The sequence below is a fragment of the Streptomyces sp. NPDC008092 genome (genome assembly GCF_042957285.1).
Classification (GTDB): domain Bacteria; phylum Actinomycetota; class Actinomycetes; order Streptomycetales; family Streptomycetaceae; genus Streptomyces.
The window spans coordinates 1-57,671 of record NZ_JBIBHY010000002.1 but is presented as its reverse complement, the minus strand read 5'-3'; the positions used below and the strand labels follow the sequence as shown (position 1 = coordinate 57,671).

Here is a 57,671-nt window from a genome sequence, read left to right as displayed (position 1 = left end):
CCAACGGCCACTCCGAGGCGATCCTCGGCGACTTCCTGGCCGCCCGCCCCGGCCGCCGCGACCGCCTGGTGCTGGCCACCAAGTTCTTCGGCAACCTGCACCTGGGCGACCCCAACGGCGGCGGCGCCGGCCGCAAGGCGATCGTCGCCCAGCTGGAGGACTCGCTGCGCCGGCTGCGCACCGACTACGTCGACCTGTACTGGCTGCACAACCACGACCGCTCCACCCCGGTCGAAGAGACCCTGCGGACGCTCGACGACCTGGTGACGGCCGGCAAGATCCGCTACGTGGGCTTCTCCGACACCCCGGCCTGGTTCACCGCCAAGGCCCACACCACGGCGCTGCTGCGCGGCTGGACGCCGGTGACGGCGCTGCAGATGGAGTACTCGCTGCTGGAGCGCACCATCGAGGGCGAGCTGATCCCGCTCGCACAGGACGCCGGGATGGGGATGCTGCCCTGGTCCCCGCTCAAGAGCGGCTTCCTCTCCGGGAAGTACCGCAGGGACCGGTCCGCACCGGCCGAGGCGAAGCGGTCGGCCGTCCTCGGGCAGCCGACCGAGGAGCAGTTCACCGTGATCGAGACGCTCGCCGCCGTCGCCGAGGAGACCGGCGCGAGCCCGGCCGCCGTGGCCCTGTCCTGGGTGCAGAACCGCCCCGGCGTCACCTCCACCCTGATCGGCCCGCGCACCCACGCCCACCTGGAGGCCAATGTCGCGGCCCTCGACGTCCGCCTGACACCGGCGCAGACGGCCCGCCTCGACGAGGTGTCCGCCCCGGCACTCGGCTTCCCCCACGACCTCAACCACAGCGTCGGCGCCATGCTCAAGTACGCGGGCGCCACGGTCGACGGGGTGCCGAGCGCGGTGTATCCGCCGCTGCTGGCGAGCACCGCCCGCTACTGATCGGGAGCCGGCCGCGGAACGAGAACTCACGGACCGTGAGCCCCCGCAGGCCCCCGGCCGCCGCCGTCTGAGTGTCCGTCAGTCCTCGTCCCCGGTGAAGTCCAGGCGGTCGAGCCGCTCGGGGTCGGCCAGGATGTACATCTCGGTGATCCGGCCGTCCACGACGGTGACCGCCATGACGGAGAGCGGGCGTCCCCCGGGCGCGGTGACCATGCCGACGGTGCCGTTGACCAGCGCGAGCTGCGCCGCGTCCGCGAACTGCCGGAAGGTGAGCGCCTGTTCGGCCACCGACCGCGCCCCGCGCACCACCTTGGACGCGGCTGCCCCGCGCACCACCTTGGACGCGGCTGCCCCGCGCACCAGCGCGCCCGAGTCGACGCGCAGCACCACGTCCGGGTGGAGCAGCGCGACCAGTGCCTCGAAGTCGCCGCCCCGGGAGGCGGCCAGGAACGCGTCGAGGACCTGGCGCTGCCTGCCCAGGTCCGGGTCGGCCGACGGGGAGGCCCCCTGGATCCGGCGGCGGGCCCGGCTGGCCAGCTGGCGGGTGGCCGCCGAACTGCGTTCCACGACGGGCGCGATGTCGTCGAAGGGCACCGCGAACAGGTCGTGCAGGACGAACGCCAGCCGCTCGGCGGGCTCCAGCGTGTCCAGGACGACGAGGAGGGCGAGCCCGACGGAGTCCGCCGCCAGCACCTCCTGTTCGGGGTCGATGCCCGACAGCGGCCTGATCAGCAGGTCCGGGACGAAGGTCTCGTCGATCGGCTGCTCGCGGCGCGCCGTACGGGAGCGCAGCATGTCGAGGCAGACCCGGCCGACCACCGTGGTCAGCCAGCCGCCCAGGTTCCTGATCTCGTCCGCACCGGTGCGCCCGAGCCTGAGCCAGGCCTCCTGGACGGCGTCGTCGGCCTCGGCGAGGGAGCCGAGCATCCGGTAGGCCACCGCGCGCAGCCGACCGCGGTGTTCCTGGAAGCGGACGGCCAGCAGTTCCGTGTCCATGGTCATGACGTTCGTGTCCCCCGTTCGTCCACGACCGCAGACTATGCGGGCCCGACGCACCCGCAACCGGTTTTACCGGCGGCGGTCACACCTCGTCGCGGGCGAGCGCGAGGAGCCGGTCCAGGACCCGGGGGGCGCCTACGCGCAGTCCGTCGTGCTCGAACTCGTCGGTGACCCAGGTGCGCAGGCCCCGGACGGCCCGGGCGGTCGCCAGCGAGTGCCCGGCGTCGACGTACATGTCGTCGTGGTAGACGGCGGCGGCGACCGGGACCTCGTTGGCGGCCAGGCGGGCCGGGTCGTACAGCGGCTGCCAGTCGGTGCGGGCTGCGAGCAGGTCGGCCGCCGCCTTCAGGGGCCGCAGGGCCGGGTCGGTCTCGAACATCCAGGGGTGCACGGTCTCCCCGGTGAACAGCACCGGGGCGTCGCCCGCGAGCGCCTTGGCCGCGTCGAACTGCGGGAACTCGGCACGGACCCGCTCGGCCGCCCAGGCGGTGGGGCGGGCGTCCTGGCCGTAGACCGGCTCGTGGACCAGGGCGTACAGCGGGTTGCTCGCGTACGACAGCAGGCCCTGGACCTGCTCCTGGAAGGCGTCGGAGAGTTCAAGGCCGGCCGGGGTGCGGACGAACGCGTCCTCCAGGAGGAAGTGCAGGCGGTGGCTGCCGTCGCCGGTGCCCAGCATCAGGCCGAGGGACTGGAAGGCCTCCACGGTGAGCCGGTAGCCGTTCGGCAGCAGGGTCTCGTGCTCCAGGAGGTGCTCGGCGATCCGGCGGGTCCGCTCGACGTCCTGCGGGTAGCGGTCGTAGTGCGCGGCGACCTTGCGCTCGATACGCGGGTAGGCGGCGCGGTAGACGTCGTCGGCGTGCGCGTCCAGGGAGGGCAGGCCGCCGGTGATCACGGAGGTCTTCAGGCCCTCGGGGAAGAACGACAGGTACGTCACCGTGCAGAAGCCGCCGAAGCTCTGGCCGAGGGTCGTCCAGGGGGCGCCGCCGGTGACCTGCGGGCGGATCGCCTCGCAGTCCCGGACGATCGAGTCGGCGCGGAAGCGGGCCAGATGGTCCGCCTGGGCGGCCGGGCCGCCGCGCAGCGGGAGGGTCTGCCGGCTGACGGGGGTGGAGCGGCCGGTGCCGCGCTGGTCGAGAAGGAGGACGCGGTAGTCCTGCAGGGCCCGGTCGAGCCAGGCCTGCCGCCCGACGAAACGATTCGCTCCGAATCCGGGACCACCCTGCAGATACAGCAGCCAGGGCAGCTCCCGGTCCGCCTTGTCGCTCGCGACCGCCTCCCGGGCGTACAGCTCGATGGTCTCGCCGTCCGGGTCCGCGTGGTCGAGGGGGACGGTGAAGTGGCGGTCGGTGAGGACGACGCCGGGCTGGCGGTAGCTGAGGCTCAACGGTTCTCCCGGGACGGACGGATGGTCGCGTCCCAGTTCAGCACATGTCCCCGGCGGATCCGCCCCCGGGATCATGAAATCGTTACTGAATAACCGATCAGCGGGTGGCGAGGCTGGAGCGCCGCACCACCAGCTCCGGCTGGAGCACCACCCGGCGGTGCTCGTGCGCCGCGGGTCCGTCCCGTTCCTCGGTCTCCTCCAGGAGGAGGTCCGCGGCCATGGCCCCCATGGTCACGGCGGGCTGGCGGACCGAGGTCAGCGGCACGGCGGCCGCGGCGGCGAACTCGATGTCGTCGTAGCCGACGATCGCGAGGTCGTCCGGGACGACCACCCCGGCCGCGTACATGGCCTGCAGGACCCCGAGGGCGAGGAGGTCGTTGGCGCAGAACACGGCGGTGGGCCGGTCGGCGAGGCCGAGCAGGCGGGCGCCCGCGTCCCGCCCGGCGGCCACGTCGAGCCGTTCGGTCGGCAGCTCGCGCAGCGCGTCGGGGCCGAGCCCCGCCTCGGCAAGGGCGTTCAGGGCGCCCGTGCGGCGGTCGCGGACCTGGTTGAAGCCGGGCGGCCCGCTGACGTACGCGATGGACCGGTGCCCGGCATCGACGAGGTGGCGCACGGCCAGCGCGCCGCCCGCCACGTCGTCCACGCTGACCGAGCACTCGGTGGTGCCCTCGGCGACCCGGTCGACCAGCACGAAGGGGATGCCGTGCCGACGGAAGGTCTCGATGTTGCGGCCGGTGGCGTCCGCCGGGGTGAGCAGGACGCCGCGCACCCGCTGCTCGGCGAAGAGCGAGAGGTACTCGGCCTCCTCGCCGGCGTTCTGCGCACTGTTGCAGACCATCACGCCGAGCCCGGCGTCCCGGGCCGCCCGCTCGGCGCCCCGGGCCACGTCCACGAAGAAGGGGTTGCCCATGTCGAGGACGAGCAGGCCCATGATCCTGCTACGGCCCGCGCGCAGCTGGCGTGCCGACTCGCTGCGGACGTAGCCGAGCCGGTCGATCGCCGACTGCACCCGCGCCCGGGTCTCGCCGGCGACGGTGTCAGGGCGGTTGATGACGTTCGAGACCGTGCCCACCGAGACTCCGGCGGCGCGGGCGACGTCCTTGATACCCACCGACTGGGCCATCGGTCGAGACCTCCAGGAAACATGGACGGCGCCTTCACCACGCGGAAGGGCACATCCGGAAGGGCTTCACATTACGACATGACTCGCACACCGGTCCGGGTCAGGCGGGCAGGGCGAAGTCGACGACATGGAGCGCGGAGGGTGTCGTGCCGCTCGACGTCTCCTGGTACATGAACGACAGCACGCCGTCCGCCCTGACACGCAGCTCGTCGATCACGACCTCGCCGAAGGCGTTCAGGTCGCTGCCGTCGTACAGCAGCGCCCAGTCGGAGTAGCCGGAGGCCTTGGACGCGCCGGCGATCCGGCCGCGGGGGAAGACGGCGTAGGCGTTGTCGTACCTGTCCAGGACCAGCTTGGTGCGCTGGGTGGAGTTCAGGGCGACCGGGATCTCGGTCTTCTGCCAGGTGCCGGAGGAGTTCTTGCGCAGGTGGAAGGCGCGGCCGTGCGCGGTGCGGTCGGCGACGTAGTCGGTGGTGCACTGGCCGAAGCGGCCGGGGACGTAGCTGATGACCGCGTGCGGGAGGCCGGTGGAGTCGGTCCACTGGCTCTCCTGGTTCATCAGGGAGTGGTCGGGGTTGAGGGCGTCGACGACCAGCCCGGAGTCGGTGACGGCGACGGTGTCCGAGCTGCCGGTGGTGGCGACCAGGGCGCCGGCGTCGTTGCGCCAGGTCCGGCCGCGGTCCGTGGAGTAGACGTAGCCGGTGTCGTGGTTGGTGATGCCGCCGCTGTTGCACATCACGGCGGCGCTCTGCTCGCGCCAGGTGAAGAAGGAGTGCAGCCGCCCGTTGACGTCGTAGTCGATGCCGTGCAGGTACATGTTGCGGGCGGTCGACGAACCGTGCTCGCTGGTGTACGTCCCGGTGGAGCTGCTCCACTCCCCGAGCGCGGTCCAGCCCGAACCGTCGTACTCCGCAAGGGCGTTGCGGCCGTTCCCGGAGATCCCCACCCGGTAGCTGAGCTGGAGCCTCCCCTCGGGCGTGGAGACGAACTGCGGATAGGTGAACTGCGAGGTGAGCGAGACTCCGTCCAGAGACATCTGTACGGCACCGAAGACGGCTGAGGTCCAGGCGGTGGAGCCGGGGTTGTCGAGCAGTCCGGCCACCGACTTCACGTAGAAGAAGCCGTCGCTGTGCGAGTCCATGTTGATGTGCAGCCGGCCGTCGGTCTTCGACACGCCCATGGAGATCACGTTGTGCGAGTCGCTGGACTTGAGCTGGTGGGCGAGGGTGACGGTCGACCACGACGACCCGCCCAGCACCCGGCGTCCGATCACCGCGGAGCCGGTCGAGGTGTACCAGCCGGCGTACTGGTAGCCGTTGTACGTGAACAGGCCGTTCTTCTGGAAAGAGTTGTTGTTGACCAGGCCGTCGTAGGAGACGAAGAAGACGGCCTGGGAGTCCAGTTGGGTGCTCTGCTGCTTGTTCACCGACGGTCCTGGGTCGGCCGCGCGGGCGGTGCCGGCGGCGAGTGCGGGGGTGGCCACGGCTCCGACGAGGGCGGCACCCAGCACGGTACGTCTCTTCACGAGCGGCTCCTGGAAGGGGGGACGGGTCAGGCGAGGTGGAACACCTCGGTGAGCGGTTTCATCGCCTCGTCGGGACGGGCGCCGTCGAGGGCCTCGAAGAAGGGGCCCATCTCGGTCTGCCAGCGGGAGTTGACCTCGGTGGCCTCCATGCCGGCGCGGGCCGCCGCGAAGTCCTCGGTCTCCAGGTAGCCGACCAGCAGGCCGTCGTCGCGCAGGAAGAGCGAGTAGTTGTGCCAGCCGGTGGCGGAGAGCGCCGCGCGCATCTCCGGCCACACGGCGGCGTGGCGTTCGCGGTACTCGGCGAGCCGGTCCTGCCGGACCTTGAGGAGGAAACAGACGCGCTGCATGAAGTACCGCTCCCGCTCTAGAAGTTGAACTGGTCGATGTTCTTCGCGTCGAACACGGTCGGCTTGCCGAGGTTGATCACGCCGTCCTTGCCGATGGTGTAGGTCGTGTCGCCGGCCTTGAAGGTCTCGCCCTCCTTGCCGGTGATCTGCCCGGAGACGAGCGCGACGGCGGTACGGGCGGCCAGGTCGCCGAGCTTGGCCGGGTCCCACAGCTCGAAGCCCTCGACGGTGCCGTTCTTGACGTACTGGCGCATGTCGTTGGGCGTGCCGAGACCGGTCAGCTTGACCTTGCCCTTGTACTTGGAGCCGGACAGGTACTGGGCGGCCGCCTTGATGCCGACGGTGGTCGGGGAGATGATCCCCTTGAGGTCCGGGTACTGCTGGAGCAGGCCCTGGGTCTGCTGGAAGGACTGCTGGGCGTCGTCGTTGCCGTAGGCGACCTTGACCAGCTTGACGTTCTTGTACTTCGGGTCCTTCAGCTCCTCCTTCATGTACCCGATCCAGGTGTTCTGGTTGGTCGCGGTCTGCGCGGCGCTCAGGATCGCGATCTGGCCCTTGTACCCGATCTGCTCGGCGAGCAGCTGCACCTCGGTACGGCCGAGGTCCTCGGCGCTGGCCTGCGAGACGAAGGCGTTGCGGCAGCCGGCGTTGGTGTCGGAGTCGTAGGTGACGACCTTGATACCGCTGCTCATGGCCTGCTTGAGCGCGGTGCACAGGGCGCCGGGGTCCTGGGCGGACACGGCCATGGCGTTCACCTGCTGCTGGGTCAGGGTGTTGACGTACGAGACCTGCCCGGAGGTGTCGGTCGCGCTGGAGGGACCGACCTCCTTGTACTTGGAGCCCAGTTCGGTGAGCGCCTGCTCGCCGCCCTTGTCGGCGGAGGTGAAGTAGGGGTTGTTGACCTGCTTGGGCAGGAAGCCGACGGTGAGGCCCTTCTTCAGCGCGGCGTTCGGGTCGGCCTTGGCGGTGGAGGTGGCGGCGGACGACTCGTCGCTGCCGGAGTTGTTCTTGGTGGTGCCGCCGCAGGCGGTGGCGGCGAGGGCGAGCGAGGACACGGCGGCGAGGGTCACACAGGCACACCGAAGGGACGACTTACGCATGACGGGTTCCTTCTGAAGTAACGGCTCTGGAAGCGCCCCTTCTTTTTCTTTCAGGGGCGCTGGGGGTCCCCCGGCCGGAGGCTGGGGGAGGAACTGCGCGACCGGCCACATACGGCCCGCAGCATTCAGACGGTGTTGGCCGCCCTGTGCCTTGCAAGAGAGATCTGCCGGGCAACCCTCGGCCCGAGCACCGAGACAACAAGCAACACACCGGTCACAACAATCTGGGACTGCGCGGACACGTTCAGCAGACTCATCACGTTCTGCAACGCCCCCAGCAGGAACACCCCGGCAATCGCCCCGCCCAGCGTTCCGCGCCCCCCGTCGAAGTCGATGCCACCGAGCAACACCGCGGCCACAACCGAGAGTTCGAGCCCGGTCGCGTTGTCGTACCGCGCACTCGCGTAGTGCAGCGCCCAGAAGATCCCGGTCAGCGAGGCCATGAACCCGGTCGCCACGAACAGGATCAGCTTGTTGCGCTTCACCCGGATCCCGGCGAACCGCGCCGCCTCCTCGCTCGCCCCCACGGCGAACAGCGACCGCCCGAACGGCGTGGCGTGCAGCACCACCACGGCGATCACCAGCAGCACCAGGAACGGCAGGAAGGCCCGCGGCAGAAACGTGCCGCCGAGTCGCCCCGCCGCGAAGTCCAGGTACTGCGTGGGGAAGTCGGTCACCGCGTCGGAGCCGAGCACGATCTGCGCGATGCCCCGGTAGGCCGCGAGTGTGCCGATCGTGACGGCCAGCGACGGCAGGCCGAGCCGGGTCACCAGCAGGCCGTTGACCAGCCCGCAGACCACACCCAGCAGCAGGCACAACGGGATGATCGTCTCGATCGCCATCCCCTCGTTCCAGAGCCTGCCCATGACGGCGCCCGAGAGCCCGGCGGTCGAGGCGACCGAGAGGTCGATCTCGCCTGCGACGACGAGCAGCGTCATCGGCAGCGCGATGAGCGCGATGGGCAGCGTGTTGCCGATCAGGAACGACAGGTTGAGGGAGTTCCCGAAGCCGTCGACGAGGCCGAACGACAGCAGCAGGAGAACGATCAGCAGCGCGCCGACGACCGTGTCCCAGCGGACCGCACGGGTCAGGGAGTCAGGCATGGCGGGTGCTCCTCTTCTTCAGGGCGGAGGCCACCCGCAGCGCGACGATCCGGTCGACGGCGATGGCGAGCAGCAGCAGGACGCCGTTGATGGCGAGGACCCACACGGAGCTGACCCCGAGGGCCGGCAGCACGCTGTTGACGGACGTCAGCAGCAGCGCGCCCAGCGCGGCGCCGTACACGCTCCCGGAGCCGCCGGTGAAGACCACGCCGCCGACGACCACGGCGCTCACGACGGTGAGTTCGTAGCCGGTGCCGGTGCCGGAGTCGACGTTCCCGAACCGGGCCAGGTACATCGCCCCGGCGAGGCCCGCGAGGGCGCCGCAGAAGGTGTAGGCGGTGAGGATCCGCCTGCGGACCGGGATGCCGGCCAGCCGGGCGGCCTCGGGGTTGGAGCCGAGGGCGTACAACTCCCGTCCGCTGCCGAAGTGTTTGAGGTAGTAGGCGGTGGCGACCAGCACCGCGAGGGCGATCAGGGCCAGCCAGGGGATCGCCGCCAGGCCGCCGGAGCCGAAGTCGACGAAGGAGGCGGGGAGGTCGGCGGCCGTGATCTGCCGGGAGCCGACCCAGATGGAGTCGACGCCCCGGATGATGTACAGCGTGCCGAGGGTGACGACGAGCGCGGGTACCTGACCGAGGCTCACCAGCAGGCCGTTGAGCAGTCCGCAGCCGATGCCGAGGAGCACGGCCAGCAGGATCGCGACGACGGGGTTGCCGCCGCCGTGCAGGTAGTCGCCGGCGGCGAAGGCGGTGATGCCGAGGGTGGAGCCGACGGACAGGTCGACGTTCCTCGTGATCACCACCAGGGACTGGCCGGTGGCGACCAGCACCAGGATGGTCGCGTTGAGCAGCAGGTCCTTGATGCCCTGTTCGGAGAGGAACTGGCTGTTGCCGGCCTGGGTGACGGCGATCATCACCAGGAAGACGACGAGGATGGCGAGTTCGCGCATCCTGAAGACACGGTCGACGAGCCGGGTCCCGGCGGACTCGGGCGTCTCGGCGACGGGGGTCTGTTCGGAGGTGGTCACCGTCATGCGGCGGCCCTCCCCACAGCGGTGGTCGTCATGCGGCGGCCCTCCCGGTCGCTGCGGCCATCACGGTTTCCTCGGTGGCGTCGGAGCGCGGGATCTCGGCAGTGATCCGGCCCTCGTGCATCACCAGCACGCGGTCGGCCATGCCGAGGATCTCGGGCAGGTCGGAGGAGATCATCAGGACGGCGACCCCGTCGGCTGCCAAGTCGCCGAGCAGCCGGTGGACTTCGGCCTTGGTGCCGACGTCGATGCCTCGGGTCGGCTCGTCGACGATCAGTACCCGCGGCCCGGTCGCGAGCCATTTGGCGAGGACGACCTTCTGCTGGTTGCCGCCGGAGAGGGTGGAGACGGCGTCGGCGATCCGGGCGTACTTCACCTGGAGCCGGACCGCCCAGTCGAGGGAGCGGCTGCGTTCGGCGCCCCGGTCGACGAGGCCCGCCCGCACGGTCGTACGCAGTCCGGTGAGGCCGATGTTCCGCTCGATCGACATGTCCATCACGAGGCCCTGGGCGCGCCGGTCCTCGGGGACGAGGGCGAGGCCGGCGGACATCGCGACGGAGGGCGCTCCGTTGGTCAGCTTCCGTCCCCTGACCTCGACCTCGCCGGCGTCCCAGCGGTCGACGCCGAACACGGCGCGGGCGACCTCGGTCCGGCCGGCGCCGACCAGTCCGGCGAGGCCGACGATCTCGCCGGACCGGACCTCGAAGGAGACGTCCGTGAAGACCCCCTCGCGGGTCAGCCGCCGTACGGCGAGGGCGACTTCGCCTGCCTGTACGTCCTGCTTGGGGTAGAGCTCGTCCAGGTCGCGGCCGACCATCCGGCGGACGAGGTCGTCCTCGGTCATGCCCTCGACGAGTTCACTGGCGATCCAGGCGCCGTCCCGGAGGGTGGTGACGCGCCGGCAGATCTGGAAGATCTCCTCCAGGCGGTGCGAGATGAACAGGACGGCGGCGCCCTGGTCGCGCAGGGTGCGCACGACGCCGAAGAGGCGGGCGACCTCGCTGCCGGTGAGGGCCGCCGTCGGCTCGTCCATGATCAGGACCCGGGCGTCGAAGGAGAGCGCCTTGGCGATCTCGACGATCTGCTGGTCGGCGATGGACAGACCGCGGGCGGGGCGGTCGGGGTCGAGGGCGACGCCGAGCCGCTTCATCAGGGCTGCGGTGGCCGTGCGGGTGGCCTTGTGGTCGATCCGGCCGAGGGCGCGCCGGGGCTGCCGGCCCATGAAGATGTTCTCGGCGATCGACAGGTCGGGGAAGAGCGTGGGTTCCTGGTAGATCACGGCGATTCCGGCGTCGCGGGCGTCGCCGGGGCCGTGGAAGACGACGGGCCCGCCGTCGAGCAGCACCTGGCCGGCGTCCGGCCGGTGCACTCCGGCGAGAGTCTTGATCAGCGTCGACTTGCCCGCGCCGTTCTCCCCGGCGAGGGCGTGCACCTCGCCGGGGAACAGCTCCAGGGAGACGTCCCGCAGGGCGCGGACGGCGCCGAAGGACTTGGAGACGTCCTTCAGCGCCAGCACCGGGGCCGGTCCCGTGTCGGACGGGTGGGTCATGGGGGCTCCTCGACGACACCGGCGGGACGGCACTGGCCGCCCTCACCGCGTCGTGAAAGGTTTCAACTGGATTGCCGGGACCGTAGACACCACGGGCATGTCACGTCAATGGGTCCGTATCGAAAAAATTTCGATAGCCTAAGGTCACGGCGGAGTCACGGAGGGCGGGGTTGGTCGGAACGCTTGACACCCTTTCGGCGGACTCATACTTTGCCGTTCTGAATCGTTTCATCATTCACTCCGGGAGCCCCTAAGTGACCGACCTCGTCGCGGTGAAGGCCGCGCTGAAGACCCAGGCCGTCGAGACGCCGTCGTGGGCGTACGGAAACTCGGGGACCCGTTTCAAGGTGTTCGCCCAGCAGGGCGTGCCGCGCTCGCCGAAGGAGAAGCTGGACGACGCGGCGCAGGTCCACGCGGTGACCGGGGCCGCGCCGACGGTGGCGCTGCACATCCCCTGGGACAAGGTGGACGGCTCCGACGGATACGCGGACCTGGCCAAGCACGCCGAGGAGCGCGGGCTGAAGCTGGGGACGATCAACTCCAACACCTTCCAGGACGACGACTACAAGCTGGGCAGCATCTGCCACCCGGACGCGGCGGTCCGCCGCAAGGCCGTCGGCCATCTGCTGGAGTGCGTCGACATCATGGACGCGACGGGGTCGCGCGACCTGAAGCTCTGGTTCGCGGACGGCACCAACTATCCGGGCCAGGACGACATCCGAGGGCGGCAGGACCGGCTGGCCGAGGGGCTGGCCGAGGTGTACGCGCGCCTCGGCGACGGGCAGCGGATGCTGCTGGAGTACAAGCTCTTCGAGCCGGCCTTCTACACGACGGACGTGCCGGACTGGGGGACGGCCTACGCCCACTGTCTGAAGCTGGGGCCGAAGGCGCAGGTCGTGGTCGACACCGGTCACCACGCGCCGGGCACCAACATCGAGTTCATCGTCGCCACGCTGCTGCGGGAGGGGAAGCTCGGCGGGTTCGACTTCAACTCGCGGTTCTACGCGGACGACGACCTCATGGTCGGGGCCGCGGATCCGTTCCAGCTGTTCCGGATCATGTGCGAGGTGGTGCGCGGGGGTGGGTTCACCTCCGAGGTGGCCTTCATGCTCGACCAGTGCCACAACATCGAGGCGAAGATCCCGGCGATCATCCGGTCGGTGATGAACGTGCAGGAGGCCACGGCGAAGGCGTTGCTGGTGGACCGGGGGGCGTTGGCGGAGGCGCAGGCCTCCGGGGACGTGCTGGGGGCGAATGCGGTGTTGATGGATGCGTACGACACGGATGTGCGGCCGTTGCTCAGGGAGGTGCGGGGCGAGATGGGGTTGGACCCTGACCCCCTGGGGGCGTACGCCCGGTCCGGGTGGGCCGAGAGGATTGTCGCTGAGCGAGTCGGAGGACAGCAGGCTGGTTGGGGTGCGTAAGCATCTGCCCTGAACTGTTTCGTCGCGGACTGCGGGCCGGATGTGGCTGGTCGCGCAGTTCCTCCCCCAGCGCCCCTGAAGGGGCGCGTTGCAGTCCCGCTCCTTCAACGAATCAGGAATTCTTGTGACCACCCACCCCGAAGCAGCCGCCCTCCTCTCCCGCTCCCATCGCCTCGGTGCCGACCCCCGCAACACCAACTACGCCGGCGGCAACACGTCCGCCAAAGGCACCGCCACCGACCCCGTGACCGGCGGCGATATCGAGCTGATGTGGGTGAAGGGGTCCGGTGGGGATCTCGGGACACTCACCGCATCAGGACTGGCCGTGCTGCGGCTCGACCGGCTCCGGGCGCTCGCCGGTGTCTATCCGGGCGTCGAGCGCGAGGACGAGATGGTCGCCGCGTTCGACTACTGCCTGCACGGCAAGGGCGGTGCCGCACCCTCCATCGACACCGCCATGCACGGGCTCGTCGACGCCCCGCACGTGGATCATCTGCACCCGGACTCCGGGATCGCGCTGGCGTGTGCGGCGGACGGGGAGAAGCTCACCGCCGAGTGTTTCGGGGACACCGTGGTGTGGGTGCCGTGGCGTCGGCCCGGGTTCCAGCTCGGCCTGGACATCGCCGCCGTCAAGGCCGCCAACCCTCGGGCCGTGGGGTGCGTCCTCGGCGGGCACGGGATCACCGCCTGGGGCGACAGCTCCGAGGAGTGCGAGCGGAACTCGCTGCACATCATCCGCACCGCCGAGGCGTTCCTCGCCGAGCGCGGCAGGCCCGAGCCCTTCGGGCCCGCCGTCGAGGGGTACGGCGCCCTGCCCGAGGACGAGCGGAGGGAGCGGGCCGCGGCGCTCGCGCCGTACGTCCGGGCGATCGCCTCCGAGGACAGGCCGCAGGTCGGCCACTTCACCGACTCCGAGGTCGTCCTCGACTTCCTGGCGCGGGCGGAGCACCCGCGGCTCGCCGCGCTCGGCACCTCCTGCCCGGATCACTTCCTGCGGACGAAGGTACGGCCCCTCGTGCTCGACCTTCCGGCCACCGCCCCGCTGGACGAGGCGGTCGCGCGGCTGCGCGAGCTGCACGCCGCGTACCGGGAGGAGTACGCCGCCTACTACCGGCGGCACGCCCTGCCCGACTCCCCCGCCATGCGCGGCGCCGACCCGGCGATCGTGCTCGTACCCGGCGTCGGCATGTTCAGCTTCGGGAAGGACAAGCAGACCGCCCGGGTCGCGGGCGAGTTCTACGTGAACGCGATCAACGTGATGCGCGGCGCCGAGGCCGTGTCGGCGTACGCGCCCATCGAGGAGTCGGAGAAGTTCCGCATCGAGTACTGGGCGCTGGAGGAGGCCAAGCTCCGGCGGATGCCGAGGCCGAAGGCGCTGGCGACCCGGGTGGCGCTGGTGACCGGGGCCGGCAGCGGGATCGGGAAGGCCATCGCGCACCGGCTGGTGGCCGAGGGGGCCTGTGTCGTGGTGGCCGACCTCGACGCGGAGAGCGCGGCCGGGGTGGCGGAGGAGCTGGGCGGGGCCGACAGGGCCGTCGCCGTCACCGTCGACGTGACGGACGAGGAGCAGATCGCCGCGGCCTTCCGGGCCGCCGCGCTGGCCTTCGGCGGGGTGGACCTCGTCGTCAACAACGCCGGGATCTCCATCTCCAAGCCGCTGCTGGAGACTTCGGCGCGGGACTGGGACCTGCAGCACGACATCATGGCCCGCGGCTCCTTCCTGGTGTCGCGGGAGGCCGCCCGGGTGATGATCGCGCAGGGGATCGGCGGTGACATCGTCTACATCGCGTCGAAGAACGCCGTGTTCGCCGGTCCCAACAACATCGCCTATTCCGCGACGAAGGCGGATCAGGCGCATCAGGTGCGGCTGCTCGCCGCCGAGTTGGGGGAGCACGGGATCCGGGTCAACGGCGTGAACCCGGACGGTGTGGTGCGGGGATCCGGGATCTTCGCCGGCGGGTGGGGGGCCCAGCGGGCCGCGGTGTACGGGGTGGAGGAGTCCAAGCTGGGCGAGTTCTACGCCCAGCGGACCATCCTCAAGCGCGAGGTGCTGCCCGAGCATGTGGCGAACGCCGTGTTCGCGCTGACCGGGGGCGAACTCACCCACACCACCGGGCTGCACGTGCCCGTCGACGCGGGTGTGGCGGCCGCGTTCCTGCGATGAGCGCGCCGAAGGCGTACGCGGCGGTCGACCTGGGCGCGTCCAGCGGGCGGGTCATGGTCGCACGGGTGGGCCCGGACTCGCTGGAGCTGGCCGAGGCGCACCGGTTCGCCAACCGGCCGGTGCGAGTGCCGGAGGGGCTGCGCTGGGACGTACTCGCGCTGTACGCGGGGGTGTTGGACGGTCTGCGGGCCGCGGGGCAGGTGGACTCGGTCGGCATCGACAGCTGGGCCGTGGACCACGGCCTGCTGGACGCCGACGGGGCGCTGCTCGGCAACCCGGTGCACTACCGGGACACCCGCACGGAGGGGGTCGCCGAGAAGGTGTGGGCGAGCGTGCCGGCCGCGGAGCTGTACGCCCGCACCGGGCTCCAGTACGCGCCCTTCAACACCCTCTACCAGCTGGTGGCCGCGCGGTCGAGCGCCCAGTTCGCGCACGCCGAGCGGCTGTTGCTCATCCCCGACCTGCTGTCGTACTGGCTGACCGGCGAGCAGGGCACCGAGCTGACCAACGCCTCCACCACCCAGCTGATCGACCCCCGGACGCGCGACTGGTCGTACGAGGTCGCGGACCGGCTGGGGATCGACCTCGGGCTGTTCGCGCCGCTGCGGCGGCCCGGGGATCCGGCCGGGGTGCTGCGCCCCGAGGTGCTGGAGGAGACGGGGCTGGCCGGACCCGTGCCGGTGACCGCCGTCGGCTCGCACGACACGGCGTCGGCGGTCGCCGCCGTACCGGCGCTCGGCGAGCGGTTCGCCTACATCTGCACCGGCACCTGGTCGCTGGCCGGGCTGGAGCTGACGGCACCCGTGCTGACCGAGCGGAGCCGGGCCGCCAACTTCACCAACGAACTGGGACTCGACGGCACGGTCCGCTATCTCCGCAACATCATGGGGCTGTGGCTGCTCCAGGAGTGCGTACGGGCCTGGGGCGACCCGGAGCTAAGCGGGTTGCTGCGGGCGGCGGCCGCCGTACCGGCGCTGCGGTCGGTGGTGGACGCGGGGGACGCCGGGTTCCTGGCACCGGGGCGGATGCCGGAACGGATCGCCGAGGCGTGCCGGGCCTCCGGGCAGCCGGTGCCGCGGACGCCCGGTGAGATCACCCGGTGCATTCTCGACTCGCTGGCACTGGCCCACCGGCGGGCGGTCGTCCAGGCGCAGCGGCTCGCCGACCATCCGGTGGACACGGTGTACGTGGTGGGCGGCGGCGCGCGCAACGCGCTGCTCTGCCAGCTCACCGCCGACGCCTGCGGGCTGCCGGTGGTGGCGGGGCCGGCCGAGGCGGCCGCCCTCGGGAACGTACTGGTCCAGGCCCGCGCGCACGGTGCCGTCGGCGACCTGCCCGACATGCGGCGGCTGCTCACCCGCACCCAGCCGCTGACCCGGTACGCGCCGCGCGGCGGCACCGCCCGCTGGGAGGCGGCCGAGGCACGGCTGACCACCCGCTGACGGGGCGTGGCCGGTCCCGGTGCGGCGGCTCCCGACCCGCCGCACCGTGACCGGGTCTCCCGCTGATCGAACCGGCCCATTAGGCTGCACTCATCCGATGACCGACCTCTAGGAGCCGCGATGCGTGTCGCTCTCTTCCTGACCTGCGTCAACGACACGCTCTATCCGGAAACCGGCCGCGCCGTGGTGAAACTCCTGACCAGGCTGGGCGTCGAGGTCGATTTCCCGATGGCGCAGACCTGCTGCGGGCAGGCCCACTACAACACCGGCTACCGCCATGAGGCAGAGCCGCTGGCCCGGCATTTCTCCGATGTATTCGGCGAGTACGAGGCGATCGTGACCCCGTCCGGGTCGTGCGGGGCGATGGTCCGGGAGCTCTATCCGCGGATGGGCGAGCGGGCCCGGGCGGAGGGACGCGGGGGCGCTCTGGCGGCGGCGCTGGCGCCGGTGGTGCCGAAGACGTACGAGCTGACGGAGTTTCTGGTGGACGTCCTGGGGGTGACGGACGTCGGGGCATATTATCCGCACTATGTCACATACCACCCGACCTGCCACGGGCTGCGGAGTCTGGGGCTCGCCGACCGCCCCCGCCGCCTCCTCCAGGCCGTCAGGGGCCTGGAGCTGGTGGAGCTGCCGGGCGCGGAGGAGTGTTGCGGGTTCGGCGGCACGTTCGCGGTGAAGAACGCCGACGTCTCGGCGGCGATGGGCACCGACAAGGTGCGCAACGCCGAGTCGACCGGCGCTCAGGTGCTGTGCGCGGCCGACAACTCCTGCCTGATGCACATCGGCGGCACCATGACCCGGCTCGGCAGCGGGCTGCGGCCGGTGCACATCGCGGAGATCCTGGCGAGCACCGAGGAGGACCCGGCCGCATGAGCGGGACGTATCTGGGGATGCCCGGGTTTCCCCCGCCCACCCACCCGGCCTTCCCGAAGGCCGCGCACGAGGCCGTCAACAACCCCACCCTGCGCGGGAACCTGCGCCATGCCACGCACACCATCCGTGCCAAGCGGGCCAAGGCGGTCGCCGAGGTGTCCGACTGGGCCGCGCTGCGCGAGGCGGGCAAGCAGATCAAGGACCACACGCTCCGTCATCTCGGCCGCTACCTGGTCCAGTTGGAGGAGGCGGTGACGGCGGCGGGCGGTACGGTCCACTGGGCCGCCGACGCCGACGAGGCGAACCGGATCGTCACCGGACTGGTCAAGGAGACCGGCGAGTCGGAGGTCGTCAAGGTCAAGTCGATGGCCACGCAGGAGATCGGGCTGAACGAGGCGCTTCAGGCCGCGGGCATCCGGGCCTACGAGACCGATCTCGCCGAGCTGATCGTGCAGCTGGGCCACGACCGGCCCTCGCACATCCTGGTGCCCGCCATCCACCGCAACCGGGGCGAGATCAGGGACATCTTCCGCAGGGAGATGGGCGAGTGGGGGCGCCCGGCGCCCGAGGGCCTCACCGACACCCCGGCCGAACTCGCCGAGGCGGCCCGGCTCCACCTGCGCGAGAAGTTCCTGCGCGCGAAGGTCGGCATCTCCGGCGCCAACTTCATGGTCGCCGAGACCGGCACCCTGGTCGTCGTCGAGTCCGAGGGCAACGGACGGATGTGCCTCACCCTCCCCGAGACGCTGATCTCGGTCGTCGGCATCGAGAAGATCGTGCCGACCTGGCAGGACCTGGAGGTCTTCCTGCAGACCCTCCCCCGCTCCTCCACCGCCGAGCGGATGAACCCGTACACCTCGACCTGGACCGGCACCACCGACGGCGACGGACCGCAGAACTTCCACCTGGTGCTCCTGGACAACGGCCGCACCGACACCCTCGCCGACGTGGTCGGCCGCCAGGCCCTGCGCTGCATCCGCTGCTCGGCCTGCCTCAACGTCTGCCCGGTCTACGAGCGGGCGGGCGGCCACGCCTACGGCTCGGTCTACCCGGGCCCGATCGGCGCCATCCTCAGCCCCCAGCTGCGGGGCACCGCGAGCGAGATCGACGCCTCCCTGCCGTACGCCTCGTCGCTGTGCGGGGCCTGCTACGAGGTCTGCCCGGTCGCCATCGACATCCCCGAGGTGCTGGTGCACCTGCGCGAGCGGGTCGTCGAGGGCGGCGAGGCGGTCCGCAACGGCAACAAGGTGCTGCTCAAGCCGGCCAAGGGGCACGCGGCCGAGCGGGCGGCGATGCGCGCGGCCCGCTGGGCCCTCTCCCACCCGGCCGCTCTGCGCACCGGCCAGCGGCTCGCCTCCCGCACCCGCCGCCTGCATCCCCGTACCCTGCCGGGCCCCGGCCGGGCATGGAGCGGGACCCGGGACCTGCCCGCCGTACCGGCGGAGCCGTTCAGGGACTGGTGGCAGCGGACCGGCGGCGGAAAGGACGGAGCCAAGTGAGCAGCAGGGAGCGGATCCTGGGCCGGGTACGGCGCGCCCTTGCCGAGGCACAGGACGAGGACGGGCCCGTCGAGCGGACGTACCTGCGCGAGCACGGCGCACGGAGCATCGCCGAGACGGTCGACCTGCTGGCCGAGAACCTGGCGGACTACCGGGCCCTCGTACACCGCTGCACGCAGGACGAACTGGCCGCCGTGATCGGGCGGTTGATCGCCGAGCACGGTTCGGGGACAGTGGCCGTGCCCACGGGGCTTCCTCCGGAGTGGCTGGCGGCGACCGAGGCCGAGCAGGTCGCCGACAGCGCCGAGAGCACCCCGCACGAACTCGACCAGGTCGCCAGCGTGGTCACCGGCTGTGCGGTGGCGATCGCCGAGACCGGGACGATCGTGCTGGACGGCGGCCCCGATCAGGGCCGCCGCCGGCTCACCCTCGTCCCCGACCACCACATCTGTGTCGTACAGGTCCCCGACCAGGTCGTCTCCTCCGTGCCCCAGGCCCTCGAACGACTCGACCCGGCCCGCCCGTTGACCTGGATCTCCGGCCCCTCGGCCACCAGCGACATCGAGCTGGACCGGGTCGAGGGGGTACACGGTCCACGCACCCTGGAGGTGGTGCTCGTCGCCGGCGACCGGCCGGTCGCCGGTTCCGACGGGCAGGCAGCCGGTGACACTCGCGGCTAACGTGAGGGAATGATCCGGTTCGAGCAGGTCACCAAGCGGTACGCGGACGGGACGACCGCGGTGGACGGCCTCTCCTTCGAGGTGGCCGAGGGCGAACTCGTCACGCTCGTCGGCCCCTCCGGCTGCGGCAAGACCACGACGATGATGATGGTCAACCGGCTCATCGAACCGACCTCGGGCCGGATCCTCGTCGACGGCGAGGACGTCGCGGGGGTCGACCCGGTGCGGCTGCGGCGCCGGATCGGCTATGTCATCCAGCAGGTGGGCCTGTTCCCGCACCGCACGGTCCTGGACAACACCGCGACCGTCCCGGCCCTGCTCGGCTGGAAACGGGCCAGGGCGCGGGCCCGCGCCGCCGAACTGCTCGACCTCGTGGGCCTGGACCCGAAGACGTACGGGCCGCGCTACCCGGACCAGCTCTCCGGCGGCCAGCGGCAGCGCGTCGGCGTGGCCCGGGCGCTCGCCGCCGATCCGCCGGTGCTGCTGATGGACGAGCCGTTCGGCGCGGTCGACCCGGTGGTGCGGGAGCAGTTGCAGGACGAGTTCCTCCGGATGCAGGCCGCCGTGCGCAAGACCGTGCTGCTGGTCACGCACGACATCGAGGAGGCGGTGCGGCTCGGCGACCGGATCGCGGTGTACGGGCAGGGGCGGATCGAGCAGTTCGACACCCCGGGTACGGTGCTGGGCAGGCCGGCCACGCCGTACGTGGCCGGGTTCGTGGGCGCGGACCGCGGGCTGAAGCGGCTGTCGGTGACCGACATCGAACCGGACGACCTGGAACAGCCGCCGGTCGCCCGCCTGGGCGAGTCCGCCGAGAGCGCCGCCGCACGGTTGCGGGCGGAGGGCGCCCGGTGGGCGGTGGTCCTGGACACGCACGGCGAACTGCACGGCTGGGTGGGCCGGGACGAGCTGGCGGCGGGCGGCACGATCGACGGCCTCGCCCACCGGATGACCGCGTGGGTGCCGGTGGGCGCCCCGCTGAAGCAGGCGTTCGGTGTGATGCTCCAGTACGACGCCGGGTGGGTCGCGGTGCTGGACGGCTCCCGCTTCCTCGGCGTACTCACCCCCGCCAGGCTGCACGAGGCGCTGCGCCGCTCGGTGGACGCCGAGGCGCGCGGCGTCCCGCGTGGCCAGGTGCCGTTCGACTCGGTCTCCGACGCCTGACGGCAGGGCGGTCGTCAGCAGTACGTCATCGGGCAGCCACGGCGCAGCGAGTGCTGGGCGGCCCGCAGGTACAGCGCGACGTAGAAGGCGGTGTCGAGGTTCTCGCTCCACGGGCCGGGGCGGGACTCCGCGGTCTCCTTCGCCGCACCCTCCAGGAACCACATGGTCAGATCGAGGTTGTCGCAGGCCTCCGGTATGGCCTCGACAGGGAGCCCGATCACCGCCGCCAGCCGCTGTACGAGGGCGAGCACCTCGGGCGCGCCGACGACCACCGTCTCGTCGGTGTAGGCGGACTCGACGGGCAGCCGGATCGCGTGGTCGAGCGAGAAGGGCACCAGCACCGACCAGCCCAGCAGCAGCTCCCCCTCCCCCGGCGACAGGTGCTCCCGGCACAGTGCGCCGAACCCGTCCATGGGCGGCACCAGCTTCTCCTCGAACGACAGCCCCGAGCCGCGCACGAAGGCGGCCGCCTCGGGCACCGACTCGTACGGCGCCAGCCCGCGCCGCCGCAGCTCCTCGTCCAGGGCGGCGGCGAGGGCGCCCTTGCCGCCCTCGTCCTCGTCCCCGTCGAGCCACTCCTGCGCACCGACACTCACCAGATAGATCCCCATGCCCCGAACGTACCGCCCGCCACTGACAACGGGCCCGGACCTCACGTCACCGGCCGTCGCATCACCGGCCGTCACGCCACCGGGCGTCACTTCAGCAGGCCCTTGTCCCGCAGCCAGGTCCGGGCCACGTCCTGGGCCAGCCGCCGCCAGCTGTCGACCTGCTGGTTCATCGCGGCCAGGTCGGCCGTCGTCAGCACGTCGTTGAGCTTGCCGAGCGCCTTGGTGACCCGCTCGCTGCCGGCCCGGGCGCGGTTGACGACCGGGACGACGTAGTCGGCGTTCTGCAGATGCCTGTCGTCGGCGAGGATGACCAGCCCGAACTGGCCGAGCGTCGCGTCGGTGGTCGTGGTCAGCACCATCTGGTCCTGCCCGCTCTGCACGGCCCGCTTGGCCTGGGTGGTGCCGACGCCCTTGGGATCGATGCCGGTGATGTCGATGCCGTAGACCTTCTTCAGCCCCGGCTCGCAGTACGGCCGTTGCACGCATTCGTCGCCCGCCGCGAGCCGTACCTTCAGGCCCGAGGCACCGAGGTCGCTGAGTGTCTTCAGGTGGTGCTGCTTGGCGTAGGCGGCGGTGACCGCGAAGGCGTTCTGGTCCACCGCCCGGCCCGGGTCGAGGACGGTGAGGCCACGCGGGGTGGCGAGGCGGCGCAGTGCCGTCATCGTGGTGGTGAGGTCGGGCGAGCCCACGGGGGGCGCGTCGGGGCCGTTGGTCTTGGCGTTGAGCCAGTCGGCGAAGGTGGCCGCGTATTCCGGGACGACGTCGATCTGCCCGGACTCCAGGGCGGGTTCGTAGAGTTCGCGGTTGGCGACGGTGATCAGGGAGGTCTTGTACCCGGCCTGGTTCAGGAGCTGGGCGTACATCTGGGCGAGCAGGTCGCTCTCGGTGAAGCCGGCGGAGCCGATGGTCAGGTGCCTGCTGTCGCCCGGGGGTGCGGTGACCGCGCCGCGGTTCTCCAGGGAGGGGCCGGTGGTGCAGGCGGTGAGGGTGAGGAGCAGGGCGCCGGCCACCGTACGGACTCTCATCGCGGGCCCCGCAGCCAGACCGGCGCGAGCCGTTCGGCGAGTGCGAAGGCACCCTCGACGAGCAGCGCGAACGCGGCTACCAGGATCGCTCCGGCCACCACCATGGGCGTGCTGGCCAGGTTGAACCCCGCGGTGATGATCCGGCCGAGTCCGCCGCCGCCGGCGAGCGCGGCGATGGTGGCGGTGGCGACGAGCTGGACGGCGGCGATCCGCACCCCGGTGAGGACCATCGGGAGCGAAAGGGGCAGTTCCACGTGAAACAGCATCTGCCGCCCGGTCATCCCCATCCCCCGCGCGGCCTGCACGGTGCTCCGGTCGACCTCGCGCATGCCGACGTAGGCGTTGGTGAGCAGGGGCGGTACGGCGAACAGCACCAGGGCGACGACGGTGGGGCCCTCGCCCCACCTGCCGACCGGGGTGAGGAGGAGGAGCACGAGGACGGCGAAGGTGGGAACGGCCCGGCCGACGTTGGAGATGTTCACGGCGAGTGCGCCGCCCTTGCCTAGGTGGCCGAGGACCAGCGCGACCGGGAGCGCGATCAGGCAGCTGACGACGAGGCAGACCACGGTGAGGACGAGGTGCTGGAGCAGCCGGTGCCCGATGCCGTCGTCGCCGGCCCAGTGCGCGGGGTCGGTGAGCCAGGCCCAGGCGTCGGTGAGCGTCGTCACCCGCGGGCCGCCCGCGTCCACGGGGTGAGCAGCCGCTGCACCCCGAGCAGCAGCAGGTCCGCGGCGACGGCGATCAGCACGCAGAGCACGGAGGCGGTGAGCACCTGGGCCTTGAAGTAGGTGTTCATGCCGGCGTAGATCAGGTTGCCGAGTCCGCCGAAGCCGACGATCGCGCCGACGGTGACCAGGGAGACCGCGGAGACGGTGGCGATGCGCAGGCCGGCCATCGCGGCGGGCAGGGCGAGCGGCAGTTCGACGGTGAGCAGGAGGCGGATCGGGCCGTAGCCCAGGCCGCGGGCGGCCTGCCGGGTCTCCTCGGGGACGGCGCGCAGGCCCGCGAGGATGTTGCGGACGAGCAGGGTGAGCGAGTACAGCACCAGGCCGGCGACGACGAGGGTGGCCGAGAGGCCGTACAGGGGCAGCAGCAGGGAGAACATCGCCAGCGAGGGGATGGTGTAGAGGACGGTCGTGATGCCGAGGACGGGTCCGGCCGACCAGCGCCGGCGGCGCGCCAGCACGGCCAGCGGCACGGCGACGACGAGCCCGACGAGCACCGAGACCGCGGTGAGCCGCAGGTGCTGGCCGACCGCGTCGAGGAGGATCTGGCAGCGGCTGGTCAGGTAGGCGCCGCAGATCCACTCGTTGCGCGCGAGGCAGTCGTCCGGAGGCGCGGTCACGCCTCCATTGCATCGGGAGGGCGAGGGGCCCGGCGCGTTGTGGTGATCCGTCCGGGCGGCTACTTCAGGCCGGCCGCGTCCAGCAGGGTGGTCACCGTCCGGGTGACCAGCCCGTCGTCGAGGTGCTCGATGTGGGTGCCGGCCCGGGCGCTGGCCCCGTCGAAGATCAGCATGAGCTGCCGGGCGAGCAGGGCCGGATCCGCGGCACCACCCTGTTCGGCCTGGTCCTCGAAGTAGCCCTGCAGCAGCTCCTTGGCGGCTCGGGCCACCACGCTCGCGGGATGCTCGCCGTCCTTCAGTTCGACCAGGACGGCGAGGTACGGGCAGCCGCAGTAGCCGGGGGCCGCCGCGTTCTCCTCCACCCGCCGGAACACGTACCCGATCCGCTCGCGAGGGGTGGCCGTCTCGGCGTCCGGGGACCTGAGCTGGGTCTCGTACCAGGGCCTGCGCCGCTCCAGGCTGGCGGCCAGCACCTCGTCCTTGCTGTCGAAGAGCTGGTACATCGACCGTTTCGAGACCCCCGCGGACTTGCACAGCGCCTCGACGCCGATGGAGACGCCGTCGCGGTAGAAGAGCTCGGCGGCGGCGTCGAGCAGGCGGTCGCGGGGGGACGCCTTGTCTGTGGTGGCCATACCGCCGAGGTTACCGCGCGGGAGACTGTGAGGAAACCGATCGGTATACAGGGTGGCAGGCGAGGTGAACAAGCGCTTAGATAGGAACTCGGACCTGTTCCCGTGTGCGTCCCGCGTGCGCGCGTTCCACGAACCCTCATCAGCCGGAGGCCCCGTTGTTCACTTCCGTCGACGACGTCTCCGCGCGCCTCGCGGAGACCGGCTACCTCGCCTCCCCCGCCGTCGCCACCACCGTCTTCCTGGCCGACCGGCTCGGCAAGCCGCTCCTCGTCGAGGGCCCCGCCGGGGTCGGCAAGACCGAGCTGGCGAAGGCCGTGGCCGCGGTGGCCGGGGCCCGGCTGGTACGGCTGCAGTGCTACGAGGGCGTGGACGAGTCCCGGGCGCTGTACGAGTGGAACCACGCCAAGCAACTGCTGCGGATCAGCGCCGGCCGCGACGAGACCTGGGACGAGGCCCGCACCGACATCTTCAGCGAGGAGTTCCTGCTCCCCCGCCCGCTGCTCACCGCGATCCGGGGCGACGACCCCAAGGTGCTGCTGATCGACGAGACCGACAAGGCCGACGTCGAGGTGGAGGGCCTGCTCCTGGAGGTGCTCAGCGACTTCCAGGTGACGGTCCCCGAGCTGGGCACGGTCACCGCGACCCGCCGCCCCTTCGTCGTGCTCACCTCCAACGCCAGCCGCGAGCTGTCCGAGGCGCTGCGCCGCCGCTGCCTGTTCCTGCACATCGGCTTCCCGGAGGAGGAGCTGGAGCGCCGGATCGTACGGCTGAAGGTGCCGGAGCTCACCGAGGCGCTCACCGAGTCCGTCGTCCGGGTGGTCGGCGCGCTGCGGGCGATGGACCTGCGCAAGGTCCCCTCGGTGGCGGAGACCATCGACTGGGCGCGCACCCTGCTGGCCCTGGGCGCCGACACCCTGGACGAGCAGGTCGTACGGGACTCCCTGGGCGTGATCCTCAAGCACCAGGACGACATCCAGAAGGCGGCCGCCAAGCTGGACCTGGACGCGCTGTGAGCACGCCGGCCGACGCTCCGGCCGAGGCACCGGGCGACGCTCCGGCCGACCTCGCGGACCGGCTGACCGGTCTGGTCGGCGCGCTGCGGGCGCACGGGGTGCGGGTCGGCACCGGGGAGACCGTGGACGCGGGCCGGGCGGTGGCGGCACTGGGCCTGGCGGACCGCGAGCTGCTGCGCGAGGGGCTGGCCGCGACCCTGCTGCACGGCACCGGTCAACGGACCGTGTTCGACCAGGTCTTCGACCTCTACTTCCCGCGCGGCGTGGGCGGGCCCGGCGGCCTGCCCGGCGGCGGGTCCACCGACCGGGAGGAGCTGCGGGTGCGGCTCGCGGCCGCGCTGGCGGACGACGACACCGCGCTGCTGCGGCAGTTGGCGGCCGAGGCCGTGGACGGCCTGGGCGGATACGGGAGTTCGCCGGGCTCGGACGGCTGGTCGTCGTACCAGACCCTGGACCGGCTGCGGCCGCAGACGCTGCTCGCGCGGGTGCGGGCGGACGTCCGGGCGCGGGGCGGCGGCACGGGGTTCGCGGACCGGCTGCTCGACGACGAGATCCGGCAGCGGATCGAGGACTTCCGGGGCATGGTCGCGGCGGAGGCCCGGCGCCGGGTGGCCGAGCGGCGCGGGCGCGACCAGATCGCCCGGCGGGCGGTGGCGCCGAGCGCCGACCGGGTGGACTTCCTGTCCGCCGGACGGGACCAGCTCACCGAGCTGCGCCGGACCGTACAGCCACTGGCCCGGAAGCTGGCCACCCGGCTGGCCGCGCGCCGCCGCCGGGCCGCGCGCGGCACCATCGACCTGCGGCGCACCCTGCGCGGCTCGCTGTCGACGGGCGGGGTGCCGATGCGGCCGGTGCTGCGCCGGCGCCGGCCGGTCCGTCCCGAGCTGGTGCTGCTGTGTGACGTCTCGGGCTCGGTCTCCGGGTTCTCCGACTTCACGATGCTGCTGGTGCAGGCGCTGCACGACCAGTTCAGCAAGGTCCGGGTGTTCGCCTTCGTCAACCGGATCGACGAGGTGACCGGCCTCCTGGAGCACGGCCGCGCCGATCCCGAGGGGCTGGGCGCCCGGATCCGCGCCGAGGCGACGCTCACCGGCTGGCACGGCAGCAGCGACTACGGCCACGCGCTCGGCGAGTTCGCGGAGCGGTACGGCGCCGCGGTGGGCCCGCGCACCACGGTGTTCGTGCTCGGCGACGCCCGGACCAACAACCTCGACCCGAACCTCGCCGCCGTCCGCCGGATCGCCGGACAGGCGCGCCGCTTCTACTGGCTGAACCCCGAGCCGCACTCCCTGTGGGGCACCGGCGACTCGGCCGCGCCCGACTACGCGGAACTGGTGGAGATGCACGAGTGCCGCACCGCCCGCCAGCTCGGCGGGCTGATCGGACGGCTGCTGCCGGTGTGACGCACCGGGTGCCGTCACCCACGCGAGGTGACGGCACCCGTCAGCCGCCCTCAGCTCCCCTCGGCCTTCGCGTAACCCGTTGCCATGCCGCCGGCGAAGTCGTGGACGATGCACTGCTCGTCCCCCACGACCCAGGCGTCGTGTCCCGGCGGAAGGACGAAGACGTCCCCGGGACCGATCTCGCCCTCACCGCCGTCGTCCATGACCAGGTGCATCCTGCCCTGCACCACATAACCGTTGTGGTGGACCATGCAGCTCCCGGTGCCCGCGATCGGCGCCACCGACTCCGACCAGCGCCAGCCCGGCTCGAAGGTGCCGACGGCGAAGTCGAGGCCGGTCAGGTGCACGGCCTCCAGGTGGCCACGGGGGAAGTCACGCCGCTCGTCCGGCTTGTCGACCGTCTTGATCTCCAGCATGAGGGGGTCCTCCCTTCGAACTCCCGTTCACCATTCCATCGTCTTCCTGGCGGCTCGGGGGCGCCATTCGATGCCGGTGGTCTTCCCGGGCTCTGTGCCATGTGACATATTACTGCCGTGAGCATGCGACTGACCTGCGACGTCGTAGTGATCGGGGCAGGCATGGCAGGCGCCGCCTGCGCCCTGTACGCGTCGCGGGCGGGTCTGGACGTGATCGTGGTGGACCGCGGCCCGGTGGCCGGCGGCACGACCGGGGCCGGCGAGGGCAACCTGCTCGTCTCCGACAAGGAGCCGGGACCCGAACTCGAACTCGCCCTGCTGTCCGGCCGGTTGTGGAGCGCCCTGGCCGGGGAGCTGGGTGACCGGATCGAGTACGAGCCGAAGGGCGGGGTGGTCGTCGCCGCCGAACCCGAAGGGCTGGCCGCCCTGGAGAGGTTCGCGGCCGGGCAACGGGCCGCCGGGGTGGCGGCGGAGAACGTCGGCGCCGATCAACTCCACGAACTGGAGCCGTACTTGGCACCCGGTCTGGCGGGCGGAGTGCACTACCCCCAGGACGCCCAGGTGATGCCCACGCTGGCCGCCGCACACCTCCTACGGACCTCCGGCGCCCGCCTGTCGACCGGCCGTACCGTGACGGAGGTGCTGCGCGGCGCCGACGGTGCCGTACGCGGCGTCCGTACCGACCGCGGCGACATCCACGCCCCGGCCGTGGTGAACGCGGCCGGGACCTGGGGCGGCGAGGTGGCCGCGCTCGCGGGGGTGCACCTGCCCGTCCTGCCCCGGCGCGGCTTCGTCCTGGTCACCGAGCCGCTGCCGCGCCGGGTACGGCACAAGGTGTACGCCGCCGACTACGTGGCCGACGTGGCCAGCGACTCGGCCGCCCTGCAGACCTCGCCGGTCGTGGAGGGCACGGCGGCCGGGCCGGTCCTGATCGGCGCGAGCCGGGAACGCGTCGGCTTCGACCGGTCGTTCTCGCTGCCGGCCGTACGGGCACTGGCGGCGGGCGCCATCCGGCTGTTCCCCTTCCTGTCCGGGGTCCGGGCGATGCGCACCTACCTGGGTTTCCGCCCCTACCTGCCCGACCACCTCCCCGCCATCGGCCCCGACCCCCGGGCGCCCGGCCTCTTCCACGCCTGCGGACACGAGGGCGCGGGCATCGGACTCGCCACCGGTACCGGGCAGTTGATCGCCCAGGTGCTGAGCGGCAAGACCCCCGAGCTGGACCTGGCCCCGTTCCGTCCCGAGCGTTTCGGCGAGGAGAGCGTGTGAATCCCCTGGAGTTGGTGCAGGCCCGGCCGGGCCCCGCCTTCACGGTCACCTTCGACGGGCGCCGGATCGTGGCGCTGCCCGGTCAGACGGTCGCCGCCGCGCTCTGGGCGTCCGGTGTCACGTCCTGGCGGACCACCCGCGGCGAGGGACGTCCGCGCGGGGTCTTCTGCGGGATCGGCATCTGCTTCGACTGCCTGGTCACCGTCAACGACCGCCCCAACCAACGGGCTTGCCTGGTACCCGTGCGCCCGGGCGACGAGATCCGCACCCAGGAGGGGACGGGTCACGATGACTGACGCGCGCCGGCAGGGGCCGGCACCCCGGCTCGCCGTGATCGGTGCGGGCCCCGCAGGCCTCGCCGCCGCCCTGGCCGCCGCCCGGCACGGCCTGCGGGTCACCCTGGTCGACGCGGGACCCGAGGCGGGCGGCCAGTTCTACCGGCAGCCCGCCGCCGGGCTCAGCGCCCGCCGCCCGCAGGCGCTGCACCACCACCGGCGCGGCTGGGAGCGGCTGCGCGCCGGTCTCGACAGGCTCGTCGGGGCAGGGCTGGTGACGCACCTGCGGGACCACCACGTGTGGTGCGTGACGCGGCGGCGGTCCGGTTTCACCGTGCACGCCCTGCTCGGCCCCGAGCAGGAGCGGCCCGTCGAGGTGCCCGCGGACGGCGTGCTGCTCGCGACCGGCGGCTACGAGAAGGTGCTGCCCTTCCCCGGCTGGACGCTCCCCGGTGTCGTCACGGCCGGCGGCGCCCAGGCCATGCTGAAGGGCGGACTGGTACTGCCGGGCCGTACGGCGGTCGTCGCCGGCACCGGACCACTGCTGCTGCCGGTCGCGACCGGGCTCGCGGCGGCGGGCGCCCGGGTGGCGGCCCTGGTGGAGTCCGCGGATCCGCGGGCCTTCGTACGGCGCTCCCCCGCGCTGGCCGCCCGGCCGGACAAGCTCGCCGAAGGCGCCCACTACGCGGCCCGGTTGCTGCGGCACGGGGTGCGCACCCTGCTCCACCACACCGTCGTCGAGGCGCACGGCGACGAGCGCGACCGGCGGCTCGAAGGCGTCACCGTCGCCGCACTGGACGCCGCGGGCCGGGTACGGCCGGGCACCCGGCGGCGCATCGACTGCGACACCCTGGCCGTCGGGCACGGCATGCTCCCGCACACCGATCTCGCCGAGAGCCTGGGCTGCCGGATCGACGAGGTCGCGGTGCACGTGGACGACGAGCAGCGCACCGACGTACCGGGAGTGTGGGCGGCTGGCGAGGCCACCGGCGTCGGCGGCGCGGTCCTCGCCCTCGCCGAGGGGCACATCGCGGGACGGTCGGCCGCCGCACGGCTGTCGGGCCGGGAGCCGGACCCGCGCGGCTGGGCGGGGGCCGCCCGGGCCCGTGCCGGGCTGCGCCGGTTCGCCACCGCGATGGACAACGCCTACGCGCCGCCCGCGCACTGGACCGAGCACGTCACGGACGACACGGTCGTCTGCCGCTGCGAGGAGGTCACCGGCGGGGCGGTCCGGCGGGCCGTGACCGAGCTGGGCGCGGGAGACGTACGGACCGTCAAACTGCTCACGCGGGCCGGCATGGGCTGGTGCCAGGGGCGGATGTGCGGGCCGGCGGTCGCCGGGCTCACCGGCTGCCCGGAGACCGCGGCCCGCAAGCCGTTCGCCCGGCCGGTGCCGCTCGGGGTACTTGCGCGGGCGGGCAGCGACGGCGACGGCGACGGCGACGGCGACGGCGACCAGTGCTATGTCACATGCCGCTCGGACCACCCGGACCATCCCGATCATCCCGATCACCCGGATCACCCGGACCCCCCGGAGGAACCCTGATGTCCACCCCTGACTCCCACCCCCACCCCTGGCGAGGCGTCCTCGTAGCCACCGCCCTCCCGCTGAACGACGACCTCTCCGTCGACTACGGCAGGTACGCCGAGCACTGCGCCTGGCTGGTGGCGAACGGCTGTGACGGCGTCGTACCGAACGGCTCTCTCGGTGAGTACCAGGTGCTCACCCCCGAGGAGCGCGCGAAGGTCGTCGAGACCGCCGTGGCCGCGGTCGGCGGGGCGCGGGTCATGCCCGGGGTCGCCGCCTACGGCTCGGCCGAGGCCCGCCGCTGGGCCGAGCAGGCCCGGGACGCCGGCTGCGCGGCCGTGATGCTGCTGCCGCCCAACGCCTACCGTGCCGACGAGCGGTCGGTGCTGGCGCACTACGCGGAGGTCGCGAAGGCCGGGGTGCCGGTCGTGGCGTACAACAACCCCATCGACACCAAGGTCGACCTGGTCCCGGAACTCCTCGCCAGACTGCACGGCGAGGGGTACGTCCACGCCGTGAAGGAGTTCTCGGGCGATGTCCGGCGCGCCTACCAGCTGGCCGAACTCGCCCCCGAGCTGGACCTGTTGATCGGCGCCGACGACGTGCTGCTGGAGCTGGCGATCGCGGGAGCCAAGGGCTGGGTGGCCGGTTACCCCAACGCGCTGCCGGCCGCGACGGTCGAGCTGTACCGCGCGGCGGTGCGCGGAGACCTCGACACCGCCGGGCAGTTGTACGCGCAGCTGCATCCGCTGCTGCGCTGGGACTCCAGGGTCGAGTTCGTGCAGGCCATCAAGTTGTCCATGGACATCGTCGGCCGGTACGGCGGTGCCTGCCGCCCGCCGCGCGTGCCGCTGCTGCCCGAGCAGGAGGCCGTGGTCCGCGCGGCCACCGAGAAGGCCGTCGCGGCCGGACTGGCGTAACCGGATCCGCCCACCCTCCAGGAGCGTCATGCGCAGCAAACTCGTCCTGCACGCCGTCGACTCGCACACCGAGGGCATGCCCACCCGCGTGATCACCGGCGGGATCGGCACCATCCCCGGTGCGACCATGAACGAGCGGCGGCTGTACTTCCGTGAACACCGCGACGACATCAAGCAGTTGCTGATGAACGAACCGCGCGGGCACTCCGCGATGAGCGGGGCGGTCCTGCAGCCGTCGGCCCGGCCCGACTGCGACTGGGGCGTGGTGTACATCGAGGTCTCCGGCTATCTGCCGATGTGCGGGCACGGCACGATCGGCGTGGCGACGGTGCTCGTGGAGACCGGGATGGTGGAGGTCGTGGAGCCGGTCACCACCATCCGGCTGGACACCCCGGCCGGCCCGGTCGTCGCCGAGGTGGCGGTGGAGAACGGCGCGGCGAAGAACGTGACGCTGCGGAACGTGCCGTCGTTCTCGGTCGCGATGGACCGGAAGATCGAGCTGGCTGACGGTCGGTCAGTGACATATGACATGGCATACGGCGGCAACTTCTACGCCATCCTCCCCCTGGACGAGTTCGACCTCCCCTTCGACCGCACCCGAAAGGACGACATCCTCCGGGCCGGCCTGTCCCTCATGGCGGCGATCAACGCGGAGGCGGAACCGGTCCACCCCGAGGACCCGTCGATCCGCGGCTGCCACCACGTCCAGCTGGTCGCGCCCGGTGCCACGGCCCGCCGTTCCCGGCACGCGATGGCCATCCACCCCGGCTGGTTCGACCGTTCCCCGTGCGGCACCGGCACCAGCGCGCGGATGGCCCAGCTGCACGCCCGCGGCGAACTCCCCCTGCACACCGAGTTCGTGAACGAGTCCTTCATCGGCACCCGGTTCACCGGCCGGCTCCTCGGCACCACCGAGGTCGCGGGGCGCCCCGCGGTCCTGCCCAGCTTCACCGGGCGGGCCTGGATCACCGGCACCGCCCAGTATCTGCTGGACCCGGCCGACCCGTTCCCGGCCGGCTTCGTACTCTGATTCCCCCGACGACCACCAGTGCCGACCCTCCAGGAGTTCCACCATGGCCGACCGGCCCAGCAGCACGCCCACCGCCGCCAAGCCCGTCAAGCCCGCCATCCCGTCGCTCGGCGGCCGGAAGCCGAACTTCCGGGAGCGGGTCGTGGACGTCCTGCGTGCCGCGCTGATCGCCGGTGAGCTGCGCCCCGGCGTGGTGTACTCGGCGCCGGGGCTCGCTCCCCGCCTGGGCGTCTCCGCGACGCCGGTGCGCGAGGCCATGCTGGAACTGGTGAAGGAGGGCATGGTCGAGATCGTCCCGAACAAGGGGTTCCGGGTCACCGCCGTCTCCGAGCAGCAGCTCGACGAGTACACGCAGGTCCGGTCCCTGATCGAGATCCCGACGACCGTCGCCCTCGCGGCCACCGCCGACCCCGGTGACCTGGAGGCGTTGCGCCCGGTCGCCCTGGAGATCGTCACCTCGGCCGTGAAGGGCGACCTGATCGCCTACGTCGAGGCGGACCTGGCCTTCCATCTGCGGCTGCTGGCGCTGGCGGGCAACGGCCATCTCGTCGAGGTGGTACGGGACCTGCGGCGCCGTTTGCGGCTGTACGGGCTGACGGCGCTGGTGGAGGCGGGGCGCCTGAAGGCCTCCGCCGAGGAGCACCTGGAGCTCCTCGACGCCCTGCTGGCCCGCGACGAGCAGGCCGTGCGCGAGGTCATGACCCGCCACCTGGGCCACGTCCGCGGCCTGTGGGCGGCCCGGCAGCCCGGCGGCCCGGCAGCCCGGCGGCCCGGCAGCCCGGCAGCCCGGCCGTAGGGTGAGAACGTCTGCGGACTACGCCCCGGGATGGGCGAGTTCGATGTCGTGGTCGTGGACGTCGGCGCCGGAGACGGCCACCCCGGCGGCGTGCGGCGGGTAGCCGGTCGCGACGACCGTGTACTGGCCGCTGTCCAGGTCGGAGAAGGCGTACGCGCCGTCGTCGCCGGTGGTGGTCGTGCCGACGACGTTGCCGGCGGCGTCCACCAGGGTGACCCGGGCGTCGCCCAGCGGGCCCCCCGCTCCCCGGACCGTGCCCCGTACGTGGGCGCCGGGCCGCAGCTCGACGTCGACCCTGGTGGTTCCGGTCCCGGCTATCTCCACGGGCAGGGCGAGCGGCCGGTGCTTGGGCGAGCTGACCGCGAGGGTCACGGTGCCCGGTACCAGGTCGCCCACCGCGAACTCGCCCAGCCCGTCGGTCTGCTGGGTGGCCAGCACGTCTCCGCGCACGTCGGTGAGGACCACCATCGCCCCGGCGACCGGTGCCCCGCTGTCCGCGGCCCGCACCGCTCCGGCCAGGCCGCTGCTGCCGGTGAGCAGCAGGTCGTAGGCGACCGGTGCGGAGCTCACGACGAGGGTGGTGGCCTGCGGCCGGCAGCCGTCGGCGGAGGCGATCAGGACGTACGTCCCCTCGCCGGGTGCCGCCACCGCGTAGCGGCCCTCGGCGTCCGCCACCGCGCGCCCGAGCTGGCGGCCGCCGGGGGAGATCAGTGTGACGGCGGCCCGGCCGACGCCGGTTCCGTCGGCACCGCGCACCCGGCCGTGCACCTGGATGCCGTCGCCGGCGGCGGGGACGTGCTGCGGTGCCTCTTCCGCGCCCGGCCGCAGCTCGACCGGGGGTTCGGCCACGGGCTGCACCGCCGCGGCCGGTTTCCGGCGCGGGATGAACGCGGCGACCAGCAGCGCGAGGACCGCCGCGCCCGAGCCCGCCGCCATGACCACCTTGAAGCCGTTCTCGGAAGGCACGGTCGCCGGGCCGAGGACGATGGTCATCTGGGCCAGGATCACCCCGGCGACGGCGCTCGCGGTCGAGGTGCCGATGGACCGCATCAGGGTGTTGAGGCTGTTCGCGGCGGCCGTCTCGTGCGGGTCGACGGCGCCCATGATGAGCGCGGGCATCGCGCCGTAGGCGAAGCCGATGCCGGCGCCGATGACGCAGGAGACCAGCACGAGCTGCCAGACGGCGGCCATCAGCACGATGCTGAGCCCGTACCCGGCGGCCACGATCACCGCGCCGCACATCAGGGTGACCTTCGGGCCGAAGTTCCTGGAGATGAGGGCGGACAGGGGCGCCATCGCCATCATCACCAGGCCGGTCGGGGCCATCACCAGGCCGGCGTCGAGCAGCGACTTGCCCAGACCGTAGCCGGTCGCCTCAGGCAACTGCAGGAGCTGCGGCAGCACCAGGGACATCGCGAACATCGAGAACCCGAAGGCGACCGAGGCGAGGTTCGTGACGAGGACCTGGCGGCGGGCCGTGGTGCGCAGGTCGACCAGCGGCTCGCGGGTGCGGAGTTCGTAGAGCCCCCAGGCGAGCAGGATGGCCAACGCGGCGCCGAACAGGCCGAGCGTGGTGCCGCTGCCCCAGCCCCAGTCGGCCCCCTTGGAGATACCGAGCAGCAGACAGACCAGGCCCGCCGCCATGCCGAGGGCGCCCGGCAGGTCGAAACGGCCGCCGGTGCGCACCTTCGACTCCGGCACGAGGACCAGCACGAGCAGCGCGGCGACGACGCCGAGCGCGGCCGAGGTCCAGAACAGCACGTGCCAGTCGAAGTGGTCGGCGATCAGCGCGGCGGCGGGCAGGCCGAGGGCGCCGCCGACGCCGAGCGAGGCGCTCATCAACGCCGTGGCGGAGCCGAGCCGTTCGGCGGGGAGTTCGTCGCGCATGATGCTGATGCCGAGCGGGATCACGCCGGAGGCCAGCCCCTGCAGGGCGCGCCCGATGACCATCGGCACGAGGGTGTCGCTCAGCGCGGCGGTGACCGAGCCGGCGACCAGCATGACCACGCTGGTCAGCAGCATCAGCCGCTTGCCGTACATGTCGCCGAGCCGCCCCATCACGGGGGTGGCGACGGCGGCCGCGAGGAGGGTGGCGGTGACGGCCCAGGCCGCGTTGGACGCCGAGGCGTTGAGCAGCTTCGGCAGTTCGGGCACGATGGGGATCACCAGGGTCTGCATCAGCGAGACCACGATCCCGCCGAAGGCCAGCACCGCGACAACTGCGTTGGTCCGCGGCGCGGCGGAGTCCCCGGCGGTTTCCGGCCGGGGCTGTGCATGGGACATGGTCGGGCCTCCGTAGGGCCGCTCGGTTCTGCACGACCCTCCTGAATGTAAGTCAATTGATTGACTTAAGCAACCAGGATTCGAGGGTATCCGGTGAGCGGTACGTGGGGACGTTCCCGGGCGAGGGCCCTCGGCGGTCCCGGACCGGGCACAGGTGTCAGGTGCCGGACCTGAACGCGCCAGGAGGCCACACGACGTCGACGGCCAACCCGGCCAGGCGGGCCGCGGCCACGGTGTCTGCCGTACCGCCGCCACGGCCGGTGGGGGCGCTGCCGTCCCACACGGCGACGAGGCGGTCCGCGCCTTGGAGAAGTCGGCGGTTGGCCGCTTCGTAGGCGGCGCGGCCCGCGTGTTCGTACGGCAGGACCACCACTTCGGCGGCGGCGTCGCACAGAGCGTCGAACTCGGCGAGGTGTGCGGGTCGGACCACCGCTTCCCGGTAGTCCCGGGACGGGATGATCGCCGACAGTCGGCCTCCGAGCGAGAGGATCTCCTCGGCGAAGAGCGTGTCCGCGCCGACGGCCAGGCAGGAGCGTCCCACCAGCGCGTCGTCACACAGGTCGGCCAGCAGCTCACGGAGGTCCGTGCGGATCCGGCCGACTGCCTCGGCGGCCAGGTCCATGTGTCCGGTGACGGCGATGGTGACCATGTGACAACCCGCTTCCGGCCCAGGCGATGTGCCGTTCACCCTAACCCGCTTCGGTGGCGGGGAGAGTGGGCGTCGGATGCCGCCGCCGTCACAGCGCGACGACGGTGAAGCCCAGAAGGTAGGCGACGGCGAAGAGGAGAGGAATCCAACGTTCGACACGGCTGAGCGGGAGATAGACGCGCCAGTCCCTCCCCTCGCCGAGGGCCCGCCATTCGGCGGCCACGAAGGCGCGGGCCGGAAGGCGCTCTTCGAACGCTCCGATCACCTCGAACTTTCCTCTGTTCAACTGCTGGTAGGAACGGACAGTGATCCACCAGGTTGCGCACATGCCCAGCAGGACCAGCAGGGCCATGAGCGCGATGGCGACCGGTGTCCTGCGGTGGTGCTCCTGGGACAACCAGGTGCCGAAGAAGACGAGCAGCGTGCTGTGGAGGGTCAGGAAGAAGGTGTTGGCGAGGTTGCGCCGGGCGCTGACCCGGTCAGCCATCTCGACGCACAGCTTGTACTGCTCGAAGACCGCGGCATGGTACGTCGCGGCCGGGTCACGGAAGTTCTCCGCGTCGACGTCCTCGTTCCACAACGAGTCACTGATGCCGGCCATGTCGGCCTCCCCCGTGGTTCGTCACCGTGTGCTCGTACAGGCCGGGGCCGCGACCGGCGGGCGCCGCCCATGGGACGCCAGCGCCGCCGCGTTCACAGCGGTGCGCGCCCCGCTCCCTCACGCCGCGTTCTGGGCAGGCTGCCGGCTCTGCCACGCGGTGACGCGCCGAACGATGAGGACGACGAGCAGTCCGGCCACCACGTAGAGCGCCGTGAGCAGGGTGGACACGTCCGCGTTGGACAGCACGTGCTGCTCGCTGTCGAGATTCGAGGACATGCGCCACTGGATCGGCTTGACGACGGTGTTGGCGACGACGAACAGCGCCCACCAGGCCTTGATCAGGGTGACGGGGACGGACCGCCGGGGGGCACTCGCCCGCCAGACGTCCGACACGACCTGGTACGGGACCCACAGGTTGACCACGGGGGCGATCCAGCCGCTCACCGCCCAGGTCCGGGACCGGCGGAACGCGGCGGCACCGCTCATCAGCTCGGCATTGGTCCGGGCCCGCCACAGCCACACGAGGAACGCCACGCCACTCGCGATCCATGCCAGGAACGACGGCCAGGACACCAGCTTCGCAAGGGAATCGGTCTGAGCGGCATCGACGTCCGCGAACGTCGCTCTCCCGGCCAGGTAGTCATGGGCGACGAAATAAAGGCGCCAGTTGTAGGCCGAGACCAACACCTCACGCACGAGTGCCAACGAGATCAGTGCCGTCACGGCAGTGGCCGCACCGGATAACGCCCTGGGCTGCTCCCCGCTGACCGGACCTGCGCTCGTCGGCGTGTCCTGCTGTGAACCGTCCATGATCCTCCCCCGAAGATCGTTCGATCCGAATCGCATTGCTTCTGCACACTACTTGGGGCGCCGTACCACGGGGCGCTGCTCTGTTGTGTCCCCTGTTTCGACGCGCGTCATGCGGGACCGGGTTCAAAGATTGGCGTTACCGAGGAGCGAACAGCTCCAGGGCCCGGAACACCAGAAAGGCCAGCAGGGCCAGGGCCGTGACCAGAGCGGCGCCTTTGCCCAACGAACTCTGCACGGCGAGGTTGGCCCTCCAGACCATCGTCCGTCTACGGAGCCCCACGGACGCCAGGGCGGACTTCATGGCGCGAGCCAGGTGGTGGGCGGGCGAGGCGAAGTTGGCCGTCGGCCCCAGGGTGTCCTTCATGGTGCGCAAGCCGCGGCGCACCAGCGAGCCCCGCGAGGTCCTGGCACGGGGCACAGGCCCCACCGGGTGCACACGGGGCGTCCAGTCGGGAGCGAAGGTGACGACGGCGGCGGTCCAGGGATCGCTCCCGGCAACCTTGTTCAGCCGGGACGGGGTCGGCAGATGCTCGTCCAGCCGTTCGGCCACCTCCGGCAGCCCACTCGGCGCGAGCAGGACGAGCTTCCGCGCCGGTTGGGTGGCACGGGCCTGCTGGACCTCCCACCACAGCCCGTCGCCAAGGCCCAGGCGCAGCACGATGAGCTGGGACAGTTCCATCAGCCGCAGCACCGCGGGCTGCCAGTTGTCGAGCGGCAGGTAGAACCGCGCCGCTCCCAGCCGCGGCAGCACCTCTCCGGGTCTGCCCACCGTGATCACGGGGCCGACGCTTCCCAAGGCCCCCGCCAGCTGCTCCTCCCGGGAGTGGATGCCGGCATACGCCATCGAGTCGTCGACCTGGGCCGCGCTGTCGTCGTCGACGAAGCTGCGCAGGTAGAGCACGGGTCGGCGGCCGTCGGCCAGCAGGGCCTGGGTCGCACCCCGCGCCGAGCGCGGACGGGTGTGACGCAGGATCAGGGCCCCGGCCCCCAGCCCGGCCAGGCCACCGATCAGCAGCAGCATGAAGACCGTCGGTGGCATCTCGTAGCCCTGCCGCTGCGCCGTGCTGATGGCGAGGACGCCCCCCGCGAACAGCACGTATCCGACGCCACTGGCCAGCAGGAACAGCGGACGCCGCCACCTCGGCTGACGCGGGGCGAACCGGCTGACCACCTCGATGATCTCCGCGGCGCCCGACCGACGGCGCCGCCGCAGCCACAGTACCGGCCCGAACAGCACCGCAGCGGGCAGCGACCAGCACAGCGCGGTCGCGCGCGACGAGTCGAGTTTCCGGTCGAGTCGTGCCCGGTCCCGTTCGACGTCCGCCACCAGCCCGGCGACCCGCTCGCGGGCGAGGGAGACCCGGCCCTTCTCGACGTCACCGGTGGCCGATGAGACCGCGGAACGGCTCGCCCCCGACGGGGCGTTCTCCTTGAACCACGTGTCGCCTGCCCGGATCCCGGCGCGCGCGGAGACGTCCCCCGCGGCATAGCGGTCCAGCGCGGCGGTGAACGCGACGGCCCGTGCCCGGGAGTCGCGGAAGCGGTCGCAGGCCCGCAGGTCCATGCCCGCGGTTATCGCCAGATGCAGCGCGACATAGGCCGCGACGATCGTGACCGCCGTCATCAGCCGCGCCAACGCTCGTAAGCGCGAGGACACCTCGGCCCACCCCCCGTCTCACCGGCACCACCGTCCGGCGTGACCGCGTCCCGTCGTACCACCTCGGCCCAAGGGCTGTCAGCCCCCGGTTTCTGTGACGCCGGGTGATTCTCACCAAAGGCCGGACGGGAAGCCGCCGCCAAGACTCGGGGCGGCATCCGTTCTGTCCGGCCTGTTGTCTCTCACTCGGATTCTTGGAGTGCCGTCTTGCTTCCTCCTCCTGACGCCGGTTTCCGAGGCATGACCGCCGAGGAGTTCGGCGCTCCGGCCGCCATCGAGCGCGACCCGTGCCCCGTCTTGTGGGACGCCGCCCGAGTCGGCGTGCCCCGCGCCGCCGTCGGCGGCGAGGTCACGGCGCGTTGCCGGGCACCCCCGTCACCGGCGTCAGCTCGACTCGCGCACCACCAGCCGGCACGGCACGGTGTGCACCCCGGGCTCCGGCTCCGCGTCGATGGCCTGGAGCAGCCGCAGCGCGGCGATCCGCCCGATCTCGGCGAGGTTCATGTCGACGGTGGTGAGCGGCGGGCGGCAGGCGAGGGCCATGGTGTCCCAGTTGTCGTACCCGACCACGGCGATGTCCCCCGGCACGCCCTTCCCGCGCTCGCGCAGGGCGTCCGCGACCCCCCGGGCGATCTGGTCGTTCCCGCAGAAGACGGCGTCGGTGCCGGGCGCGGTCCGCAGCACCGCGTCGGCGGCGCGCCGCCCCCAGGCCTCGCTCCACTCCCCGAAGTGCACACGCCCTGCGGCGAGTTCCAGACCCGACTCGGCCAGGTGCTCGACCGCGTGCCGGGCCCGGTCACGGGCGGCCTGGTGGTGCTCGGGTCCGGTGACATGGGCGATGCGGGTGCGCCCGGTGGCGAGCAGGTGCTCCACGGCGAGCCGGGCGCCGCCGCGGTCGTCGGTGACGACGGAGGTGTCGGCGGGACCGGCCGACGGGGAGAGGGCGTAGACGACCGGGATCGCCGGGTCGATGCCGGTCAGCGGCGGGCGGGGATCGGTACGGCGGCCGGCGACGATGATGCCGTCGACCCGGCGGTCGGTGAGGGTGCGCAGATGGTGCTGCTCGCGGATGGCGTCGCCCCGGGTGTCGCAGAGCAGGACCGAGATCTTCCCGGCGCCCAGCGCGTCCTCGGCGCCGAGCAGGACGGGGGTGCTGAAGCGGCCGATGCCGTCGGTCGTCATCAGGCCGACCGTCCAGCTGCGGCCGCTGTGCAGGCTCTGCGCGTGCTGGTTGGGCCGGAACCCGAGGGCCGCCACCGCGTCCAGCACCCGTTGCCTGGTCTCCGGGCGCATCCGCCCGGCGCCGTTCAGCGCCTTGGACGCCGTACCGACGCTGACACCGGCGAGCGCGGCGACATCGGCGAGCCGCGCCCGGCCGGCGAGCGGAGAGCCTGGAGCAGAGGTCACGGGCAAACCTTTTCCTAGACGGATCCTCGACGCCGCCGCCGGCCTCCCGACGGCAGAGCCGCCCCACATCGTCGCAGCCGTCCACCCGAAGTACCAGCCCTGCCGGGCAACTTGAAAAAACTGTGCCGGGCGTCTTGACCCCCCTCTCTGGCTGCCCTGTACTTCTCGGCGAGAAAACGGTTGCGCAAGCCGGTTTCGCACCCGCTTCCCGCGCCGTCCCATGCTCGACACTCCAAACGTCGTTCGATATTTCGAAACAGTGTGCCCAGGCACCCCGTCCCTCCCCACCCCGGAGAGCCATGCCCCGCACCCACTCCGCCCAGCCCTCCCCCGCCGGCCCGGTCCGTCCCACTCCCGCTGCCCGCACGACGCTGCGCCCGGCGGCCGTCACCGTCGACGGCGGCTTCTGGCACGACCGGCGCGCGACCAACGCCCGCGTCTCTCTCCCGCAGGGCCCGGACCTGCTGGAGTCCGCCGGAAACCTGCACAACCTGCGGCTGGCCGCCGGCACCGCCGAGGGCACGTTCCGGGGCGCGTACCCCTTCGTCGACACGGACGTCTACAAGTGGCTGGAGGCGGCCTCCTGGCACCTCGCCCAGGGCCCGGACGAGGCGCTGGCCGCGGAAGTGGCGCGGATCGTCACCCTGGTGGCCGACGCCCAGCAGCCCGACGGGTATCTCAACACCTGGTTCCAGCTGGTCAAGGGCGGCGAGCGGTACCAGGACCTGCGCTGGGGCCACGAGTTGTACTGCGCCGGCCATCTGATCCAGGCCGCGGTGGCCCACCACCGCTCCACCGGGCGCCCCGAACTCCTGGCCGTGGCAGAGAGGTTCGCCGACCACATCGACTCGGTGTTCGGCCTCCCCGGCAGCGGCAGGCCGGTCGACGGCGTCGACGGTCACCCGGAGGTCGAGACGGCGCTGGTGGAGCTGTACCGGGAGACCGGCGAGCGCCGCTATCTCGACCTGGCGGGCTACTTCGTCGACCGGCACGGCCACGGCCTGCTCGGCGGCGAGGCCTACTGCCAGGACCGGGTCCCGCTGCGTGCGGCGACGAACGTCGAGGGGCACGCCGTACGGCAGTTGTACCTGCTGGCGGCGGCCGCCGACCTGGCGACGGAGACCGGGGACGCCGAACTCCGGGCGGCGGGCGAGCGGTTGTGGCACGCCATGACGACCACCAAGACCCACCTCACCGGCGGGCTCGGCGCCCACCACGACCGTGAGGACTTCGGCGACCCCTACGAACTCCCCAACGAGCGCGCCTACTGCGAGACCTGCGCCGCGATCGCGTCCGTCCAGTGGAGCTGGCGCATGGCTCTGCTCACCGGCGAGGCCCGCTACTCCGACCTGATCGAGCGCACCCTCTACAACGGCTTCCTGGCCGGGGTCTCACTGGACGGCGAGCGCTGGCTGTACGTCAACCCGCTGCAGGTCCGCGACGGCCACACCGACACCGGCGGCGACCAGTCGGCCCGCCGCACCCGCTGGTTCCGCTGCGCCTGCTGTCCGCCCAACGTGATGCGGCTGCTGGCGAGTCTGGAGCACTACCTGGCGTCGGGCGACGAACAGGGCCTGCAGATCCACCAGTTCGTCACCGGGACGTACGCGACCGACCGGATCCGGGTACGGGCCGAGACCGACTATCCCTGGCACGGCACGATCGCGTTCACCGTCGAGGAGACCCCGTCCGACGGCCCCTGGACGCTCTCGCTGCGCATCCCCGAGTGGTGCCGGGAGTTCCGGGTGCGGTGCGGTGCGCAGACGTACGACTCCCCGGTCGACGACGGCTGGCTGCGGCTGTCGCGCACCTGGGCACCGGGCGATCTGGTGGTGCTGGAGCTCGCCCTGGAGCCCCGGCTCACCGCCGCCGACCCGCGCGTGGACGCGGTACGCGGCTGTGTGGCGATCGAGCGCGGGCCGCTCGTGCACTGCCTGGAGCAGGTCGACCACCCGGGTGGCGGTCTTGACGACATCGTCCTCGACCCGTCCCGTCCGCTCGCCGTGAAGCACCGCCCGGACCTGCTCGGCGGTGTCAGCACCGTGGTGGCCGCGGGGAGGCGGCGCCGCCTCCCCGACCGGGGCTGGTGGCCGTACGCGCCCGCCGACGAGGCGTCCGCGCAACCCGGCGACGAGCCGGTCGAGCTGACCGCGATCCCGTACCACGTCTGGGCCAACCGCGAGGACGGCAGCATGCGCGTCTGGCTCCCCACCTCCTGAGACATCCCCGTCAGACACCCCGTCCTACGACAACGAGGTCACCCCGTGATACCAACCCGCCGTACTCTCATGGCCCTCACCACGGCCGCCCTGCTCCCCCTCACCGCCTGCGGTGGCGGTTCCGGCTCCTCGGGATCGTCGTCCTCGGCCGGCGGGACGTACACCTTCTGGGACCCGTACCCGCAGTTCGACGCCTCCTCGGACTGGGGCAAGCGGGTCAGTGCGTGCGGCACCGCGGCCGGGGTGAAGCTCAAGCGGACCGCCTACGACACCACCGACCTGGGCAACAAGGCGCTGCTGGCCGCGCAGCAGGGCAACGCACCGGACGTGATGCTGGTCGACAACCCGGTGGTCTCCACGCTGGTGGAGGCGGGGATCCTCAACAAGACGAGCGACCTCGGCCTGGACACCTCGTCGATCCAGCAGAACATCATCGGCGCCGGCACGATCGACGGCGCCTCCTACGGCGTCCCGATCGGCGCCAACACCCTCGCGCTCTACTACAACAAGAAGGTCCTCGCGGCGGCCGGCGTCGACCCGGCCTCCGTCAAGGACTGGGCGTCGCTCACGGCCGCGCTGAAGAAGGTCAGGGCGGCCGGGAAGAAGGGGATCACCTTCTCCGCGATCAACACCGAGGAGGGCAGCTTCCAGTTCCTGCCGTGGTTCTGGGGTGCGGGCGGCGACCTGACGAAGCTCGACTCCGCCAAGGGAGTCGCCGCGCTGTCGCTGTGGAAGCAGTGGGTGGACGCGGGGTACGCGCCGAAGGACGTGCTGCAGAACACCCAGACCACCAGCTGGCAGGAGTTCGCCACCGGCGACTACGCGTTCAGCGAGAACGGCACCTGGCAGCTGGGCAACGCCGACAAGGCCGGGTTCCCGTACGGGGTCGTCAACATCCCTGCCCAGAACGGTGGTTCGGCGCCGGTGCCGACCGGCGGCGAGTTCGTCACGGTGCCGGTGCAGAAGGACACCTCGCGCTACGACGTCAGCAAGAAGATCGTCGGCTGCCTGACCAGCGACGCCGGCCTGCTGGCCACCGACACCACGCTCATGTACGTGGCGCCGACCTCGGCCGTGCAGACCGAACAGGTGCGGAAGAACGCCGAGTTGAAGCCCTGGGTGGCGGCGGTCGCGGCGGCCCGGGGCCGGACCAGCGGCGGCCTCGGCACCAGGTACCCGACCATCTCGCAGCCGATGTGGACGGCCGTCCAGGCTGCGCTCTCCGGCAGCAAGAGCCCCCAGGACGCCCTGGCCGCGGCCCAGTCCAGCGCGCAGAAGGGCTAGGACCGGTATGACCGTCGCCCGAGTCGACCGACCGCGGCGCGCACCGGCCGCCGCGGCGCGGGCGAGCGGCACCGGCGCCCGCTCCCTGCGCCGCAGACGGCGGCTGACCGCGCTCGCCTTCGTGACCCCGCTGCTCGGCTACCTCGCCGCGTTCTACGTCTACCCGCTCTACCGCAACCTGGACCTCAGCCTGCGCGACTACACCGTGCGCTCCTTCGTCGCGGGCGACGCGCCGTTCTCCGGCTGGGACAACTTCCGTACCGTGCTGGACGATCCGACGTTCGGGCCGGCGATGCGGCACACCATGGTCTTCACCTTCGTGTCGATCGCCTTCCAGTACGTGATCGGGCTCGCCCTCGCGGTCTTCTTCAACCGGCACTTCCGGCTCTCCACCGTGCTGCGGGCGCTGTTCCTGATCCCCTGGCTGCTGCCGCTGATCGTGTCCGCGTCCACGTGGTCGTGGATGTTCAACAGCGAGTCGGGAGTGGTGAACTACTTCCTGCACTTCCTCGGCGTCGCCCCGGTCGGCTGGCTGACCTCGCCCGACTGGGCGCTGGTCTCGGTGATCGTCGCCAACATCTGGATCGGGATCCCCTTCAACCTGGTCATCCTGCACAGCGGCCTGCAGAACATCCCGGGCGAGCTGTACGAGGCCGCGGCCCTCGACGGGGCGGGCGCCTGGCAGCAGTTCCGGCGGATCACCTTCCCGCTGCTGCGCCCGGTGTCGGCGATCACCCTGCTGCTCGGGCTCGTCTACACCCTCAAGGTGTTCGACCTGATCTGGATCATGACCAAGGGCGGTCCCGGCGACGCTTCCTCCACCCTGGCCACCTGGTCGTACCAGCTCGGCTTCGGCACGCTGCTGCCCAGATTCGGTCCCGGTGCCGCCGTGGGCAACCTCCTGATCCTGATCGCCCTGGCCTTCGGCCTCCTCTACATCCGCGTCCAGAGGAGGCAGGAACCGTGAAGTCACGCGGCTACACCTTGATCGGTCTCTGCCTGACCGCGCTGATGCTGTTCCCGGTGTACTGGATGCTCAACGTGTCCCTCACCCCGCAGCAGGACATGCGCAAGGACCCGCCGGACCTGCTCCCGCTGCACCCGACCTTCGAGGGCTACCGGGCGGTCCTCGACGACCAGCTCCCCTACCTGGGCACCAGCCTGCTGATCGGGATCGGCACGGTCGCCCTGACCCTCCTGATCGCCGCCCCGGCCGGCTACGCCCTGGCGAAGCTGCGGCCGCGCGGGGGCGGGGCACTGGGCCTGGCCCTGCTGATCGCCCAGATGATCCCGGGCATCGTCATGGCGATGGGCTTCTACGGCATCTTCCTCGACCTCGACCTGCTCGACTCCTGGTGGGGGCTGATCGTCGCGGACTCCACCATCGCCGTGCCCTTCGGCGTCATGATCTTCACCGCGTTCATGTCGGGCATCCCCGGCGAACTCGTCTCGGCCGCCCGGATCGACGGCGCCGGCACCTGGCGCACCTTCCGGTCGGTCGTCCTCCCGCTGAGCCGCAACGCGGTCGTCACCGTCTCGCTGTTCGGCTTCCTGTGGGCCTGGTCCGACTTCGTCTTCGCCAACACCCTGGACGGCGGCGGCAGTTGGAAGCCGATCACGCTCGGCATCTACAAGTACATCGGCAACAACAACCAGGAGTGGAACGCGATCATGGCGACCGCCGTCGTCGCGTCGGTCCCCGCGGCCGTCCTCCTCGTCCTCGCCCAGCGCTATGTGGCCGCGGGCGTGACCGCGGGCGCGGTGAAGGACTGACACCCCCAACTCCTCAAGGAGACGCATGCCATGAGCCGCACACCCCGCAGAGCCGCCCTCGGTGCGGTGGTACTCGCCACCGCCCTCGGCACCACCGCCCCCGCCCAGGCGGTCCCCACCTCCGCCACCACCCTCGTGGTGAGCGCGAACCAGACCCTGCGCCCGGTCACGCACGTGGCCACGGGCAGCCTCTACGGCCTGGACACCGCGAGCGTCCCCGCCGACAGCCTGGTCGAACCGCTGAAGCCGAACACCTTCGTGCAGATGGCGCCCGGCGGCAGCCAGCTGCCCAACGGCGAGCCCGGTCCCGGCGGTGACGCCCTGGTCGTCGCCCCGGAGGCGGCCAAGGCCGGCGCGAAGGTCGTCGTACGCATGCCGGACTGGTACCCCGACTTCCCCTACAAGTGGGTGAGCTGGAGCGACTGGCTGTCGGCCGTCGACAAGCAGGTCGCGTCCGTGCAGTCGTCCGGCGCCACGAACATCAGCGCCTACGAGCTCTGGAACGAGCCCGACGGCACCTGGGACACCTCGGCGGCGGGCGCCTTCGACGACGGCTGGTCACGAACGTACAAGGAGGTCCGTGCGAAGGACACGGGTACGCCCATTCAGGGGCCCAGCTTCGCGACGTACACCGACAGCAAGATGAAGACGTTCCTCCAGGACGCCATCGCGAACAACGCCGTGCCCGACATCGTCAGCTGGCACGAGCTGCAGAGCAGCGCGAACATCGCCGCGCACGTGGCCGACTACCGGGCGCTGGAGTCGAGCCTGGGTCTCAGCCCCCGCCCGATCGCCATCGAGGAGTACGGCACCACGAGCGAGGTCGGCGTCCCCGGACCGCTCGCGAGCTATGTCGCCAAGTTCGAGCGGGCCGGCGTGCACGACGCCGAACTCGCCTTCTGGAACCACTACGGCACCCTCGGCGACACCCTCACCGACACCGGCGGCTCACCCAACGGCGCCTACTGGCTGTACAAGTGGTACGGCGACATGTCCGGGAACATGCTGGTCACCACGCCCCCGGCGCAGACGGGCATCGACGGCTTCGCCGCCCGCAACGGCGCGGGCAACCAGATCAGCGTGGTCGCCGGCGGCTGCACCGGTTCGTGTGCCGTCACCGTCAACGGGCTGTCCTCGCTCTCCGCCTTCGGCAGCACCGTGCACGTCAGGCTGGAGTACACCCCGTCCAAGGGCCGGACGACCGCCGTCTCCGGGCCGGTGACGATCTCGGACACCGACTACGCGGTCAGCGGCGGCTCGATCACCGTACCGGTGACGATGAACGCCTCCGACGGCTACCGCCTGACCATCACCCCGAGCGGCACCGCCACCTCGCTGGCCGGCCGCTACCAGATCACCAACAGGAACAGCGGGCTCGCCCTGGACACCAGCGGCGCGGGCACCGCCCAGGGCACGGCCGTCGTCCAGGCGACGTCCACCTCGGGCGCCGACCAGAACTGGACCCTGGTGGCCGCCGGCAACGGCCTCTACAAGATCCAGCAGCAGGCGAGCGGTCTGCTCCTCGGCATCACCAACGCGGGCACCGGCGACGGTGGCACCGCCCTGATCTGGGGCGACAACGGCACCGCCGACCACCTCTGGCAGCTGATCCCGTCCGGCGACGGCTACTACAAGATCGCCAACTACAACAGCGGACTGCTGCTCGGGGTGAACAACATGAGCACCTCCTCCGGCGCCCAGGTCCTCCAGTGGGACGACAACGGCACCGCCGACCACCTGTGGAGACTGACCGCACGCTGACGTACGCCACAGTGAACCCGAGCACACCCGTGCGGGGCGACGACCTTCATTCGTTGCCCCGCGCGGCCGTTTCCGATCGATTTGCAGCCGGAAAGACCAGCATGCCCCCGCCATCCCAGGCGCACGGGTCGGGCGACCGACAGATCCGAACAGGTGACCAGCAACGCGCGGTTATCGTGACGGGACTCATCGAACGCGGACAGAGCTGGCGGAGGACGGGCGGTGTCGGACGAGGGGCGACTGGTCGCCGGGCGGTACCGGCTGACCGAGCGGATCGGACGCGGCGGCATGGGCACCGTGTGGCGGGCCGAGGACGAGGTGCTGGCCCGGCAGGTCGCGCTCAAGCAGCTGCACCCCCGCCCGCACCTGTCCGACGACGAACTGGCCACCCTCTACGAGCGCACCCGCCGCGAGGCCCGCAGCGCCGCCCGCGTCGTCCACCCCAACGTGGTCGTCGTGCACGACGTGGTGGACGACGGCGGCCGCCCCTGCATCGTCATGGAGTACGTCGCCGCGCCCACCCTCGCCGACCTCCTCGACGGCGGCCGGACCCTCCCGCCCGAGGAGGCCGCCCGGATCGGCCTCGGCATGACCGGCGCGCTGCGCGCCGCGCACGCGGCCGGTGTCCTGCACCGGGACGTCAAGCCGGGCAACGTGCTGCTCGGCCCGGGCGACCGGGTGGTGCTCACCGACTTCGGCATCGCGCTGACCGCCGGCTCGTCGACGCTCACCCAGACCGGCCAGATGGTCGGCTCGATCCCCTACATGGCCCCGGAGCGGCTGCGCGGGCTGACCCCGGGACCGGCCTCGGACCTGTGGTCGCTGGGGGCCACGCTGTACCAGGCGGTGGAGGGCCGGCCGCCGTTCCGGCGCGAGACGGCGATGGAGACGGCGTACGCCATCGTCACCGACCCCGTCGAACCGATGAAGCGGGCGGGCCCGCTGGAGCCGCTCGTCCGGCTGCTGCTCGCCAAGGACCCGGCGGAACGCCCCTCGGCGGAGCAGACGGAACGGGCACTGCTGGCGACCTGGTCGGGAGCGGTACCGGAGGCGACCCGGCGCCGGCCGACCCCGCCGGCCCCGACCGCAGCGGAGCCGACGGCCACCCGTACCGGACGGCGCCGCGCCCGGCGTGGCCGGGGCGTCCTGGCGGCCGGTGCGGTCGCCCTCGTGGCCGCCGCCGCGGTCACGGCCGCCCTCACCCTCCCGCGCACCCCAGCCGACGGGCACGACAGGCATCCGGCGACATCGAAGTCCGCGTCGGCGAGCCCGGCCCCCGCTCCCTCGCCCCTCCCCCAGGGCTACCACCTCGTCGGCGACAGGACCCTCGGCGTCTCCTTCCCCGTGCCCGACGGCTGGACCGCGGGCACCCGCGCCACCGACGAGGTCACCTACAAGGACCCGACCGGCCTGGCCGGCGTCACCATCGGCACGGTGGAACCGGCCGGCGCGAACCCCGTCACCCACTTCGCGGACATCGAGGCCAACACCAAGGTCAACTACCCGACCTACCGGCGGCTGCGCATGCAGCGGACCGCCTTCCGCGGGCAGCCGGCCGCGGTCTGGGAGTTCACCTTCCGGGGCCGGGCCCGCGTCTTCCGCGCCATCGACCTGGGCTACGGCAGGGAGGGCGGCCGGGAGTACGACATCTACCTCTCCGCGCCGGACGCGGCATGGGGCACCTACCGGCCGGTCTTCGAAAACGTGAAGGACGGATTCCGTACGACCGGCTGACCGCTCGGCAACACGGACCTTCGGCCGCTAAGTTGTCCGGCATGAGCAACCTTGACCGCGCGCCCGTTCCGAGCGTGTGCGGCGGCCGCGGATTCGTCGTCGCCGAACCCGTCCGCGAGCTGCTGAGCCCCCGCCACGTGCAACTCGGCGAGTCGACCGAGGTGCGCCGGCTGCTGCCGAACCTCGGCCGCCGCATGATCGGTGCCTGGGCGTTCGTCGACCACTACGGCCCCGACGACATCGCCGACGAGCCCGGGATGCAGGTCCCGCCGCACCCGCACATCGGGCTGCAGACGGTCAGCTGGCTGCACCAGGGCGAGGTCCTGCACCGCGACTCGACCGGCAGCCTCCAGACGATCCGCCCCCGCGAGCTGGGGCTGATGACCTCGGGCCGGGCGATCAGCCACTCCGAGGAGAGCCCCAGGTCGCACGCCCGGTACCTGCACGGGGCGCAGCTGTGGGTGGCCCTTCCGGACTCCCACCGCCACACGGACCCAAGGTTCGAGCACCACCCTGACCTGCCGACGGTCACCGCCCCCGGCCTGACCGCCACGGTCATCCTCGGCGCCCTGGACGGCGCGACGTCCCCCGGTACGACGTTCACCCCCATCGTCGGCGCGGACCTGGCCCTCGCCCGGGGCGCCGACCTCCGCCTGCCGCTGCAGACCGACTTCGAGTACGGCGTCCTGGCGATGTCCGGCGAGGTACACGTCGACGGCGTGCCGGTGCTCCCGGGTTCGATGCTCTACCTGGGCTGCGGCCGCACCGAACTCCCCCTGCGCGCGGAATCGGACGCGGCGATCATGCTCCTGGGCGGCGAGCCGTTCGAGGAGGAGCTGATCATGTGGTGGAACTTCGTCGGGCGTACCCAAGAGGATATCAAACAGGCTCGCGAGGACTGGATGAGCGGGTCGCGGTTTGGGGAAGTGAAGGGTTACGACGGGGCGCCTCTGCCTGCTCCCGAACTGCCGCCGGTGCCGCTGAAACCGCGGGGTCGAGTGCGCTGAGCAGGAACTTCACAACCTGACGCACACAGCACCGGGCGAGGTGAAACACACCCCGCCCGGTTCGCACAGACAGCCAGAGCAAACTCCTGTCACACCACTCGTTCCACCACACCTCAAAGTGCAGGTTTCGCCAGCCATAGTCAGCTTTGATCGGACTGATGCTGACCCAATGCTGACTTTACTGACAGGTAGTCAGATCTCCGGAGAGGGCTCTGCTCTCGCTTCGCCCGCCGCACTCACCTCGGCGTTCTCAGACTCGCACCGCGAGTCGCCTACGGACGGCCCTTCCCGCGGGCAGTGAAAATCACCTCGCCCTGAAGGAACGATGCTGACCGCAGTCCCAGTTATGGGGTCTCCACAATCGCACCGCTTGGCACGCCCGGGCGCCGTAACACTGGGCAGCGTCTCCGAAGCGGTTCACCCGGCTGCGCTCCGAAGCTCGCCTCCAGCGCGCAGCTCACGCGCTGGGGACCGTCCCTGCGGGTGCAGGAAGCAGGGTGCTTACCCGTCCAGGGTGATCCCGAAGTAGGAAGCATCCCCGCGGGCGCGGGGAACAGCCAGTCACCAGCGCGTTCTGGCGCGCCGGCGAGGAACCATCCCTGCAGACGCTGGGAACAATCCATCTCGATACTCAGGGCGCGCCCTGGGGCCATCCACACGTGGCGGGGAGTAGGTGGCTGGCGTGCGCTGCGAAGACATTGGGTGCACTACTGGGCGATGGGACCATCACCGCGGGGGCGGGGAACAGCACTGAACGCGGATGCCCAGTCGAGCCTTGCACACCGTCGCCGCCGGTTGCGCGCTACTGCTCGGTGCAGCCAACGGCATCGTCGCGTTCTCCTCGGCGATGGGGACGCAAGGTCACTGATGTCGAAGACGCGTTCCCGCTCCGCGCAGTAACGCACTTACGGGTCCCCCTCCTCGGTACTGCGACATGCTCTGCTGGGCGGCCCTGTGCTCGCCGCGCTACTGGCCGTCGCCGGTTTCCTCGCGTATCTGACCCGCGTGAGGAGCCCCGCCTCGACGCAGCCTGTCCAGAGCCCGAGGTGGCATCGCCCAAGGCGACCGACGGCCAGCGAGCGACCGTCGGAGCACCGCCAAAGACGAGCCGCTTCCAACCGACACCATCAATCCCGCGACGGACAGTTACGTGATGGACCTGGAGTGTGATACGGGTAGAGATCTTCCCGTCAACTGGCGGAGCAGACGTGGAGAAGTACGCGCTCTCATGCGGGGCCGGGGCGGGGGACGTTGATGGTCGATGCGTCGGGCAGAGCCACCAGGGCCGGGGCTCCTGAGACTGCTACAGGCCCGGACGGTTCGCCGCACGCGGTCTTCGGGTTCGCCCCGGGTGAAGACAGCGGTTCGGAGACGTTGGGCCGTTACCGCTACCAAGCGGAGGTGGCCGCGCGGGACTGCTTGGCCATGCTCACGGAAGACGCGATCGATTTCGTCGTCTGTGAATGGCACGAAGACTTTGTAGTGGCATTCACGGACGGGTCCGTGGAACTGGTCTCGGTCAAGCACCGCGAGGAGGATCAAGGCCCCTGGACACTCGTCAAGTTGTGCAGGACCGGCGGCCTTACCCACCTCTTCGACCGGTGGTGTGCCTGCGGGTGCGCCGCAAACGTGCGGCTCAGGCTGGCGACCAACGCGGCTATGAATCCAGCCAATGCCGGTCCCCTGGCTCGGATGTGCGGTCCGGATCCTGAGATCACAGACGGCCTGTCAGTCATAGTCGACACGGTCGCCCGCCAGATGTTGAAGGTCCGCTGGGACGAGCCCTACGACAACGTCCCCGAGACTCCCAAAGTGCCGATCGCGGACATCCAAATACCGCCAGGTTTCACGGAGAGGGTCAGGCGGTTCCTCGCGGTCCTGGAGATCTCCTGCGATCCTCCCCAGCGCGCCCACATCACGGACGTCAACATCCAGAGTCTGCTGGTGCCCGCGGTCGAGCGTCTGCAGTTGACGCATGTCGACATGGCGGCCAGTTATCGAAACATCGTGGATCGGATCGAGCGCGCCAATCGTGACGAGAGCGATCGCGGCCAGCTCGCCGCATACCTCGCCGATCCGAGCCGCGTTCGCTACAGCACGCAGATGCGGCAGCGCATCGCGCGACGTACCATCACCCGCGACGTCCTCCACTCAGAGATGGCGTACACGTCGGTCCAGCTGGCCACGTTCCCACGGGGCCAGGTCCCCCTGGTGGCGCCGGGGGGCGCCAGACTCGACCGCAAGTTGTCGCGCGGCCTGGTCCCCTCGGACGAGGCGGCATTCGCGGAACGGCTCCGCTCGGCGTGGTACGCCACATGGTCCGAGCGACGCTCCGGCCTGGCCGGAGACGACACCGATCTTCTGAACCTGTCCACGGATGTCCTGGAAGTCGTCTTCGAGTGCAAGCGCCACGCCCGCTCGCAGATCCGGGACGGCAGCGCGTACGGCAGCATGATGAATGACCTGCTCGCCCAGCGGCTCAAGGTCGACGGGCTGTCCACGCCGCCTCCGTTCCTGGTGAAAGACCAGCATCTGCTGGGGCTGGCCTACCAGCTCTGCGACGAGTGCCTCTTCTACTTCTCCGAGAGCTTCGACGCCGACGGTGAAGCGTCATGACGCCGGGCGCTGATTTCGAGGCGGCGGCACGCCGTATCCGAACCCTGCGGCGGCAGGCCGAACAGCGCGAGAGCCAGTACCACGAAGCGCGGGTTCTCTTGCTCATTGCACACTTCACCACCTCCAGGAGCAGCTTGGCGGGTCTGACCAAGCTCGCCAAACTCGACTTCCTGCTGCGCTACCCGGCGATGTTGGAGCGTCTCCTTCCGGCCGGTCAGGCCTCCTGGCCGGAAGGAACCGCCCCGTCCTCGGAGGAGCGGCTGGCGGTGGAGAGCCGGATGACTCGCTACAAGTACGGGCCCTGGGATCAGCGCTACTACAGCATTCTGGGCTCCCTCGCCGCCCGCGGCCTGATCACCTACGGCGACACGGCCCGAGCCGAATTCCGCGTCACCGAGCAGGGCGCCGCTGCCGCTGCCGCCCTGGCCGCCACACCGGAGTGGTCCGTCGTCGCCAGCCGGATCAAGCTCCTCAAGAAGCATTTCAACAAAACAGGATCGGCCTTGAAGAACCTCATCTACGACCGTCTGCCCGACGCGGTGGACCGGCCCTGGCGGACGGAGATCTGACATGGCCGTCAACCTGCGTATCCTCTCCCTGACGGTCACCACCGCCGAGACGGAGAAGACCTACCGCTTCGACCGCCCGACCACCGTGATCACCGGCCCCATCGGCACCGGCAAGTCCAGCCTGCTGATGCTCTTCAAACACGTCCTCGGCGGCACCGCCATGCTCACCCCGGCCGTCCGCGACCACGTCCTGTCCGTCCAGGCCGAGATCGTGGCCGGCGCCGAACGCCTCGTCCTGCGGCGCACCATCGAGGGCGACACCGCCAACACCGTCGACCTCCTCGACCCGCGCTCCCTCTCCCTTGAGCGCACCCTGCCCCTGCGCAGCACGGACAGCAGCGGACCAACCCTCTCTGACCACCTGCTCGACGCTCTCGGCTTTCCCCGCGTACAGATCGCCGCGCGCCGCGAGGGAGTAGCGCGGCCGCAGAACCTCACCTTCAATGACCTGTACGCCTACGTCTATCTCCAAGCCCGCGAGATCGACCGGCAGGTCGTCGGACACCTGGACTCCTGGTTCGAGCCCAAACGCAAAGAGCTCTTCCGATTGATGTTCACGCTGACCGACAGCGTGCTGCTGGAGCTCAAGGCCACCGCGAGCCAGCTCACGGACAGGCTGAAGGCCCGATCCGCCGAGCACGACAACGTCGGCCAGTTCCTCGCGGCCTCCGATCCCCGCAGCGACGACGAGCTACGAGCCGAACTCGTACAGCTGCGCGACACTCTGGGACGGGCCCAATCCGCGCTGGCGAGCCTCCGCACCGAGCTGGAGGAACAGACTGCGGCCGACACCGCGCTGCGGGAGGAACTACAGGCCGCAATCCACGCTGCCAGGCACGCCGAAGAGGAAGTCTCCGCGGCCGCCGACCTTGTGGAGGCACGACGGGCGGTGGTCGCCCAGGTCCAGCTCGACCTCTCCCGTCTCGCACGGTCGGCCACCGCGATCGACCAGCTGTCCCCATTCGAATTCGTCGCCTGCCCCCGGTGTATGCAGTCGCTGACTACACGGGCCGTTCAGGACGGGCACTGTGTCGTCTGCCTCCAGCCCGATCCCGTCGAGGATGATGTCGACCCGGCGGCCATCGAAGAGACACGCAGCGTCCTGCAACAGCAGCTTGAAGACGCGCAGCACATCCAGCAGTCGGACGAAGCACACTTGCAGGCCTCACGGCAGCGGTCGCAACAACGCAACTTCACCGTCACCAGCCTGCGCCGGCAGCTCGACGCCCAGACGCGCGATGCGGTCGCACCGCGCTTCGACGCCATCGCCGATGCGAGCACCCGCGTCGCCGGACTCAAAGCCAGCATCGACGCCATCACCCAGCTCCGGGAATCCTGGGCGCGCGTCCGCGCCATCGACAAGGACATCCGCGACATCAAGGCCGAGCGCCGACAAGTCAACAAGGACATCAAGGAAAAAGCCGAGCAGCTCAAAGCCAGCCAGACGCTGCTCGGCGACCTCAGCACCGAATTCGGCCGCCTGCTCACCAGCTGGCACCTGCCATGGATCCAAACGGCTGTCATCGACCGCGACAGCTACCTGCCCGTGGTAGACGGACAGCCCTTCGAAAGCCTGCAGGCCTCCGGCGGCGGCATCGCCACCTCCGTCAACCTCGCCTACAACCTCACCCTCCTCGTCTTCGGCCTCGACCACGCCAACGTCTTGGTCCCGTCCCTTCTAGTGATCGACTCACCGCGCAAGGCCTTCGGGAACAACGACTCCGACCGGCAACGCGCGGCTGAGATCTACAGCCGTTTCAGGACGCTGGCTGACGCCTATGGCGAACGCCTCCAACTGATCATCGCCGACAACGACCCCCCGCCTATTACCAGCGACTCCTTCGGCAAGGTGGAATTCGACTACGAACACCCCATGGTTCCCGGCGTCGACCACCCCGGCCCCGCACACGTCACACGTATCGAAAACCAGGCGGAGAGCTGACGAGAAGTTCCGAGCGCCCAAGTCCCAGGCGCCCGGGCTCGCGAACCGAACCCGCCGTTGCCCGCGCCGAGTTCGGCACGGCACCGCCGTCATGAGCGTGACGTCGCGACCACCCCCTCGTTGGTCATGCGAAGCCCTGCAGCGATCCGCCTCGCCGCCCCAAGAGACGTACGAGCCGTGCACGGTCCGACCACCCCGGGAACTACGCGGCCCGGAGTGCCGAGACCCATACCTCCCCGTGGGTGCGGGTCTCGCGCTGAGCAGACGCCCGCACCACCGGAGGCCCAGTATGTCCTGCACCCGTCTCACCCGTGCTCGGCGGCCGTGCCGCCACGAGATCACGGACTGGCCGGCATACGACCGCATGCCGATCCCGGTTGCAGCCTGCTGGCAGCACCTCACCGGCGACGAGCGCGAGAAGTGTAAGGCCGCCCGCGCCCGCCGGAACGCGGAGAACCGCGAACGGTTCGAGCAGATGCGCGCCGAGCTCCTGGCCCGGGGCGAGACCGCGCCTGAGCAGGCCCTCCGGGAAGCGAGGCCCTGCACCGGGAAGTGCATCACCCTGGCCGACCAATGGGACCGGGATAACCCCGGACGGTCCTACGACCACAGCGACAGCGCCGTCGTCTCGTGCGCCCGCTGCGACGAGCACGTGTGCATCCTCTGCACAGCGCGTGACCACTGCGTCGGTACCCCGTGCACCAGCCCGAGCGCCCTCCCGGACGACGACTTCAGCCCGGCCGGGGACAAAATCGACCTCGGGCCGACCCCTCGCGCCTACCTCAACACCCTGGTCGGCCAGCTCGCGCGCGTCACCGGCCAACCGCACTCCACAGTCAATGTGCGGATCAACCAGGAGGTCGGCGTCTACAGCCGTGTCGGGGCGGACGATGCCGTGATCCGCCGCGCCGTCGTCGTAGCCCGCGACTGGCTCGCGGCAGAGGAACAAAGGTCACCAGCCACTTACCACAGCAGGCCTAGCGCCTAGAACCCGCGTACGGTTCGACACTCCCGCGGCCTCCCCCGCGTCAGGACGGGGTTGAGCACCACGCCGAGGGCAGGGTGAGACCGGTGGGGAAGAGAGACCCGCTCGGCGGGACCAGGCCCATGGGCGGCACACCGTCCGCCCCCGTAAAGTCAACAGTGCCGCCGGGGAACCACGCGTCGCTGAAGGTGACCGTGCCGTCGGAGAACTGCGAGCGGGCGAAGCTGACCATGCCGTCGGAGAACCGAGCACCAGCGAACTCGACCGTACCACCAGAGAACTCCACGTCAGTGAAGGTGACCCTGCTGCCAGAAAAGGGCGTGTGGCTGAAGTTGACGATGCTGCCGTAGAACTGTGCGTCGGCGAAGTCGACCGTGCCGCCGACGAAATGCGAGCGAGCGAAGGTGACAATGCCGTCGGAGAACTGAACGCCAGCGAACTCGACCGTACCACCAGAGAACTCCGCGCCAGTGAAGGTGACCCTGCCGCCCGAGAACCGTGCGCGGGAGAAGTCGACCGTGCCGCCGGAGAACCGCGCGGCGTAGAAGGTGACCGTACCGGCGGAGAACCGCGCGCCGGCGAAGGTGACCTTGCTGCCGGAGAACTCCACGGCTGAGAAGTCTCCGCCGTCGAAAGTGACCTCGGTGAGGTCGAAGTCGTGGCCCTGCCAAGAGTGCGGGTCGATGGGGGCAAGGCGCAGGTGGTCGCTTATGAGGCGGATGACCGTGTGCCGGACTTGCCGCATGGACAGGTAGGCGTGCCTGGCTTCATCGTCGTCGGCCGGAAGGTCGGCCTCGGCGGTGTAGGGCAGGCGAAGGTAGGCACACAGAACGTCGATGCAGGTCTGGCGCAGCCCTCGGGTGGGAGCGTCGTCGGCGAGACCGGCCAGGGCGTGCACCCCACCCAGGCGTACGGCGGCGGAAACGTCGCCGAGCTGGGCGACCGCAGTGGTGAAGCGTTCGGTGTGCAGGCGGGTTGCCTCGCGCAGCGCGCCGTCCTCGTCGACGCGCTGGCGCCGGTAGGCCACCACCAGGGCGACCAGGGCTCCAGCTCCGGCGACGACGCCGAAGGACAGCTTTACCAGGTCGAAGAGCGTCGTGGAGTCGATGTGAGGCTCGGGTTTGAGTCCCCGCGCGTCCAACAGGTCCCATCCGGTGTAGAACACCGCGACGGACACCAGGACGGCAACGGCAAAGGTCAGGGCGAGGACGGGGCCCACTGGCCACAGGCGCAGGCCGCGGCGTTGTGTCCGACGCTTGGGGAGATGTGCGGTCACATCCCCTTGGGACACCCCATCTCATGGCGTCGGTTGCGGCTCGTACTGCAAAGGATGGCAGCGGCCTCCGGCCTCTGCCAGATCCCTGACAGACCGCCCATTTGTCACCCAGATGGTTTAGAAACGGCTCTTCGGACTGCCCTCGGGCGGAATAACCAGCGTCTTCGTTCAATTGGTCTGGTTGCAAAGATCACGGGAGGGGCGCTGGTGGCCGAGCTGATGTTGTTCCGGCAGGACTCGGACGGGCGGGACATCGAACTGTCCGGCTCGACGGTAGCGCTGGAGGTGGAGCTGCAGAGGCGGGTCGAGGCCGGCCTGGAGCAGATGCTGGGCATACGGTTCGTGGCGTCGGAGTACGCGACCGGTCCGTGGCACCGGGGGCGGATCGACACCCTGGGGCTGGACGAGAACGGCAGCCCGGTGGTGATCGAGTTTACCGACCGCCCGTAGTCCTGCCCGTGATGTCCGTCTGGGACTGTGACCAGCACGTCCTGGGCTTGTTTACCGACCGTGTCCGGGACGTC

Annotated in this window: 50 protein-coding genes (1 of these 50 running past the window's edge); 28 read left to right on the top strand and 22 right to left on the bottom strand. The window is 71.2% G+C overall.

From position 1 onward, the window contains the following. Positions 1–902, top strand: partial view of an aldo/keto reductase gene (locus ACFZB3_RS05175; RefSeq protein ID WP_391369965.1) — the 3' portion only. The gene continues 181 nt to the left of window position 1, outside the view; the window shows 902 of its 1,083 coding nt (coding positions 182–1,083); the start codon falls outside the window, past its left edge; the stop codon is at positions 900–902. 78 nt (positions 903–980) lie between these two features. Here ACFZB3_RS05175 and sigJ read toward each other — a convergent pair whose 3' ends face one another. The 9 genes from sigJ to ACFZB3_RS05130 all read right to left on the bottom strand — a co-directional run bounded on the left by sigJ (position 981) and on the right by ACFZB3_RS05130 (position 11,062). After that, entirely contained in the window at positions 981–1,904 is a 924-nt protein-coding gene (gene sigJ, locus ACFZB3_RS05170) for an RNA polymerase sigma factor SigJ (RefSeq protein WP_391369962.1), read from the bottom strand. Between the two features lie 79 nt (positions 1,905–1,983). After that, positions 1,984–3,285: an alpha/beta fold hydrolase gene (locus ACFZB3_RS05165; protein WP_391369959.1), complete on the bottom strand. Its 1,302-nt coding sequence runs from the start codon at positions 3,283–3,285 to the stop codon at positions 1,984–1,986. A gap of 97 nt (positions 3,286–3,382) precedes the next feature. Continuing rightward, the gene (locus ACFZB3_RS05160) at positions 3,383–4,408 is read right to left on the bottom strand and encodes a substrate-binding domain-containing protein (RefSeq protein WP_391369956.1); all 1,026 of its coding nucleotides are present in this window, start codon (positions 4,406–4,408) and stop codon (positions 3,383–3,385) included. Positions 4,409–4,508: 100 nt separating this feature from the next. Then, positions 4,509–5,933: a BNR-4 repeat-containing protein gene (locus ACFZB3_RS05155; RefSeq protein ID WP_391369953.1), complete on the bottom strand. Its 1,425-nt coding sequence runs from the start codon at positions 5,931–5,933 to the stop codon at positions 4,509–4,511. 26 nt (positions 5,934–5,959) lie between these two features. Continuing rightward, positions 5,960–6,280: an L-rhamnose mutarotase gene (locus tag ACFZB3_RS05150; RefSeq protein WP_391369950.1), complete on the bottom strand. Its 321-nt coding sequence runs from the start codon at positions 6,278–6,280 to the stop codon at positions 5,960–5,962. A gap of 17 nt (positions 6,281–6,297) precedes the next feature. Then, positions 6,298–7,380, bottom strand: coding sequence for a rhamnose ABC transporter substrate-binding protein (gene rhaS, locus ACFZB3_RS05145; protein ID WP_391369948.1), 1,083 nt, complete (start codon positions 7,378–7,380; stop codon positions 6,298–6,300). 125 nt (positions 7,381–7,505) lie between these two features. Further along, positions 7,506–8,483: an ABC transporter permease gene (locus ACFZB3_RS05140; protein WP_391369945.1), complete on the bottom strand. Its 978-nt coding sequence runs from the start codon at positions 8,481–8,483 to the stop codon at positions 7,506–7,508. Further along, positions 8,476–9,516, bottom strand: coding sequence for an ABC transporter permease (locus ACFZB3_RS05135; protein ID WP_391369942.1), 1,041 nt, complete (start codon positions 9,514–9,516; stop codon positions 8,476–8,478). The genes ACFZB3_RS05140 and ACFZB3_RS05135 overlap by 8 nt, the downstream gene beginning before the upstream one ends. A gap of 28 nt (positions 9,517–9,544) precedes the next feature. Next, positions 9,545–11,062: an ATP-binding cassette domain-containing protein gene (locus tag ACFZB3_RS05130; RefSeq protein WP_391369939.1), complete on the bottom strand. Its 1,518-nt coding sequence runs from the start codon at positions 11,060–11,062 to the stop codon at positions 9,545–9,547. Between the two features lie 254 nt (positions 11,063–11,316). Here ACFZB3_RS05130 and rhaI point away from each other — a divergent pair, with 254 nt between their 5' ends. The 7 genes from rhaI to ACFZB3_RS05095 all read left to right on the top strand — a co-directional run bounded on the left by rhaI (position 11,317) and on the right by ACFZB3_RS05095 (position 20,311). Then, a complete protein-coding gene (gene rhaI, locus ACFZB3_RS05125; RefSeq protein WP_391369936.1) occupies positions 11,317–12,486 on the top strand; it encodes an L-rhamnose isomerase in 1,170 nt (389 codons plus the stop codon). 124 nt (positions 12,487–12,610) lie between these two features. Continuing rightward, positions 12,611–14,650: a bifunctional aldolase/short-chain dehydrogenase gene (locus ACFZB3_RS05120; protein WP_391369934.1), complete on the top strand. Its 2,040-nt coding sequence runs from the start codon at positions 12,611–12,613 to the stop codon at positions 14,648–14,650. Then, entirely contained in the window at positions 14,647–16,092 is a 1,446-nt protein-coding gene (locus tag ACFZB3_RS05115) for an FGGY-family carbohydrate kinase (RefSeq protein ID WP_391369931.1), read from the top strand. Before ACFZB3_RS05120 ends, ACFZB3_RS05115 begins: the two co-directional genes overlap by 4 nt. Before the next feature lie 120 nt (positions 16,093–16,212). After that, positions 16,213–16,968, top strand: a complete 756-nt coding sequence (locus tag ACFZB3_RS05110) for a heterodisulfide reductase-related iron-sulfur binding cluster (protein WP_391369929.1) — start codon at positions 16,213–16,215, stop codon at positions 16,966–16,968. Then, positions 16,965–18,467 carry a LutB/LldF family L-lactate oxidation iron-sulfur protein gene (locus ACFZB3_RS05105; RefSeq protein ID WP_391369926.1) on the top strand — a complete coding sequence of 501 codons (1,503 nt, stop codon included), beginning with the start codon at positions 16,965–16,967 and terminating at the stop codon, positions 18,465–18,467. Before ACFZB3_RS05110 ends, ACFZB3_RS05105 begins: the two co-directional genes overlap by 4 nt. Next, positions 18,464–19,147: an LUD domain-containing protein gene (locus tag ACFZB3_RS05100; RefSeq protein WP_391369923.1), complete on the top strand. Its 684-nt coding sequence runs from the start codon at positions 18,464–18,466 to the stop codon at positions 19,145–19,147. Before ACFZB3_RS05105 ends, ACFZB3_RS05100 begins: the two co-directional genes overlap by 4 nt. 9 nt (positions 19,148–19,156) lie before the next feature. Beyond that, positions 19,157–20,311, top strand: coding sequence for an ATP-binding cassette domain-containing protein (locus tag ACFZB3_RS05095; protein WP_391369920.1), 1,155 nt, complete (start codon positions 19,157–19,159; stop codon positions 20,309–20,311). Positions 20,312–20,325: 14 nt separating this feature from the next. Here ACFZB3_RS05095 and ACFZB3_RS05090 read toward each other — a convergent pair whose 3' ends face one another. From ACFZB3_RS05090 to ACFZB3_RS05070, 5 genes are all read right to left on the bottom strand, one after another. Then, the gene (locus tag ACFZB3_RS05090; RefSeq protein ID WP_391369917.1) at positions 20,326–20,922 is read right to left on the bottom strand and encodes a hypothetical protein; all 597 of its coding nucleotides are present in this window, start codon (positions 20,920–20,922) and stop codon (positions 20,326–20,328) included. An 86-nt stretch (positions 20,923–21,008) separates the two neighbouring features. Further along, a complete protein-coding gene (locus ACFZB3_RS05085) occupies positions 21,009–21,947 on the bottom strand; it encodes a glycine betaine ABC transporter substrate-binding protein (RefSeq protein ID WP_391369914.1) in 939 nt (312 codons plus the stop codon). After that, a complete protein-coding gene (locus tag ACFZB3_RS05080; RefSeq protein ID WP_391369911.1) occupies positions 21,944–22,615 on the bottom strand; it encodes an ABC transporter permease subunit in 672 nt (223 codons plus the stop codon). Before ACFZB3_RS05080 ends, ACFZB3_RS05085 begins: the two co-directional genes overlap by 4 nt. Beyond that, on the bottom strand, positions 22,612–23,292 hold the full coding sequence (locus ACFZB3_RS05075) for an ABC transporter permease subunit (RefSeq protein ID WP_391369908.1): 681 nt from the start codon (positions 23,290–23,292) through the stop codon (positions 22,612–22,614). Before ACFZB3_RS05075 ends, ACFZB3_RS05080 begins: the two co-directional genes overlap by 4 nt. A gap of 59 nt (positions 23,293–23,351) precedes the next feature. Next, positions 23,352–23,924 (bottom strand): TetR family transcriptional regulator, encoded by a 573-nt coding sequence (locus tag ACFZB3_RS05070; protein WP_391369906.1) that lies wholly within the window; start codon positions 23,922–23,924, stop codon positions 23,352–23,354. Between the two features lie 155 nt (positions 23,925–24,079). Between ACFZB3_RS05070 and ACFZB3_RS05065 the strand changes: the two genes are divergently transcribed. Together ACFZB3_RS05065 and ACFZB3_RS05060 are read left to right on the top strand one after the other, a co-directional pair. After that, complete coding sequence (locus ACFZB3_RS05065) at positions 24,080–24,937, top strand: MoxR family ATPase (protein WP_361304745.1); 858 nt, start codon at positions 24,080–24,082, stop codon at positions 24,935–24,937. Then, positions 24,934–26,340 (top strand): VWA domain-containing protein, encoded by a 1,407-nt coding sequence (locus tag ACFZB3_RS05060; RefSeq protein WP_391369902.1) that lies wholly within the window; start codon positions 24,934–24,936, stop codon positions 26,338–26,340. Before ACFZB3_RS05065 ends, ACFZB3_RS05060 begins: the two co-directional genes overlap by 4 nt. Positions 26,341–26,390: 50 nt before the next feature. On the opposite strand, the gene ACFZB3_RS05055 is transcribed toward ACFZB3_RS05060, so the two are convergent. Further along, positions 26,391–26,756 (bottom strand): cupin domain-containing protein, encoded by a 366-nt coding sequence (locus ACFZB3_RS05055; protein ID WP_391369899.1) that lies wholly within the window; start codon positions 26,754–26,756, stop codon positions 26,391–26,393. A gap of 117 nt (positions 26,757–26,873) precedes the next feature. Here ACFZB3_RS05055 and ACFZB3_RS05050 point away from each other — a divergent pair, with 117 nt between their 5' ends. From ACFZB3_RS05050 to ACFZB3_RS05025, 6 genes are read left to right on the top strand one after another with little or no spacing between them, the layout of a single operon-like run. Continuing rightward, positions 26,874–28,025 carry an FAD-dependent oxidoreductase gene (locus ACFZB3_RS05050; protein ID WP_391369896.1) on the top strand — a complete coding sequence of 384 codons (1,152 nt, stop codon included), beginning with the start codon at positions 26,874–26,876 and terminating at the stop codon, positions 28,023–28,025. Further along, positions 28,022–28,321 carry a 2Fe-2S iron-sulfur cluster-binding protein gene (locus ACFZB3_RS05045; RefSeq protein ID WP_391369893.1) on the top strand — a complete coding sequence of 100 codons (300 nt, stop codon included), beginning with the start codon at positions 28,022–28,024 and terminating at the stop codon, positions 28,319–28,321. The genes ACFZB3_RS05050 and ACFZB3_RS05045 overlap by 4 nt, the downstream gene beginning before the upstream one ends. Beyond that, positions 28,314–29,846, top strand: a complete 1,533-nt coding sequence (locus ACFZB3_RS05040; RefSeq protein WP_391369890.1) for an FAD-dependent oxidoreductase — start codon at positions 28,314–28,316, stop codon at positions 29,844–29,846. The genes ACFZB3_RS05045 and ACFZB3_RS05040 overlap by 8 nt, the downstream gene beginning before the upstream one ends. Then, complete coding sequence (locus ACFZB3_RS05035) at positions 29,846–30,748, top strand: dihydrodipicolinate synthase family protein (RefSeq protein WP_391369888.1); 903 nt, start codon at positions 29,846–29,848, stop codon at positions 30,746–30,748. Before ACFZB3_RS05040 ends, ACFZB3_RS05035 begins: the two co-directional genes overlap by 1 nt. A gap of 28 nt (positions 30,749–30,776) precedes the next feature. Continuing rightward, positions 30,777–31,778, top strand: coding sequence for a proline racemase family protein (locus tag ACFZB3_RS05030; RefSeq protein ID WP_391369885.1), 1,002 nt, complete (start codon positions 30,777–30,779; stop codon positions 31,776–31,778). A 43-nt stretch (positions 31,779–31,821) separates the two neighbouring features. Beyond that, positions 31,822–32,574 carry an FCD domain-containing protein gene (locus ACFZB3_RS05025; protein ID WP_391369883.1) on the top strand — a complete coding sequence of 251 codons (753 nt, stop codon included), beginning with the start codon at positions 31,822–31,824 and terminating at the stop codon, positions 32,572–32,574. An 18-nt stretch (positions 32,575–32,592) separates the two neighbouring features. Here ACFZB3_RS05025 and ACFZB3_RS05020 read toward each other — a convergent pair whose 3' ends face one another. From ACFZB3_RS05020 to ACFZB3_RS04995, 6 genes are all read right to left on the bottom strand, one after another. Next, on the bottom strand, positions 32,593–34,857 hold the full coding sequence (locus tag ACFZB3_RS05020; RefSeq protein WP_391369880.1) for an MFS transporter: 2,265 nt from the start codon (positions 34,855–34,857) through the stop codon (positions 32,593–32,595). A 157-nt stretch (positions 34,858–35,014) separates the two neighbouring features. Next, complete coding sequence (locus ACFZB3_RS05015) at positions 35,015–35,506, bottom strand: hypothetical protein (protein WP_391369877.1); 492 nt, start codon at positions 35,504–35,506, stop codon at positions 35,015–35,017. 88 nt (positions 35,507–35,594) lie between these two features. Further along, positions 35,595–36,107, bottom strand: a complete 513-nt coding sequence (locus tag ACFZB3_RS05010; protein ID WP_391369874.1) for a hypothetical protein — start codon at positions 36,105–36,107, stop codon at positions 35,595–35,597. Between the two features lie 117 nt (positions 36,108–36,224). After that, positions 36,225–36,803 carry a DUF4328 domain-containing protein gene (locus tag ACFZB3_RS05005; protein WP_391369871.1) on the bottom strand — a complete coding sequence of 193 codons (579 nt, stop codon included), beginning with the start codon at positions 36,801–36,803 and terminating at the stop codon, positions 36,225–36,227. Positions 36,804–37,053: 250 nt separating this feature from the next. Continuing rightward, a complete protein-coding gene (locus tag ACFZB3_RS05000; protein ID WP_391369868.1) occupies positions 37,054–38,541 on the bottom strand; it encodes a transferase in 1,488 nt (495 codons plus the stop codon). A 417-nt stretch (positions 38,542–38,958) separates the two neighbouring features. Then, positions 38,959–39,981, bottom strand: coding sequence for a substrate-binding domain-containing protein (locus ACFZB3_RS04995; protein ID WP_391369866.1), 1,023 nt, complete (start codon positions 39,979–39,981; stop codon positions 38,959–38,961). 299 nt (positions 39,982–40,280) lie between these two features. Here ACFZB3_RS04995 and ACFZB3_RS04990 point away from each other — a divergent pair, with 299 nt between their 5' ends. The 11 genes from ACFZB3_RS04990 to ACFZB3_RS04940 all read left to right on the top strand — a co-directional run bounded on the left by ACFZB3_RS04990 (position 40,281) and on the right by ACFZB3_RS04940 (position 55,874). Then, on the top strand, positions 40,281–42,200 hold the full coding sequence (locus ACFZB3_RS04990; protein WP_391369863.1) for a beta-L-arabinofuranosidase domain-containing protein: 1,920 nt from the start codon (positions 40,281–40,283) through the stop codon (positions 42,198–42,200). Between the two features lie 69 nt (positions 42,201–42,269). Beyond that, positions 42,270–43,484 (top strand): extracellular solute-binding protein, encoded by a 1,215-nt coding sequence (locus ACFZB3_RS04985; RefSeq protein WP_391369860.1) that lies wholly within the window; start codon positions 42,270–42,272, stop codon positions 43,482–43,484. Between the two features lie 7 nt (positions 43,485–43,491). Further along, on the top strand, positions 43,492–44,451 hold the full coding sequence (locus ACFZB3_RS04980; protein ID WP_391369857.1) for an ABC transporter permease subunit: 960 nt from the start codon (positions 43,492–43,494) through the stop codon (positions 44,449–44,451). A 44-nt stretch (positions 44,452–44,495) separates the two neighbouring features. Next, positions 44,496–45,257 (top strand): ABC transporter permease subunit, encoded by a 762-nt coding sequence (locus ACFZB3_RS04975; protein WP_391372019.1) that lies wholly within the window; start codon positions 44,496–44,498, stop codon positions 45,255–45,257. 30 nt (positions 45,258–45,287) lie between these two features. Next, entirely contained in the window at positions 45,288–47,018 is a 1,731-nt protein-coding gene (locus ACFZB3_RS04970; RefSeq protein ID WP_391369854.1) for an RICIN domain-containing protein, read from the top strand. A gap of 222 nt (positions 47,019–47,240) precedes the next feature. Next, positions 47,241–48,752: a protein kinase gene (locus tag ACFZB3_RS04965; protein ID WP_391369851.1), complete on the top strand. Its 1,512-nt coding sequence runs from the start codon at positions 47,241–47,243 to the stop codon at positions 48,750–48,752. A 41-nt stretch (positions 48,753–48,793) separates the two neighbouring features. After that, positions 48,794–49,759: a pirin family protein gene (locus tag ACFZB3_RS04960; protein WP_391369848.1), complete on the top strand. Its 966-nt coding sequence runs from the start codon at positions 48,794–48,796 to the stop codon at positions 49,757–49,759. A gap of 1,254 nt (positions 49,760–51,013) precedes the next feature. After that, positions 51,014–52,375 carry a dsDNA nuclease domain-containing protein gene (locus ACFZB3_RS04955; protein ID WP_391369845.1) on the top strand — a complete coding sequence of 454 codons (1,362 nt, stop codon included), beginning with the start codon at positions 51,014–51,016 and terminating at the stop codon, positions 52,373–52,375. After that, positions 52,372–52,944: a hypothetical protein gene (locus tag ACFZB3_RS04950; RefSeq protein WP_391369842.1), complete on the top strand. Its 573-nt coding sequence runs from the start codon at positions 52,372–52,374 to the stop codon at positions 52,942–52,944. Before ACFZB3_RS04955 ends, ACFZB3_RS04950 begins: the two co-directional genes overlap by 4 nt. Position 52,945: 1 nt before the next feature. Next, a complete protein-coding gene (locus ACFZB3_RS04945; protein WP_391369840.1) occupies positions 52,946–54,886 on the top strand; it encodes a hypothetical protein in 1,941 nt (646 codons plus the stop codon). A gap of 364 nt (positions 54,887–55,250) precedes the next feature. Beyond that, on the top strand, positions 55,251–55,874 hold the full coding sequence (locus ACFZB3_RS04940; protein ID WP_391369837.1) for a hypothetical protein: 624 nt from the start codon (positions 55,251–55,253) through the stop codon (positions 55,872–55,874). A gap of 40 nt (positions 55,875–55,914) precedes the next feature. Here the strand turns inward: ACFZB3_RS04940 and ACFZB3_RS04935 are convergent, their stop codons facing one another. Further along, positions 55,915–57,147, bottom strand: a complete 1,233-nt coding sequence (locus tag ACFZB3_RS04935) for a pentapeptide repeat-containing protein (RefSeq protein ID WP_391369834.1) — start codon at positions 57,145–57,147, stop codon at positions 55,915–55,917. 207 nt (positions 57,148–57,354) lie between these two features. On the opposite strand from ACFZB3_RS04935, the gene ACFZB3_RS04930 reads away from it, so the two are divergent. After that, positions 57,355–57,597: a hypothetical protein gene (locus tag ACFZB3_RS04930; RefSeq protein ID WP_391369831.1), complete on the top strand. Its 243-nt coding sequence runs from the start codon at positions 57,355–57,357 to the stop codon at positions 57,595–57,597. Positions 57,598–57,671: the final 74 nt, after the last annotated feature.

Excerpts from the sequence above, each read along its gene's own strand:
- sigJ (WP_391369962.1), bottom strand. The coding sequence starts at position 1,904 with ATGACCATGGACACGGAACTGCTGGCCGTCCGCTTCCAGGAACACCGC.
- ACFZB3_RS05160 (WP_391369956.1), bottom strand. The coding sequence starts at position 4,408 with ATGGCCCAGTCGGTGGGTATCAAGGACGTCGCCCGCGCCGCCGGAGTC.
- ACFZB3_RS05150 (WP_391369950.1), bottom strand. The coding sequence starts at position 6,280 with ATGCAGCGCGTCTGTTTCCTCCTCAAGGTCCGGCAGGACCGGCTCGCC.
- rhaS (WP_391369948.1), bottom strand. The coding sequence starts at position 7,380 with ATGCGTAAGTCGTCCCTTCGGTGTGCCTGTGTGACCCTCGCCGCCGTG.
- ACFZB3_RS05140 (WP_391369945.1), bottom strand. The coding sequence starts at position 8,483 with ATGCCTGACTCCCTGACCCGTGCGGTCCGCTGGGACACGGTCGTCGGC.
- ACFZB3_RS05135 (WP_391369942.1), bottom strand. The coding sequence starts at position 9,516 with ATGACGGTGACCACCTCCGAACAGACCCCCGTCGCCGAGACGCCCGAG.
- ACFZB3_RS05130 (WP_391369939.1), bottom strand. The coding sequence starts at position 11,062 with ATGACCCACCCGTCCGACACGGGACCGGCCCCGGTGCTGGCGCTGAAG.
- ACFZB3_RS05115 (WP_391369931.1), top strand. The coding sequence starts at position 14,647 with ATGAGCGCGCCGAAGGCGTACGCGGCGGTCGACCTGGGCGCGTCCAGC.
- ACFZB3_RS05110 (WP_391369929.1), top strand. The coding sequence starts at position 16,213 with ATGCGTGTCGCTCTCTTCCTGACCTGCGTCAACGACACGCTCTATCCG.
- ACFZB3_RS05105 (WP_391369926.1), top strand. The coding sequence starts at position 16,965 with ATGAGCGGGACGTATCTGGGGATGCCCGGGTTTCCCCCGCCCACCCAC.
- ACFZB3_RS05095 (WP_391369920.1), top strand. The coding sequence starts at position 19,157 with ATGATCCGGTTCGAGCAGGTCACCAAGCGGTACGCGGACGGGACGACC.
- ACFZB3_RS05090 (WP_391369917.1), bottom strand. The coding sequence starts at position 20,922 with ATGGGGATCTATCTGGTGAGTGTCGGTGCGCAGGAGTGGCTCGACGGG.
- ACFZB3_RS05085 (WP_391369914.1), bottom strand. The coding sequence starts at position 21,947 with ATGAGAGTCCGTACGGTGGCCGGCGCCCTGCTCCTCACCCTCACCGCC.
- ACFZB3_RS05070 (WP_391369906.1), bottom strand. The coding sequence starts at position 23,924 with ATGGCCACCACAGACAAGGCGTCCCCCCGCGACCGCCTGCTCGACGCC.
- ACFZB3_RS05055 (WP_391369899.1), bottom strand. The coding sequence starts at position 26,756 with ATGCTGGAGATCAAGACGGTCGACAAGCCGGACGAGCGGCGTGACTTC.
- ACFZB3_RS05040 (WP_391369890.1), top strand. The coding sequence starts at position 28,314 with ATGACTGACGCGCGCCGGCAGGGGCCGGCACCCCGGCTCGCCGTGATC.
- ACFZB3_RS05035 (WP_391369888.1), top strand. The coding sequence starts at position 29,846 with ATGTCCACCCCTGACTCCCACCCCCACCCCTGGCGAGGCGTCCTCGTA.
- ACFZB3_RS05030 (WP_391369885.1), top strand. The coding sequence starts at position 30,777 with ATGCGCAGCAAACTCGTCCTGCACGCCGTCGACTCGCACACCGAGGGC.
- ACFZB3_RS05025 (WP_391369883.1), top strand. The coding sequence starts at position 31,822 with ATGGCCGACCGGCCCAGCAGCACGCCCACCGCCGCCAAGCCCGTCAAG.
- ACFZB3_RS05020 (WP_391369880.1), bottom strand. The coding sequence starts at position 34,857 with ATGTCCCATGCACAGCCCCGGCCGGAAACCGCCGGGGACTCCGCCGCG.
- ACFZB3_RS05015 (WP_391369877.1), bottom strand. The coding sequence starts at position 35,506 with ATGGTCACCATCGCCGTCACCGGACACATGGACCTGGCCGCCGAGGCA.
- ACFZB3_RS05010 (WP_391369874.1), bottom strand. The coding sequence starts at position 36,107 with ATGGCCGGCATCAGTGACTCGTTGTGGAACGAGGACGTCGACGCGGAG.
- ACFZB3_RS05000 (WP_391369868.1), bottom strand. The coding sequence starts at position 38,541 with ATGACGGCGGTCACGATCGTCGCGGCCTATGTCGCGCTGCATCTGGCG.
- ACFZB3_RS04990 (WP_391369863.1), top strand. The coding sequence starts at position 40,281 with ATGCCCCGCACCCACTCCGCCCAGCCCTCCCCCGCCGGCCCGGTCCGT.
- ACFZB3_RS04985 (WP_391369860.1), top strand. The coding sequence starts at position 42,270 with ATGGCCCTCACCACGGCCGCCCTGCTCCCCCTCACCGCCTGCGGTGGC.
- ACFZB3_RS04980 (WP_391369857.1), top strand. The coding sequence starts at position 43,492 with ATGACCGTCGCCCGAGTCGACCGACCGCGGCGCGCACCGGCCGCCGCG.
- ACFZB3_RS04975 (WP_391372019.1), top strand. The coding sequence starts at position 44,496 with ATGCTGTTCCCGGTGTACTGGATGCTCAACGTGTCCCTCACCCCGCAG.
- ACFZB3_RS04970 (WP_391369854.1), top strand. The coding sequence starts at position 45,288 with ATGAGCCGCACACCCCGCAGAGCCGCCCTCGGTGCGGTGGTACTCGCC.
- ACFZB3_RS04960 (WP_391369848.1), top strand. The coding sequence starts at position 48,794 with ATGAGCAACCTTGACCGCGCGCCCGTTCCGAGCGTGTGCGGCGGCCGC.
- ACFZB3_RS04955 (WP_391369845.1), top strand. The coding sequence starts at position 51,014 with ATGGTCGATGCGTCGGGCAGAGCCACCAGGGCCGGGGCTCCTGAGACT.
- ACFZB3_RS04950 (WP_391369842.1), top strand. The coding sequence starts at position 52,372 with ATGACGCCGGGCGCTGATTTCGAGGCGGCGGCACGCCGTATCCGAACC.
- ACFZB3_RS04945 (WP_391369840.1), top strand. The coding sequence starts at position 52,946 with ATGGCCGTCAACCTGCGTATCCTCTCCCTGACGGTCACCACCGCCGAG.
- ACFZB3_RS04940 (WP_391369837.1), top strand. The coding sequence starts at position 55,251 with ATGCCGATCCCGGTTGCAGCCTGCTGGCAGCACCTCACCGGCGACGAG.